The sequence below is a fragment of the Micromonospora sp. NPDC047527 genome, from assembly GCF_040643015.1.
Classification (GTDB): Bacteria; Actinomycetota; Actinomycetes; order Mycobacteriales; family Micromonosporaceae; genus Micromonospora.
The window spans coordinates 1517814-1573563 of sequence record NZ_JBEYTK010000001.1; the positions used below are offsets into that span (position 1 = coordinate 1517814).

Sequence of the window (55750 nt, forward strand, 5' to 3'; positions counted from 1 at the left end):
TCAGTCGCACGCCGTCGTCAGTCGCACGCCGTTGTCCGGCGCCGGGCGTTTCGGCGTTCGGGCGTCGGGCCGTTGTCCGGTGCCGGGCGTCGGGCGTCCGGCCGGGTCAGCCGTGCAGGCTGCCGGTGCGGTCGCGGGCCTTGAGTCGGGTGGTGGGCAGGGCGGGCGCCGGCAGCGGCGGCGCCGGATCGTCGGCCACCACGCCGAAGCGCTGGTCCCCGGCCATCCAGGCCTCCCGAGCGGCGGCGACCTCCTCGTGCGAGCGGCCCACGAAGTTCCACCACATCACCAGCGGCTCCTCGAACGGCGCACCGCCCAGCAGCAGCAACCGCGCCCCCGACCCGCCGCGAACGGTCAGCTCCGCACGGCCCGTACCCAGGTAGAGCAGCGCCCCCGGCTCGAACCCGACCCCGGCCGCCTCGGCGGACCCGGACATCGCCAGCACGGCGTACTCGAAATCGGGCCGCAACGACAGCGTCGTCGGCGCCGTACCGCTCAGCTCCAGTTGCACGCCCACCAGCGGGGTGTGCACCACGGCCGGGGACTGCCGCCCGTCGAAGTCGCCGACCAGCAGGGTGAAGTCCACCTCGCCGTCGCGCCAGCGCGGCAGGTCCGCGTGGTGGGCGAAATCCGCGGCACCCGCCCGCGCCGGATCCGGCAGCGCCACCCACAACTGCACGCCGTGCATGACCGGCGGGTGCGTGACCGGCGACCGCTCGGAATGGGAGATGCCGTGCCCGGAGGTCATCACATTCAGCTGACCCGGCCGGATCGGCTGGACGTTACCGAGGCTGTCCCGGTGGATGATCTCGCCGTCGAGCAGCCAGGTCACCGTCTGCAGGCCGGTGTGCGGGTGCGGCGGCACCTCCATGCCGGGCCGCTGCTCCACGTCGTCCGGGCCGAAATGGTCCACGAAACACCAGGCGCCGACCATCCGGCGGGGACGCTGCGGCAACAGCCGACGGACCGTCGTGTAACGGCCCAGCGGCACGTCGTGGCCAGGCAGCAACACACTGCCCGGATCGACGTCGGCCACGCCAGGCGGTCGGGTCTCTGCCAGCATCGATTCAGTACGCTCCACCGCCCGACTGTACGCTCCCACCTGACGCGCTTCCCCCGTCAACCGCGAGCCCGGACGGTCACCGCGCGGCGTTCACCGTGACGATGTTGGCGCCCGCCACCAGGTCCAGGAAGAGCCGCTCCGTCGACCGGTCCCACCCCGGCGTACTCAACAACGCTCCAGCGGCCACCCCGGCCCAGCGCTCGTCGAACACCGCGACGGAACCGGCACCTACTCTCGCCCGTACCCGCACCGGCGGCCCACCCGGCACCCGGACGTCGAGCTGACTGGTCCCACCGGTCAACCGCACGGTCATCGTGCCGCCGCGCACCGGCGGCAGGATGAGCTCGCTGCGAGCCGACCCGCCCTCGAGTTCCACGCCCAGCAGCCGGGCCCGGGCCAGATCCAGCACCTGCTCGCTCACCCCACCGACGAGGTGCAGACGCCAGGCGACCCGCTCGTTGAGCAGTACCCGCGCGGCCCGCTCCCCGGACGCGCCGCTATCCGCCAGGCCCAGCCGGACGGTCTCACCCTGCACCGCCGGCCGCACGGCGACACTCGACCCGGCCGGGCTGCTGATCCGGTAGAGGTCGTCACCCAGGTCAGCCACGCGCAGATCGAAAGAGGCCAGGCCGTCCACGAGCACGAAGGTTGCCTCCGTACGCCCCGCCACCGGCGCCGTCACCGCCTGCTCGGCAACCGCCGACGCGCCCTCGCCGCCCGGCCGAGTGCCGTCGGGGCGAGTGCCGTCGTTCTGGCCGCCGTCGTTCTGTCTGCCGTCGTTCTGTCTGCCGTCGTTCTGTCTGCCGTCGTTCTGGCTGCTGTCGGGCGTGCTGGAGTAGGTCATGCCGAGGTGATACGGATCAGCGATGATCACGACCACGGCGGCGGCCCCCAGGACCAGCACGACGGTCGTGGCCGCCAACAGCAGGCGAGCACCGACGGACCACCTCTGCCGCCGCCCGCCCTCACCCGGCGGCTCCGGATCCGACTCCACCTGACGGTCTGTTCCGTTCCCCACTGCGGTCATGTCTGCGTCCCTCCGCCGGTCCCCGGCAGTGGATACGTACCCACCGGCAGATCGGATCACTCCGCGCCGACCATGCCACTCCCCTCTGTCGCCGGCCGCCGCCTATCGGACAAGGTCGTTGGCCGACAGTCACTCGCCGCGCGACCGGCGCTCGGGTGACCGGACCCCAATCTCCGGGGCCAGGTGTTCCGCTGCCGGCACCAATGACGTCGGGGCTCCCGGTCAGCCGTTGGGCACACAGACAGCGCCGCCCCTGACCGGGTGGGTCGGGGGCGGCGCTGGTGTCGGTGTGCAGGTCGCCTCTCGGCGAGTGGCGCGACGCGGCTCCAGCCTGACGGTATTCCGCGACGGCGATATTAGGTGAGGCCCGGGGACACTGAGTCACACCGACACCGGTCACAACCAGCCAGCGCCCCACCTTGTTCCCCACCCCGCCTACCGCACCGTGCTGCTGCCCCTCATCGCCCAAGCCCCGCGTCGCCGCGTCGCCGCGTCGCCACGTCGCCACGTCGCCACGTCGCCACGTCGCCACGAGAGGCAAGGCCATCCACCTACCTCGCACCAGCCAGCGACGCGTCGCGCGCCAACCCGACCCACACCAAGCCGACGCCCTGGCCTCCAGACCCCGGACATGCCGCTGGCCGGCACCCCGTGGTGGGGGTGCCGGCCAGCGGTCGGTGTCATACGGGGGTCAGCTGTTCCAGTACTGGCCGACCAGATCAGCGGCCTGCTGCTCCCACTGGGCGTAGGCGTCCGGGTACGCCGAGACCTGCACGGTCTGCGCGGCGTCGGTCAACGGCATGTCCTGCCAACCATCAACCTGCTTGAGGCCCTTGAGGAAGGCGGTGGTGGAGTAGTCGGGGTCGGTGATCTGCTCCGGCGTACCCCAACCACTGGACGGGCGCTGCTGGAACAGGCCCAGCGAGTCGTGGTCGTTACGGTCACCGAGGTGGCCCAGGTTCTCCAGCTTCGACTCCTGCAGGCTCGTCGCGATCGAGATCACCGCGGCGCGCTCGGGCAGGCCGGCCTTCTTCGTCGCGGCGATGATCGCCTTCACGTTCGAGGTCTGCTCATCGTTCAGGGGAATCCGGGACTGCTCGCCCTGCGGCTTGACCGACTGCACGGCCACGGCGACAGGCTTGGCATCCACAGCCGGCGCGGCGGCGTGGGCGGCGATCGGACCGGCGAACACACCACCGGCGAACGCGAGACCAGCAACAGACAGCACACTCTTACGAATAATCGTGTTCATGAGGGTTAGCTCCTTCGGGGGTAAGGACACCCACCCACCAGGGGACGGTGGCGCGGGTGTGAGCACCTCGTCCGGCGCTGCACATACAAGGGGGAAAGTCTTGGGGTTCGGCGGCCTACGGGCGGGGGCTCGTGGCGCCGGGTCCATGTGTAACGACCGGCGGGCCGGGGTCATTCCGGGGGCGGCCCATCCACACGTCGAACCTCGATCGTGGGGGATGCAACGACCCGAGGGCCGAAGTCATTCCGGGGCCCGTCGAGCCAGTGCGGTCGGTCGTGGGGGTTGTAACGACCGGGCCGGGCCTGGCATTCCAACCCCGGGTGGGGGGCGGGCCGGCGGCCGGTGGTACTGCGATCGTCAGGATATGTAACCCGTCCGGGGCCGCCACCATTCCGGCCCCAGGATGCCGCCGGTCACACCCAGAAACCACCCACGAGCGACATTTCACCCAGGCTGGCATGGCTCGACCGACCAGACCGGCCGCTCGGAGATGATCCACTCGACATCGCCGATATCGGGGTATCAACGGCACTGGGATCCGCGATATCGGCGATGTCGAGTCGATCAACCCACCTTGCCGCCGCTGGCCGCCCCGGAGTCTCCATGAACCGCACAAAAGCCCCAAATGACCCGGGGCGGCCCGTACCCGTCGCCCATCCGGGCACGGGTTAGGCGGTTAGGCGGGAGCGGACCTTTGTGGCGCAGTTGTCCAGCACCGTCTGCGCGTCCAGGCCCAGGCTCTCGATGGCCACCAGGGCCGTGAAGGCGACGTCGGCCAGCTCCGCCGCCACGTCCTCGCGGGTGTGGGTGACGCCCTTGCGAGGGTTCTGCCCGAGAAGGCCGATCCAGGCGGCCGACGCCTCGCCCGCCTCCTCGGTCAGTTTGAGGATGCGACACGTCAGTTCCGTCTGACCGGTGCCGTTCGCCGCGTCCAACCATCTGCGCGAGGCGCGCGCCGCATCCCAGATCGACTCGTTCACGTCGACCAGTCAACCCGACCGCCCCCGCGGCCCTCGCGACCGGGCCGGTCCCTGATCGGGCGGTCAGTAGCGCCATTGACAGTGATCGAAGGCGGTTCTAGGTTCAGGGCGCTACCGGCCGGTAGGCAACCGTCCCGCCTGGTCGCCCCCGGGCGACATCCGTCCGATGGGGAGCATCGATGCTGTCCGTACCCGTTCGCACCCTGCGCCGTCTGCTCGCGGCCACCGCGGCGCTGACCCTGGCGGTCGGTCTCGCTGGCGCCGCGCCGGCCAGCGCCGCCGACCGCGACCCCCGGGGCGGCCAGCCGCTGCCGGGCTACACGGTCGAGAATCCTCCGCTGGCGCCGCTGGTGGTGGCCGGCAAACCGACGACGGTACGCCAGGGCGTGCACCGTCATGCCGCGTACATCATCGAGGTTCCCGCCCGGTGGAACGGTGACCTGGTGCTGTGGGCGCACGGCTACCGGGGCCAGGGCACGGTGCTGTCGCCGGAGCCGCCGAGCTACGACCTGCGTCAGCGGGTGCTGGCGCAGGGGTACGCGTGGGCGTCGTCGTCGTACGACCGCAACGGCTTCGACATCCGCTCCGGTGTGCTGAGCACGAAGGCTCTCGCCGACCACTTCGGACGGACGGTGCGCAAACCGCACCGCACCTACCTCGCCGGGGTGTCGATGGGCGGGTACGTCATCGGTCGCTCGCTGGAGCAGTACCCCGGCTTCTACGACGGCGGGCTGCCGATGTGCGGGGTGCTCGGCGACCAGACGCTGCTCGACTTCTTCCTCGACTACAACCTGGTCGCGCAGGCTCTCGCCGGGGTGCCGGCCTATCCCACGCCGGCCGACTACCTGACCAACGCCGTGCCCCGCATCCAGGTGGCGCTCGGCCTGGCGGGGCTCACCCCCACCGGGCCGGACACCACCAGTGAGCGGGGCAAGCAGTTGCGGGCCATCACGGTGAACCGCTCGGGCGGGCCACGCCCCGGCGCTGATGCCGCCTTCGCGGTCTGGAAGGACTTCCTCTTCTCGATCTCGGTGACCGAGGGCGGCACCTCCCCCGCCCAGCGGCCCGGTCAGATCTCCACCAACCTGCTGACCCGCTACAGCCCGAACAGTCCCGTCGACGTCAACTCGGCGGTGCGGCGGGTCGCCCCGGAGAACGTCGTGCAGCGGCTCCTGCCGACGTTGACCGAGGTGCCGCGGATCGCCGGCCGCCCGACCGCGCCGGTGGTCAGCCTGCACGGCCTGGGTGACCTGTTCGTGCCGTTCAGCATGGAGCAGGCGTACGCCACCGATGTGGCGCGGCACGGTCGCAGCCGGCTGGTGGTGCAGCGTGCCATCCGGACCACGCAGCACTGCGAGTTCAGCCCGGCCGAGGCCGGCGCCGCGTGGGACGACCTGGTGTCCTGGGTACGCACCGGCAAGCGACCGGCCGGCGACACGGTGGTCGACCCGGCGGTGGTGGCCCGCGCCGACTACGGCTGCCGGTTCAGTGACCGGGCTGCGTACGCCGCCGGTGTCGGCACCCGCCGCCTCTACCCCGCCTGCTGAGCGGTACGCGGACACGACGACGCCGGCCGGCCCCCGTATCGGGGCCGGCCGGCGTGTGCGTGCGGTGTGTTACGAGAGCTGCTGGACGAGGTCCGCCGCCTGCTCCTCCCACTGCGCGTACGCGTACGGGTAGGCGGAGACCTGGACGGTCTGCGCCGCGGTGGTCAGCGGCAGGTCCTGCCAGCCGCCCACGTTCTTCAGGGCGGTGAAGAACGCCGTGGCGGAGTACTCCGGGTCGGTGATCTGCTCGGGCGTGCCCCAACCCGACGACGGGCGCTGCTGGAACAGGCCCTGCGAGTCGTGGTCGTTGTACGCGCCGAGGTGGCCGAGGTTGTACAGCTTCGACTCCTGCAACGAGGTGGCGATGCCGATCACCGCGCCCCGGTCGCCGACGCCGGTCTTGTTGGCCACGTCGATGATCGCCCGCGCGTTGTCGATCTGCGCGTCGTCGAGCGGGACGCGCGACTGTGCGCCCTCGACGCCGTGCGGGATCAACTCGTCGCGGCTGGGCTTGCCGGCTGGCGGCTTGCTGGTCGGGGAGCCGGTGGTCAGCCCCGACTCGACGGGCTGGTCGTCCTGGCGCGCCGACGTGGCGGCCTTGCCGGTGGCGAGGTCGATGGCGGCGACCGCACCCTCGTGCGGCCCGGAGGTGACCGGGGCGGCGACGGCGGTCGGCCCGAATGCGAGGCCGCCCAGTGCGGCCACGCCGAGAACACTCAGCGCGGTCTTGCGGTACGAGTCCTTAGCGATGGCCGGGAGCCATCGAGTGAAGTCGGCCTTCACGATGGTTGCCCTTTCGATCGTGCGGAGCGCTCCGGGGTGAACACTCCTCGGGAGATGACCGCGGGACGGGTTTTAGCTCCGGCGGTACGGGGGACACAACCAGGCTGACCTGTCGGTCATTCCGGATATGCCGAGCCTGGGACGAGGTGCGGTCCCGGTCACCTCCGGGAATCGGACAGTCGACTCAGCCGCGCCCTCGGGTCGACGAGTTTCGCGGGCGGACGGGCGTGACCCACACCAGGCCGGCGATCTGGGGTGTCCCGGCATTCCGATGCCCCCATGTCGGGGATATGGAGTGGATCACGCCCGGCCCGTCGAGCCGGAACTGGACAATCGGCGGCAATCTGCCCTCAGGTGGCAGCTGGTGTGCCGTACCGGACGAGGACGTGCCAGAGCTGCTTGAGGTGCTGCAGGGTTTCCACGGCCGATCCCCGGTCCGCCCAGCGGGCCGGCTCGGTGACCACCGACACCGCGCCCCGACCGATCAGGGCGGCGTCCACCGGATCGCCCGGCCGGGCGAACTCCCGGTGCAGACGCTCCGCCAGCACCGGGATCGCTGGGCCGCGGAAATCCGGGTCGACCCGGTCGACGGCCAGCGTGAAGCCGGGGTGCCACCGCAGCGGGAGGCCGTAGCGCCGAGCGAGCGACACCAGCGTCGCGCCGGTCTCGGTGCCGGCGAAGGACGGGTCGGCCACCAGTTCCTCGACGTCCTGGGCCAGGTCGAGGACGCCGTGGATCTGGGCCTCCACGTAGTCGTCCAGCGCGCGACCGACGGTGGGCGCGGTGCTCGGCCCGTCGAGCAGTGTCCGGACCAGCGCCGCGACGTCCGTGCCGGTGCGGCCCAGGCACTCACCGGTGGCGGCGGTGCCGGTCACGAGCCCGGCGAGCACCGCCTCGAAGGCATCGGCGGTGCCCGCCGTACGCGGGCCAAGGTGGCTGTCGCCGAGGCAGAAGGTCGCCCGGGTCAGCACCGCCGGGCGTAGCCGCAGGTGGCAGGAGCCGAAGCGGGGGCAGGCGCCGTCCGCGTGGTCGAGCAGGTTGAGGCCGCCGTAGGTGGGCCGCTGCTCCGGGGTCACCCCGGGCCGGTGGTACGCGCCGTCGAACATCCGCCGCTCCCAGCGGTCCCGATCACCGCCGGGGTACGCGGTGAGCCCGCCGTTGGAGATCCCGGTGACGAACTGGCTGCGGTACACCCCGTCCTCGGCCAGTGCGGTGGCGACGGCCCGCCCGTCGGCGCACAGCCGATCCGGATGGAAGTTGACGGTGAGCCGGCCAACGGAGTCGACCGCGGCGAGCAGCCGCTGCGGCCCGTGCCCGATGCCGGCGGCGGCGAGATCCCGGGCGAGGGCGGCCAGCGCGGCGGGGCGCTCGGCGCCAGCGGTGCCGCGGACGTACGCCAGCGCCGCGGCCTGCGCCACGGTGAGCGTCCCGGCGGTGGGCCCGGCCGACTCAGTCGTCGTCACGTCCGGTCCCGAAGCCGTCCAGCCCGGCGCGCTCCTCCGGCGTACGCAGTTCCTCGAAGACGGTGATCTGCAGGTCGGCGGGCGCGTCGAGGCGGGAGTTCAGCGACTGCCACGGGGTGAGCGTGGGCGGCGCGATCTCGTTCGCCCCGGCGGCGACCAGTCGGGCGGTGGTCGTTCTGGCGTCGTCCACCTCGAAGGCCACCCGGATGCGGGGCGCGACCTGCCGGCCCACCTCGACCTCGTCGATCATGCGCTTCTGCGCCGGATTGGCGATCTCCAGCGTGGCCCGGCCGGCGTCCAGGATCACCACGCGGGCGTCCCCGTCGCCGCTGAACGCCGCCTCCTCCGGCAGGCCGAGCGCGTCCCGGAAGAACGCGACAGCGGCCTCGTGGTCCTCTGCCTCCACCACGAGGCGAAGCTGACGGACGACGGGCGTGGGCTGTTCGGCGGTCATGACCGCAGATCGTAACGTCGGTCAGCGGCGGTAGATTCGGGCAGTCCGGAAGGGGACGAGGATGGCCGACACAGACGACACGTACGCGCTGCGCCCGGTCGGCCGGGTCGTGTCACCGTTGACCGACGCGGCGAGCGCGCCCCGGCAGGGCGACGAGGGCGCGCCAGCAGCGTGGCTGGTCTTCGACCCACAGGTCGAGCGGGCCGTACGCGACCTGTCGGTCGGCGCGGAGCTGCTGGTGCTGACCTGGTTGGACCGCGCCCGGCGCGACGTGCTGGCGGTGCACCCGCGCGGCGACGAGACCCGACCGGAGACCGGCGTGTTCAGCACCCGCTCCCCGCACCGTCCCAACCCGATCGGCCTGCACCGCGTACGGGTGCTGGCCGTGGACGGGCTGCGCCTGCGGGTCGCCGACCTGGAGGCTCTGGACGGCACACCTGTGCTGGACGTCAAGCCGGTGTTGGGCGCGGCCGACGAGCGTTGAACCGCCGGACAGCCGGCGGCTCGCCGACCGGCCCACCCACCGGGCCGACGAACCAGCGATCTCAGTGGCCTCGGGCGATCCACTCCTGTAGGTGGGGTGTCTCCGCGCCGATGGTGGTGTCGTCGCCGTGCCCGGTGTGCACGATCGTCTCCGCCGGCAGGGTGAGCAGGCGGGTGCGGATCGACTGGACGATGGTGTCGAAGTCGCTGTAGGAGCGACCGGTGGCACCCGGCCCGCCGGCGAAGAGCGTGTCGCCGGTGAACACCGCACCCAGGTCCGGGGCGTGGAAGCTGCACGCGCCGGGGCTGTGCCCGGGGGTGTGCAGCACCCGCAGCGTGGTGCCGGCCACCTCGATGTCCTGCCCGTCGTGCAGTTCGCCGTGCGGCGGCAGGTGGGGGTGGACCAGGTCCCAGAGGACCCGGTCGGCGGCATGCAGCAGCACCGGAGCGCCGGTGGCCTCGGCCAGCTCGGGCGCCACCCGGACGTGGTCGTCGTGGGCGTGGGTGGCGAGGATCGCCCGGACCCGCCGGTCGCCGACCAGCGCGAGGATCGCCGGCACGTCGTGTGGCGCGTCGAGGATCACGCACTCGCTGTCGTCGCCGATGACCCAGACGTTGTTGTCGACGTCGAACGTCTGCCCGTCGAGGGAGAACGTGCCGGCGGTGATCGCGTGGTCGACCCGGGCGGTCATCAGAACACCACCACCGAACGGAGCACATCGCCGTGGTGCATCCGCTCGAACGCGTTCTCGACCTGGTCGAGCGCGATTTCCTCGGTGACGAAGGCGTCCAGGTCGAGGCGGCCCTGCAGGTACAGCTCGGTGAGCATCGGGAAGTCGCGGCTGGGCAGGCAGTCGCCGTACCAGCTGGACTTGAGGGCACCACCGCGCCCGAAGACGTCCAGCAGCGGCAGCTCGATCTGCATCTGCGGGGTCGGCACGCCGACCAGCACGACGGTGCCGGCCAGGTCCCGGGCGTAGAAGGCCTGCTTCCACGTCTCCGGACGGCCCACCGCGTCGATCACCACGTCGGCGCCGAACCCGCCGGTGGCGGCGCGGATCGCCTCGGTCGGGTCGGTCTCGGAGGCGTTCACGGTGTGCGTGGCGCCGAACTTGCGGGCCCAGTCCAGCTTGCGGGTGTCGGTGTCCACCGCGATGATCGTCGTCGCGCCGGCCAGCGCCGCGCCGGCCACCGCCGCGTCGCCGACGCCGCCGCAGCCGATCACCGCGACCGAGTCGCCCCGGGTGACGTTGCCGGTGTTCATGGCCGCGCCCAGCCCGGCCATCACCCCGCAGCCGAGCAGGCCCACCGCGGCGGGTCGGGCGGCCGGGTCGACCTTCGTGCACTGGCCGGCATGCACCAGCGTCTTCTCGGCGAACGCGCCGATGCCCAGCGCCGGGGCCAGTTCGGTGCCGTCGGTGAGGGTCATCCGCTGCGTGGCGTTGTGGGTGTTGAAGCAGTACCACGGCCGGCCCCGGCGACAGGCCCGGCAGTCCCCGCAGACCGCCCGCCAGTTGAGCACCACGAAGTCACCCGGAGCGACGTCGGTGACGCCCTCCCCCACCTGCTCGACGATGCCGGCGGCCTCGTGGCCGAGCAGGAACGGGTACTCGTCGTTGATGCCGCCCTCGCGGTAATGCAGGTCGGTGTGACAGACCCCGCAGGACTGGATCCGGACGATCGCCTCACCGGGGCCCGGATCGGGCACCACGATCGTGGTGACCTCGACCGGTGCTCCCTTGCTGCGGGAGATGACTCCCCGGACTTGCTGGCTCACTTCGCCTCCTGCTGGTGGTCTGCGGCGGGGACCGGATGCCGGCAGGTGTGAACCGGGCTCGGCGGTGGGCCCCTGCCGAACCTACCGCGCCCACCACGGCCGGCCCAGTCGGCCGGGCGGCGGGTTATCGCGGGTCACGTGGGGTACGCGGGCCACAATTCCGACCACGGCCACCAGGAGTGATCATGAAGCTCGCGCATCTGCCGCTGCGGGTCAGCATCGGCGCGTACGTCCTCAACTCTGGTCTGGGCAAGCGGAACCTGGAGGGCGGCGCCGCGGAGGCCATGCACGGGATGGCGGTGGCGGCGATGCCACAGGTCAAGCAGTTCGAGCCGGCGCGGTTCGCCAAGCTGCTGTCGTACTCGGAGATAGCGCTGGGGGCCGCGCTGCTCGCGCCGTTCGTCCCGGCGCCGCTGGCCGGGTTGGGCCTGACGGCGTTCGGCGCGGGTCTGGTGCAGCTGTACCTGAAGACACCGGGGATGCGGGAGCCAGGCAGCGTCCGGCCGACACAGCAGGGCACCGGGCTGGCCAAGGACGTCTGGTTGGTCGGCGCCGGGCTGACCCTGGTGTTGGAGGGGCTGACCCACGGGCGGCGGCGCCACTGACCTCGGGCGGTGACCCGTTCGCGTTCGGTGCGGCCGTTCTACCGACCGATGCGGCCCCACCGCCGCGACGAGCCCCACCGCGCGGCCACCCCGCTGGAACTCCTCTTCGACCTGTGTTTCGTGGTGGCCGTGGCACAGGCCGCCGGCAGCCTGCACCACGACGTCGCCGAAGGTCACCTCGGCCACGCGGTGACCAGCTACGCGATGGTGTTCTTCGCGATCTGGTGGTCGTGGATGAACTTCACCTGGTTCGCCTCGGCGTACGACACCGACGACGACGTCTACCGGATCACCACGCTCGTGCAGATCTCCGGCGCGTTGATCCTGGCCGCCGGGGTGCCCCGCGCCTTCGCCGACGGCGACTTCGCCGTCATCACCTACGGGTACGTGGTGATGCGGCTGGCCGCCGTCACGCAGTGGACCCGGGCCGCCGCCGGGGACCCGGCGCACCGTGCGGCGGCACGCCGGTACGCGATCGGCGTGACCGTGGTGCAGCTCGGCTGGTTGCTGCGGCTGGCGCTGCCCGACGAGTGGGGCATCGCGACGTTCGTGGTGTTGGGGCTGGCCGACCTGCTGGTGCCGGCGGTGGCCGAGCGTCCCGGCATGACACCGTGGCACCCCGGGCACATCAGCGAGCGGTACGGACTGTTCACCCTGATCGTGCTCGGCGAGGCGGTGCTGGCGATCTCGGTGGCGATCCAGACCGGCCTCGACGCCGGCCACCATGGGCTCTGGTCGCTCGCGGCGGCCGGAGCGGTCATCGTCTTCGCGCTCTGGTGGCTCTACTTCGACCGGCCGGTCGAGGCTCCGAGCCGGCTGCCGTACTCACTGATCTGGGGCTACGGCCACTATCTGATCTTCGCGGCGATCGCCGCCGTGGGGGCCGGGCTGGCCGTGGTGGTGGACCACGAGCGGCACCTCGCGCACGTCTCCGGCACCACCGCCGGCTACGCGGTGGCCATCCCGATCGCTGTCTTCCTGCTGACCGTGTGGGTGCTGCACGTCCGCCGCCAGCAGCACGGCGCGGTGGTCGTGGCCTACCCGGTCGTCGCCGGGCTGGCGCTGCTCGCGCCGCTGGGGCCGGCCCGGGTGCAGGTGCTCGCGCTGCTGCTGGTCACCCTGGCGGCGCTCACCGTCCTGCTGCGTCGGCGTGACGACGGTGCCGCGCCGACGCGAGCCGAGGCGGACCGGGCCTGACCTCCGCGCGGGCATAGTGCGGCGATAGGACCCGAATATGCGGCCCGCCGTTTGGGCGTGGCGGGCCGGAAGTCGGCAGAATTGCGGCATGCTTCGCCGCCGATGGCTGTTGGCCGACCAACTCGGGCCGCACTTCCTCGACGACCCCGACCAGCCGGTGCTGCTGGTGGAGATCCAGGAGTTGTTCCGCCGTCGACCGATGCATCGGCAGAAGGCACACCTGATCCTCTCGGCCGTGCGGCACCGCGCCGCCGAGTTGGGTGATCGGGCGCTGCTGCTGCGCACCGGCACGTTCCGCGAGGCGCTGGCACAGGTCGCCGAGCCGGTCGAGGTGAGCCATCCACACTCCTGGGCGGCCCTGCGCTTCGCCCGCTCGGTGCCCGGGTTGATGGTGCTGCCGGCACGCGGCTTCATCACCGACCAGGCCGACTTCGCCGCCTGGGCGGACCGCAGCCGGCGCGGCCCGCTGCGGATGGCCGACCACTACCGCCACATCCGCCGTCGGCACATCGTGCTGACCGGGCCGGTAAGCGCCGCCGGGCCGGCACGCCGACCGCGCGCGGAGGGCCAGACCGTGCCGGCGACACCACCGCCACCGCCGCCGATCGTCGAGGACGACATCGACGCGCAGGTCCGCCGCGACCTGGACCGGTGGGCGGCCGACGGGGTGCGGTTCGTCGGCCGGGACGGCCCCCGGCAGCACCCCGCCACGCACGCCGAGGCGCAGGCCCGGCTGGAGCACTTCCTGACCCATCGGCTGCCCGAGTACGGCCGCTATGCCGACGTGATGAGCGCCGACGACCCGCTGTTCGCGCACTCCGCGCTCTCGTCCTCCTTCAACCTCGGGCTGCTGCACCCGGAGCCGGCCGTGCGCGCCGCCGAGCAGGCGTGGCGGGCCGGCACGGCCCCGCGTACCGCGGTCGAGCCGTTCATCCGCGGGCTGCTCGGCTGGCGGGAGTTCCTCTGGCAGCTGTACTGGTATTTCGAGCCCCGGTTCCGGGGCGCGAACTGGCTGGCCGCCACCGAACCGATCCCGGACTGGTTCGCCGACCTGGACGCCGACGCGGTGGAGGCGCGCTGCCTGGCGGACGTGCTCGCCGCCGTCCGGGACCGGGCGTGGACGCACCAGACGCCTCGGCTGCTGGTGCTGGGCAACTACGCGTTGCAGCGTGGCTGGCGTCCGGCCGAGGTGGCGGACTGGTTCGAGCGCTGCTTCGTCGACGGCACCGACTGGGTGATGAACGCGACGGTGATCGGCATGAGCCAGTACGCCGATCTGTCCAGGGTGGACACCCGCCCGTACGCGGTGGACGGCACCGACATCGACGAGATCAGCGACTACTGCGGCGGCTGCCGGTACGTGCCGGAGCGGGCGCTGGGCGATCTGGCCTGCCCGTACACCGGGGGTTTCGAGAGTTTCCTGCACCGCAACCGGGAGCGGCTGGTGACCGACCCGCGGCTCGCCGCGGAGCTGGCCCGCCGCGACGAGCCGGAGCACCGCGAGGCGGTGGTGGCGCAGGAGGAGAAGCGGGGCGGCACCGCCCCGTGACGGGCCGCCCAGTCACCGGCCGGATGCCCGGCTGAAGGTCATGATCCAGTTGGTCTCCCAGGTGCGCTCGCCGTCGGTGGAGAACGCCTGCTCCCAGCGGGCCGTGGTCGCGCTGATGTCCGACCAGATGAACCGGCACCGGACCGGCCGCCCCTCGTGCTGGTCGTCGGCGTAGAAGCGACCCACCCCGTCGACGAAGCGGCCCACCATCGGCGGCTGCTCCAGCACACCGCCGCCGCTGCTCATCCAGTAGATCGACCACTGTTCGGTCGCCGGGTCGAAGATCCGCAGGGTCGCGCCGGAGGAACCCTTGGTCGGGAAGGTGATCTCGTCGAAGTGGCCGCCGCCGGCGAAGAAGCCGTGCGCGACCGACACCCCGGGAAACTCCTCCCACTCGTCGGAGCCCACCAGCCGCTCGCGCAGCCGCCGGTTCACGACGTTCCAGGTGCCCACGAAGAAGTCGAAGTCGCCCATCAGCGGCCCACCGGCCCTTCCGCTCGCGTGTCCCGCAGGTAGCCGGTCAGGTCGGGGCTCGCTGGCGCGAGCATGTGCCGGACCCAGGCGGCCCGCTCGTGCTCCAGCACCGCCATCTCCCACACACAGCCCACGGCGGGGCGGCGCAGTTCGACGAAGCGTGCGGGGTCCTGGTCCGGGCAGTCCAGCGCGGGCTGCCCCGCCACCGCGACGCGAACCTCCAGCGCGTTGTCCCACACCCAGGTGTACGCCAGCAGGTAGGCGCCGGTGTCCGCGCCCCGGTGCAGCACCACCCACCCGGCGGCCGGGGTGCCATCGCGCGGGACGTCGGCCAGCAGCGCCGGCAGCAGGTCGTAGGCGGCCTTCTCCACCTCCGGATCGATCGGCCGCTCCGGCTGGTCGATGTGGTAGCGCTTGAGCTGGCGACCGTCCACCATGACCGGTCCCGGCGTTGTCAGCTCCTTGTCGCGAAAAGCCATGCCGGGACGGTACGACCGCTCCCCTGACAGCTAGTGTCAGTGAAGTGCGGGCCAGTCGACTTCTCTCCGTCCTGCTGCTGCTCCAGTCGCACGGTCGGCTGACCGCGGCCCAGCTCGCCGAGCGGCTGGCCGTCTCCCCGCGCACCATCTACCGGGACGTGGAGTCGCTGCACGCCGCCGGCATCCCGCTGTACGGGGAGGCCGGGCACGCCGGCGGCTACCAACTCGTCGACGGTTGGCGCACCCGGCTGACCGGCCTGACCGCCGAGGAGGCCGACCGGCTCTTCCTGGCCGGGCTGCCCGGCCCCGCCGACGAGCTGGGCTACGGCGACGTGGTGGCCGCGCTGCAACTCAAGCTGCACGCCGCGCTGCCGGAGCCGCTGCGCGACCGGGCCGCCCAGCTCCAGCAGCGCTTCCACCTGGACACCCCCGGCTGGTACGCCGACGGCGACGCGTCCCCGGAGCTGGCCCGCACCGCCGAGGCGGTCTGGCGGCAGCACCGCGTCGAGGTGCGCTACCGCGGCTGGAAGGGCGAGGTGACCCGGGTGCTGGAGCCGTACGGGCTGGTGCTCAAGGGCGGCCGGTGGTACGTGGTGGCCACCCAGCCCGGCCGAGGTGAACCGGCGACCTACCGGGTCAACCAGATCCTCGCCCTGACCCCGCTGGCGCAGTCGTTCGAGCGGCCGGCCGACTTCGACCTGCCGACCTGGTGGCGGGCGCACGTGGTGGGGTTCCGGGCCCGGCTGCACCGCGACGAGGCCACCGTCCGGCTCTCCCCCGCCGGCCGGGAGCGGCTGCGGGAAATCGGCAGCGATCCGGTGGTGGCCGCCGTGGACGCCAGCGCCGGGCCACCCGACGCGCGGGGGTGGGTGACCGCCGTGCTGCCGATCGAGTCGCTCACCCACGCCCATGGTGACCTGCTGCGCCTCGGTGCCGACGTGGAGGTGCTGACCCCGCTCGCGCTGCGCGAACGCCTGGCCGCCACGGCGGCCGGACTGGCCGCCCTCTACGCCACCACCGACCAGTCGGCCCGATAGCCGCTCTTCCACAGTGGAGGGCCGGCGGGACATCGACTGTCGGCAGGATGTGCCACCCTGGGACGGTCACCAGCGGTCACCGGAGGTGAGAGCCACGCTACGGCTAGTCGCACTGGTCGCCGTCCCTGGCACCGGCCCGGTGACCCTCGACGTCCCCGCCGGCACGACAGCGGCCCTGGTGGTGCCGCCGGGGGTCGGCACGGCCGTGGCCCGGGTGCTGGTCGGGCTCGCCGCCCCGGTCACCGGGCGAATCATGGTCGGCGTTCGGGACGTCACGGCCCTGCCTCCCGCGCGTCGGCAGATCGGCTACGTGCCCGCCGGCGGCGCGCTGCTGCCACAACTCACCGTGCGCCGCAACATCGAGTACGGCCAGCGCAAACGCGAGCGGGTGCACGAGGTGGCCGACGACTGGACGTCCACGGTGGTGGACCGGCTGGAGTTGGCCCCGACGCTGGGTCTGCTGCCGCACCTGCTCTCCGACGCCCAACGGTTCCGGGTGGCGCTGGCCCGGGCGGCGGTCTGCCTGCCCGAGGTGCTCGTGGTCGACCTACCCGCCGACCCGGCCGGCGGCAGCCGCCTCGCTGACCTGCTGCCCCGACTGTCCCCGCCGGCCGCGCCCGGGTTGGCCGTGCTGGTGTGCACCGCGGACCCGGCCACCCTGGCCGAAATCCCCCGCCGGCACGAGCTGGTCACCGAGCCCGACGGAGCGCTGCCGTGACGCCGGGTGGGCGGGCCACCCGACGTACCCTGCTGCGCGCCGCCGCGGCCGGCGCGGCGGCGACCGTCGCCGGCTGCACCGGCGGGAGCCGTTCGGTGCAGGTGGCGGTGGTGTGGAGCGGCAGCGAGTTGGACCGCTTCCGGCAGGTCGTGGCCGGCTACGGCCCTTCCGTGCACGTGGTCAGCGCCGGTAACGACATCGACGCGTTCCTGCGTGCCCGGCACCTCGCCGGCACCGCACCGGACGTGGCGATCCTGTCGCGTCCCAGCCTGGTCACCGAGTACGCCGCGCGGGGCTGGCTGAACCCGGTGCGCCCGTCCAGCGAGTACGCGGTGCCCACCGGGCTGAGCGACCTGCTGATGACCGGCGGGCAGCACTACGGCGTGTGGGTGAAGGCGGCGCACAAATCGCTCGTCTGGCACCTGCCCTCGGTGCTGCCCGAGCCGCCGGCCAGTTGGGACGAACTGGTCACGCTGACCCGCCACCTCGGCGCGCTCGCCCGGCGCCGGGCCGGCCCGGCGCCACTGGCGATCGGCGCGGCGGACGGCTGGGTGCTCACCGACTGGTTCGAGAACGTGCTGGCCGACCTGGCGCCCGCCGCGTACGACGCCCTGGCCGGGCCGGACGCCGACTGGCAGAGCCGACCGGTGCGCGACACCCTGGACCGGCTCGCCGAGCTGTGGAGCATCGACGGCGCGTTCCCCGGCGGTGGCCGTCGCGCCCTGCTCACCCAGTACGAGGAGTCGGTGATCCAGGTGGTGCGCTCCCGACGGGCGGTGATGGTCTTCGAGGCCGACTTCACCGCCGAGGTGGTCGGCAGGTTCCGCAGTGGCACCGAGGCGCCGGTCACCTTCCGGTTCCCCAGCGCGGGCACGGGCGGCGGTCCGCTGATCGTCGGCGGGGACGCGGCGGTCGTGTTCGCCGACGCCCGGGGCGGTGTCGAGCTGGTCGAGTGGCTGACCAGGGCGGACTCGTTCCGGCCCTGGTTGCACGCCGGCGGCTACCTGTCCCCGAACACGACGATCCCGCTGACCGACTACGTCGACCCGGTCCGCCGCCGGCTGGCAGGCGAGATGCGCGGCCCGGGCACCACCCTGCGCTTCGACCTCTCCGACCAGTTGCCCGGGGCGTTCACCGGCTCCGACGGTGTGGGCATCTGGCGGATCATGCAGGACTTCTTCGCCGACGTCACCGGCGGTGTCTCCGCCGCCGAGGCGGTCCGCCGGGCCACCGGGCAACTCGCCGAGGCGGCCCGCAGCGCGGGCGGTGGCCGATGAGCGAAACCCGGGTGCTCGGCGAGTTGGCGGTGCTCGACGACGTCGGCCCGCCCCGCCGTGGCCGCGCCTACCCGGCGGCCGGGGCGACGTCCGCGCTGCTGCTGCCCGCCGCGGTGCTGCTCGGCGGGCTGGTGCTGTGGCCGGTGCTGCGTACCCTGCACGCCAGCGTCACCACCGACGGCCGCTGGGTCGGCGCGGAGCACTTCCGCACCGCCCTCGCCGCTCCGGGCACCGGCGCCGTGGTCGGCCGGACGGTGCTGTGGGCGCTGCTGGTGCCGGCGGTGGTGACGGCGCTGGGTTACCTGCTCGCCGTCGCGTCGCGCCGTTCCCAGGAGGGTGGTCTCGTCCGCCTGATCCTGCTGGTGCCCGTGGCGCTGCCGCTGGTCGTCACCGGCGTGACCTTCCGGCTGATGTACGACCCCGATCCGAGCCGTGGCCTGGCCACCCTGGTCGCGGCGCGACTGACCGGCCGGTCCGCCGAGGACGCCCCGCAGTTGCTCGGGCCGGGCCTGGTCACGGTGGCGCTGATGTCGGCGTTCGTCTGGGCGTGGGTGGGGTTGGCCGTGCTGGTCTTCCGGGCCGCGCTGGACCGGGTGCCGCCGAGCCTGGCCGACGCGGTACGCGCCTACGGCGGCGGTCGCCGGCACGTCCTGTGGGACGCGCAGTGGCGGCCGCTGCTGCTGCGTACCGTCGCGGTGGTCTTCGCGCTGGTGGCGCTCGGCACCAGCCGGACCTTCGACCTGATCCTGGTCATGACGCCCGGGTCGGTGCGCGACGACGCGGCGGTGCTGGCGCTGCGGGTCTGGCAGACCTCGGGCGGCACCACCACCGGGCCGGGTGCCGCGCTCGGTGTCATCTGGCTGGTGGCGGTGGTCGCCGGCATGTTGGTGGCCGCGCTCTTCGTCCGCCAGGCGTGGCCGCCTCCGCGCGCCGAGGCCGGTTCGAAGCCCACCCCGCCGGCACCGCCACGACGCCTGTTCCGGCTGCTCGCCGCGGCTGCCGCGGCGGCCTGGCTGATACCGCTCGTGGTGCTCGTCGCCACGTCGGCGCACGGGCAGGTGGACGCGGCCGCACGCGGCTGGTGGTCCGCCCCGCCCGGGGCCGGCTCCTACCGGGCCCTGCTGACCGGCGGGGAGCTGTGGCGGGCGCTGGGCTTCACCCTCCTGCTGGCCACCGTGGTGACCGCCACGGTGCTCGTCATCGCGCTGCTGGCCGCGTACCCGCTGGCCTGGCTGACCGGGCCGGCCGCGCAGGCGACCGGCCTGCTGCTGATGGCCGCCACCATCGTCCCGGTGCAGGTGATCGCCGGGCCAGTCAACGAGGTGCTGGGCGTGGTGCTCTCCTCCGGCACCGCCCGAGGGCTGGCCCTGGTGCACGTGGCGCTGGGTGTGCCGTTCGCGGTGCTGGTGCTGCGCAACGCGTTCGCCGACCTGCCCGCCGAGCAGGTGCGCGGCGCGCGGCTGGGCGGGCGCCGCTGGTGGGGCACGCTGCGCCGGCTTGGCCGGCACAACCTGCCCGCCGTGGTCGCGGTCTCCGTGCTGGAGTTCGTCCAGGTGTGGAACGACCTGGTGGTGGGCCTGCTGTTCAGCGGGCCGGAGGCGACGCCGCTCGGGCTGTTCCTGGCCGGGCAGAGCCGGGGCTTCGTGTCCAACAGCGGGGTCCTGGCCGCCGGGTCGGTGCTCGCCTCGGTGCTTCCGGTGGTGCTGATCGTGCTCGCCCGGCGGCAGCTCGTCGCCGGTCTGGTCGCCGGAGGTGTCCGGTGACCAGCCCCACCGGCACCGGCCGGGGGCCACGCTGGCCGGTGCTCATCGCGGTCGGCACGCTGGTCAGCGGGGTCCTCGGCAACCTGGCCAGCAACCTGCTCTCCGAGCTGGCGGCCAGTGTGCTCGGCCCGGCGAGCATCGCGCTGGCGGTCAGTGGCGCCATCGGCTTCGTGGTGTTCGAGATGCGCCGACGCCGGGCCGTCCGCGGGGCCGGCGCGGAGCCCACCGACGTCGTCACCACACCGGTCACCGACGTGCCGACGCTGCCGTACACCGCCGGGTTCACCGGTCGCGACGAGCACGTCCAGGCGGTGCTCGACCTGCTCGCCCGCGAGCACGCGGTGGCGGTGCTGGGTCGGCGGGCGGTGGGCACCTCCGCCTGCGCCGTCCACGTGGCGAACCTGTGCCGGGACGACTACCCGGACGGGCAGTACCATCTCGACCTGCGCCGAGGCGGTCGTCCCCGCTCCGCCCGGCAGGTGCTCACCGCCCTGGCGGGTGTCCTGGGCACCGCACCGCCCACCTCGGGCCGACCGGACGCCCTCGCGACCGCCGCCGCCGCGCTGCGCCGCAAGCTCGACGGCCGCAAGATCCTGCTGGTGCTGGACAACGTCGACCGTCCCGAGCAGGTCCGGCCGCTGCTGCCGCCCACCGCCCGCACCTGCCGGCTGCTGTTGGCCGGAGGCCCCGCGCTCAGCGGGCTCAACGGGGTGGTGACGCACTGGATCTCCGAGCCCGGCCCCGACGAGGCGGTCGAACTGTTCGCGGCGGCGGGCGGCGCGGCACCCGCCGCCCGGGTCCGCCGCGCCGACCCCCGCACCGACCCGGCGGTACGCGAGATCGCCGACCTGTGCGGTCGGCAGCCCCGCACGGTCCGCGCGCTCGGCTACCGCACCGCCCAGCACGGCTGGCGGCACGCCGACGTGCTGGACGCGCTGCGCCGCGCCGTGCACACCCCACCGCACCAGCGCGTCGCCCTCTCGCCCGCGGCCCGGCTGGTCACCGAGCGGGACACCGCGTACCGGGCGTTGACCCGCGAGGCCCGCCGGCTCTACCGGCTGATGTCCCTGACCCCCGCACCGGTGGACCGGCCGACAATCGCCGCGCTGGCCGCGCGGCACCCCGAGCGGGTGACCGCGCTGCTCGACCAGCTGGCCGCCGCCGCGTTCGTGGTCGGCGCACCCGGCGACCGGTACGAGATCCGGCCGCTACTCGCCGCGAACGCCCGCCTGCACCTGCGCGACGCCGAGCCCGCCCGAACCCGGGTCGCCGCGCAGGCCCGGCTGACCCGGCACCTGGCCCGCCGCGCCGAACGGCACGCGACCAACCTGGCCGTGCTCGGCTCCCCACCGGACCGGGAGTGGTCGCTGCCGCTGGACGACGACCCGTACGGCTGGTTCGACCTGCACCAGGAGCTGCTGCTGGCGGTGGTCCGGGTGCCGGCCGGGGCGGCCGAGACGCTGCCCCGACGGGTACGCCGGTGGTGGTTCCGGCTGGCCGTGGCGCTGTGCGGGTGGCTCGCGCACGTGGAGCGGCTCGACGAGTGGGAGCAGGTCTGCCGCACCGTGCTGGCCACCCCGACCGCCGACGACCGGCCAGAGATCGCCGGGTGGGCGCACAACGAGCTGGGCGTGCTGCGCCGACGCCGACACGACCCGCAGGGCGCCGCCGCCGCGCTCACCCTCGCGGTGGCCGAACGCGGCCGGCGCGGCACCGCCCAGGCCCGGATGAACCTCGGCCTGGCCCTGCTCGACCTGGGGCAGCTCGACGACGCCGTGGAGCACCTGGAGCTGTCCCGCCGGCACCGCTCCGCGGCGGACCGGGCCGGGCTCGCCCTCACCGACCTGGGTCTCGGCGCGGCCCAGCTGGCCCGGGGTGAGCTGGACACCGCACACCACCACCTGGTGCGGGCGGCGAACACGTTCCGGTCGGTGGGTGACGCGCGCGGCTACGCGGCGGCGCTGACCAACCTGGTGCTGGTGCACGCCACCCTCGGCGAGCACCTCGACGCCGCGCAGGCGTGGCGGGCCGCGCTGCGCGAGTACGAGTCGGTCAACGACCCGACCAGCCGGGCGGCGGCGCTGCTCAACGCCGGCGCGACGCTGTTGACCAGCGCCCCGGGGCAGGCGCGGGCGGCCTACGAGCTGCTGGCCGAGAGCCGACGGCTGCGCGAGGAGACCCGGGCCACCCCGGGGCTGGCCCGCACCCTGCTCTACCTGGGCGACGCCGCCGCCGCGCTGGGCGACCCGGCCGACGCGCGGCGGCACTGGGCGGACGCGGCGTCGGTGGCGGAGGAGGTCGACGACGCCCCGGTGCTGGCAGCCGCCGACGACCGGCTGGACGACTCCGCTGTGTCGCCGGGCGACAAGTGACCCGTACGCGACCGGCGGGCTGCCGGCCGCTGGTGGGCGTCTGCGAGAGTGTGTGACCGTGGATGCGCTCTCGGTGCGGGGACTCAGTCGCAACTTCGGCAACCTGGTCGTGCTCGACGACGTGAGCTTCACGCTCGCGGCAGGGCGGATCGCGGTGGTGCTCGGCCCCAACGGCAGCGGTAAGACCACCCTGCTGCGCTGCGTGGTCGGCGCCGACCGGCCGGACGCGGGTGAGGTGTTCGTGCAGGGCCGCCGGGCCGACGAGACCGACCCCCAGGTACGGGCGCTGGTGGCCGCCGCTCTGGACGACATCGACTTCTTTCCCGACCTGTCCGTGGTCGAGCACCTGGAGCTGGTCGCGTACGCCCACGGGGGCACCGCCGACCCGGTCGAGGAGGTCCTCGCCGAGTTGGGCCTGGAGCCGGCCCGTGACCAACTGCCGGTGACCCTGTCCAGCGGTCAGCGCCGCAGGCTGGCGCTGGCGTCCTGCTTCGTACGCCCTCGCCGGGTGCTGATCCTGGACGAGCCGGAGCAGCGGCTGGATGTGCGTGGCCGGCAGTGGCTGGCCGACCGGCTGCGCCGGGAGCGGGACGCCGGCACCGCCGTGCTGCTGGCCTCGCACGACCCGGAGTTGATCGACGCGGTGGTCGACGAGCGGATCGAGATCGGCCGGTGACGGCCCAGCCGGCAACGATCGCCGACGCGCCGGCCGAGCTGCCCACCGCCCGGCAGGTGCGGACGCGCCTGCGCCAGGCCCGCCGCCGCCACCACGAGCACTCCCTCGGAGACGTGCTGGGCGACGCGTACGTCATGGTCCTGTTCGTGGGCATGTACGGCTGGTTCGCGATCAGCGCCAGCCGCGACATGTTGGCCTCCCCGACCATCGGCCGCGCCGACCCGGGGGTGCGATGGTGGCTGGCGGTGGCGGCGCTGCTGGCCGGCGCCGGGCTCGCCTGGCGAGGCCTGCGGGCGCTCGGCCCGTTGCTTGTCACCCCGGCCACGCAGAGCTGGGTGACCAGCGCGCCGGTCGACCGGCGGGCCTGGCTGGTGCCGCGCCTCGGTGTCCTGCTGACGGGCGCGGCGGCCGGCACGGCGCTGCTCGGCGTGGCCGTGGCGGTGCTGGGCGGCGTCACCGACCTGGGCGCCCTGGGCTGGGCGGCGGGTGCCGGCGCCGGGTGGGGCGCCGCCGCGCTGGCGCTGAGCGTCGTCGCGCAGGGCAGCCGGACGGGCCGGCGATGGCCGACGCTGGTCGGTGCGGTGCCGATGGTGACGGCCGGCGTCGTCACGGCCGTGGTGGTGCTCGCCGGTCGACTCGGGGACGGGCTGCCCCGGCCGGCGGCGCTGCCGACGACCGCGCTGGTCGCCGTGGGGGTGCCGCTCGCGGTCGTCGGCACCGTCTTCGCGGTCCGCGCGCTGCCCCGGGTGGACCGGGCCACACTGACCACCGGCGCGCAGTTCGCCAACGCTGCCGCCACGGCGACGATCCTGCTCGACCCGAGCCTGCTCACCAGCCTGGTGGAGAGCAGGCGGTGGCGCCGCATCGGCCGGGTCCGCAGCAGCCGGATCCTGCCCGGGCCGAACTGGTGGGCGCTGTTGCAGGCCGACGTACGCCGGCTGCGCCGCCACCCCAGCGCCCTGCTGATCTGGGCGGCGCTCATCGGTGTCCAGTACGCTGCCGCGCTCGCCCTGCCCGGGCTGGCGGGCGCCGCGCAGGTCGTGTTCGCCTACCTCGCCACCGACCGGCTCACCGGCGGCCTACGGTCGATCAGCCGGTCACCGGGGTTGCGCCGGGCGCTCGGCGGCAGCGACAACCTGCTGCGCGGGATCCACGTGGTGGTGCCGGCGATCGGCGCGGGCCTGTGGTGGCTGCTGACCCTGCCCACCGTCGAGCTCGGGCCGCCCTGGCTGGCGCCGACGCTGGCGCTCGGGGTGGTGGCCGCCGCCTGGCGGGCCGGCACCCGTCCGCCGATCAACTACGGCGGCGCGACGGTCAACACACCGTTCGGGATGGTCCCGGTCGACCTGCTGCGCCAGGGCTCGCGCGGGCCCGCGCTGCTGGCGGTGCTGGTGCTCGTCCAACTGTTCCTGGGCTGACCGGGGTCGACCGCCCGGCTGCGGCGCAGCCCGCCCACCACAGAACACGCTGCCCGACACGCTCCGCAGTCGCCCGGGACCGTTACCGTCACCTCTGGAGGAAACCGACGGTCGCGAACGGGACAGCGAGCGGCAAAGCCGGCACGTATCCTCCGCATTCCGGTGATCGGTGGGCCACGACGGAGGGGGACCGGATGCCCGGCTGGGCGGAGCGGGGCGGCCGGCAACGACGTGCCTTCGTCGTCGGCGGGACGCTGCTGGGAATCGCCGTCGTGATGCTGCTCGCCGCCTGGCGCAGCACCGGCTTCCTCAGCGACCTGCTGCTCAACCTCGGCTCCAGTGTGGTGCTCGCGGCCATCTCGTACGTCATCTTCGACCCCCTGTTCGAAGAGGCCCGCAGGGCGCGGGTGCAGGAACACCTGAGCTTCGACCAGCGCGCGTTCGTGACGCGGCTGCACCGCTCCGGCCGCCGGGTGCGGATCCTCGACACCTGGACGATCCTGCTGGAACGCACGCACCGCGAGGAGACCCTGGGGGCGGTCCGTGCCGCGCTCGGCAACGGCGCGCAGGTGCAGTTGCTGCTGCTCGACCCGGACTGCACCGCCGCGCAGCAGCGCTCCGAGGAGCTGGAACGGCAGCGGGTGGACGTGCCACGGCAGATCCGCACCAACCTGCGCCACCTGACGGCCTTCCAGAGCGCCCTCGATCCCGCGCTGCGGCACCGGCTTCAGGTCCGGCTCTACGACGCGTCGCCGTCGATCCAGCTCTACCAGTGGGACGGGCGTGCGCTGATCTCGTTCTTCCCGATCGGGAAGCTGTCGTTCAACGTGCCCCAGCTCGAGGTGGACATGGACAGCCCGTGGGGTGGGTTCGTGCACGCCCGGTTCGAGGAGCTGTGGGAGCACGAGCAGGCCACCGTGAACCTGGAGCGCTACTGGTCGGTCACCGTCACGCTGCGCCACGACGACTCCGACGTGGTCGAGGTGCAGGTGCCCTACGTGACCGTGGAGGGGCAGCACTACGTCGACTGCCCGGGGTTCCGGGTGACCGGGCCGCTGACCGTGCGGGCCGTGCTGCCGCCCCGCGCGCCGGGCGCGGCCCCGGGGGTGTTCGGGCTGGCCGAGCCCACCGACACCGACCGTACGCCGGCCGCCACCGTGAAACGGCACTTCGACCAGAAGTACGGGCACGGCGACGGGCAGCGGGCGATCCGTCGGCTGGTGCCAACGCCGGGCGGCCCGCGTACCCCGGCACCCCGTTCCGCGGCGGCCGGCGACGCGCACGGACGGTGACCCCCGGCCGGTCCGGTGGGGCGAGGCGCGGGACAATGGTGGCCTCGGCGCGCCGCCGCACCCGATCACCCGGAGGGCCGTTCCCCTGTCGCCCGACCCCGCACCGCCGCCCGGCTCGGCACAGTTGCGCGCCGACTGCGGACGCTGCTTCGGGCTGTGCTGCGTGGTGCCCGCCTTCGCCGCGTCGGCGGACTTCGCGATCGACAAGCCGGCCGGGCGGCCCTGCCCCAACCTGCGCCCGGACCACCGCTGCGGGATCCATACGCAGCTCCGCGAGCGGGGGTTCCCGGGCTGCACGGTGTTCGACTGCTTCGGCGCCGGGCAGCAGGTCGCCCAGGTCGCCTTCGGCGGGCGGGACTGGCGGGACGCGCCGGAGACGCTGCCGGCGATGGCCGAGGCGTTCACCGTGCTGCGTCCCCTGCACGAGCTGCTCTGGTATCTCACCGAGGCGCTGGCGCTGCGCCCGCCGGCCGGGCTGCGCGCCGAGCTGGAGCGTGCCCGCGCCGACACGGCGGCGCTCACCGCGGCCGACCCGGCGCGGCTGCGCACGGTGGACGTCGCCGCGCACCGCGACCGCGTCAACCCGCTGCTGTCCCGGGCCGGCGACGCGGCGCGGTCTCCAGGGGGCGCCGATCATCGCGGTGCCCGGCTGCTCGGGGCGGACCTACGCCGGGTGGACCTGCGGCGGGCCAACCTGCGCGGGGCGCTGCTCATCGGCGCCGACCTGCGCGGCGTCGACCTGGGCCGGGCCGACGTCACCGGCGCGGACCTGCGCGGGGCCGACCTGCGCGGCGCGGACCTGCGCGGCACCCTCTTCCTGCACCAGGCCCAACTGGACGCCGCCCGGGGTGACGCGCGCACCGGACTGCCGGCGACGCTGACCCGGCCGGCGCACTGGACGGCCCTGCCACTCACCCCGGTACCTGCCACCGCGCGTCGGGGTCGACGTCGCTGACGGTCGCGGCCGGCCCAGGTTTCGGCCGCGACGACCCGGGTAGCCACCGCCGACGCGCAACGGCACGACGGGGGGGCAACGGCGTGGGTTTCCGAAAGCGTGACGGTGAGCTGCCGGGCGACCCGCAGCACAGCGAGGACGAGGCCGGTCAGGTGCCGTTGGTGCAGGTCGAGGCGGACACCGAGGTCCCACCCCCGGACGACACCGACGTACGCCCGGACATCGTGACCGAGGACAACAGCTCAGGCATGACGGGCGGGTCGTCCGGCAGCAGTGGCGGCGGGTCGAGCATGCCCGGCCATCCGGACGCGGCTCGCTGACGCCCGGTCAGCGGCTGGTCAGCGCGGCCTCCCGCGCCTCGGTCATGCCCTTGTTGGCGAGCCCGTCGGCCCGCTCGTTCTCCGGATGCCCGTTGTGCCCCTTGACCCACAGCCAGGTCACCTGGTGCCGCTCGCAGGCCGCCTCCAGCCGCTGCCACAGGTCGGCGTTCTTCACCGGCTGCTTCGCGGCGGTCAGCCAACCGTTGCGCTTCCACGACGCCAGCCAACTGGTGATGCCGTTGCGCACGTAGGTGCTGTCGGTGTGCAGCTCCACGGTGACCGGCCGGTTCAGGCTCTCCAACGCCTGGATGGCGGCCATCAGCTCCATCCGGTTGTTGGTGGTCGGCGTGGCCTCGCCGCCGCAGAGCTCCCGCTCGTGGTCGCCGTAGCGCAGCAGCGCACCCCACCCGCCCGGCCCAGGGTTGCCACTGCACGCCCCGTCGGTCCAGATCTGCACGCCCCTGCCGGCCGCCGCGTCCACCATGCCCGGCAACCTACCCGGCGGCGACATCGTCCGGCGCGGCACCCACCACGGCCGCCGGGATGGACGGCGCGGGCCGGGCGGGCCGCAGCCGGTCTCGGACGCGCTGCGCCGCGTCGCCGGCGGAGGCGGCGATCATCGGCAGCAACCGGGTGGAGTTCATGATCGCGATCTCCTCGGCGGGAGTGGTCACGCCGTCGAGGAAGCGCAGCACCCGCTCGGCCGGGTTGCGGTCGAAGAGCCGGTCGAAGAAGTCGGGGCCGCCGACCCCGCCCCGATCCAGGGCCCGCAGCGCCACCGCGTCCATCCAGCGGTGCCGGCGGGGGTAGGCCGGAGCGGGCACCGGCGCACGGCCGGCGGCGAGCGCGCGGGCCACCTGGTCGGCCTGGCGGTACATGGCCGAGAAGGTGAAGCCGGTGGAGGGACGGGTGGCGCCGCCGGCCGTTCCGAGGCGTACGACGCGGCGTGTCGGTCGGGCCGGGAACGGCGCGTCGGTCATTGGGATCACCCCGTTCTCCACCTCGCGCACCCGCAGCCCGGCCGGGTCCAGCCCGAGCAGGTCCCGGTACGCGGCCAGCGCCGTGTCGTACCCGGTGTCGGTGAGCAGGTCCGGCGAGAACTCGGTGTACTCGACCAGGGCGTAGCGGTCGCTCACCGGCAGCACGTACCCGAAGGAGACGCCCCGGGGCGGCTGCGGGGTGCGGAAGTCCATGAGCACCGCCCGCCGCGGGTCGAACACCGGCCGGTCGGCCTCCAGCCACCAACCGCGGAAGTGCTGCAACCAGGTGGTCCGCCCGGGTCTCGCCGGTGGGCGGGGGCGGGAGTCGAGCACCCAACCGGCGCGTACGGTCTGCCCGTCGCCGGTACGCACCAGCACACCCGTGCCGTCGTCGGTCACCGTCTCGGCGGGAGCGACGATCCGGGTGGCGTCCAGGCGGCGCTCGGCCTCGGCAGCGGCGTCGTAGACCGGGCCGGAGCGCAGCATCGCGTACCGCAGGGGGGCCAGGTCAAGGACGCGACGCCGCGCCGGGGTGGCCACCTCGACCTGCTGCCAGCTCGCGCTGAGCATCGGGTCCAGGTCGCTGTCGGGGTGACCCCAGAACGCCCAGGTGCGGTCCTGGCCGCGTCGGCGCACCGGGTCGACGATGGCGATCCGCAGGTCGCGCACGCCGTGCCGGTCCAGTGCGGCGAGCAGCAGGGACGCGGCGCCGCCGCCGCCGAGCAGGGCGAGGTCGACGTCGAGCGGCGCGGAATCGGTCACCGCCCCACGCTGCCACACCGTCCCGCCCGGTCGCGCGTCGCCATCCGGCGCTCAGGACACCGGTGCGGGTGGTTTCGGGTGGACACGTGACGGCAACGAAGAATTCTCATTTTCACCGGATCGAGGACCCAACCCACCTAGGGTTGGGCACACCGGTGCTCGTCACGGAGTTGGCCACCCGAACGACGTCCCACGCAGTCAGCGGACGAAAAGTGAGGGAAGACGCGTATGAAGGTCTCAACAGCACTCTGTTCGGCGGCGCTCGGCGTGGGCCTCGGCACGCTTCTGCTGCCAGGCGCCGCACTGGCCGACACTGTCGTGTCACCGGCCACCACCCCGGTCGGGGGGACTGTCGTGCTCACCGCGACGACCTGCAACCCGAAGTCGGGTGACGCCATCTTCCGCGTCACCGGGCCCAACCGCGACCAGAACGTCCGATCCACCACGGCCGCCGCTGGCGGCGGGCTGAGCGCGGAACTCTTCACCGCCGGATTCACCCTGGGCACCTACACGGTGGCCGCGACCTGCGGCGACGGCAGCTCGGCGGGCAGCGCGACGTTCACCGTCACCCCGATCGGCGGCGCACCGGCCGGCTCCGGCGGCGACAGCCGCGACACCGGCGCCCTCGCCGCCGGAGGCACGCTGCTCGGCGCCGCCGCTGGCGGGGCGCTGATCCTGTACCGCCGGCGCCGCCCGGTGCCCACTGTCGCCTGACCGGCGGCCCGCTCCATCCCTGAGACGGGTGCCCGTGCCGGTGACACCGGCACGGGCACCCCGACGATCCGGAGGTCAGCACGTGTGGTGGCGGCGGACCCTACCGGCTGTGGTCGCCGTGGTCGGCCTGTCCGGCCTGGGACTGGTCACCGTCGGTCTCACCGGCGGCCCGGCACGGCCACCGCGACCGCCGGCCGACGCGCCGAGGCGCACCCACCCCGCACCGGACCTGGCGCCACTGAACCGCGCCGCGCCGGTACGGGTGCGGATCCCCGCCATCGACGTCCACGCCGAGATCGTCCCGGTCGGCGTGGACGCCGCCGGGGTGCTGGAGGTGCCGCCACTGGACCGGCCCACCGTCGCCGGCTGGTACCGGCACGGGGCCAGCCCCGGCGAGACCGGCAACGCCGTCCTGGTGGGACACGTCGACTCCCCGGCCGGTCCGGCGGTCTTCTTCGACCTCGGCCTGCTCCGCGCCGGCCAGGAGATCCAGGTCACCCGGGCCGACGCCCGGGTCACCACGTTCACCGTGGACGGCGTCCAGGCGTACCCCAAGGACCGCTTTCCCAGCGGCCTGGTCTACGGCCCGGCGGACGCCGCCGGGCTGCGCCTGATCACCTGCGGTGGCCGGTTCGATGCCACGACCGGCAACTATGTGGACAACGTCGTCGTCTTCGCCACCCGCACGGCCTGACCAGCGCCTGCGGTCGGAGGTGCGGCAGGATGGCGGTGTGGGCAAGGGTGCGGGGCGCCGCCGGGCGGGCGCGACAGTGGGACAGGGGTGTCCGTGCGGATCTGGCCGGGCGTACGCCGATTGTTGTTCGCCGGTGCACGGCGGCGGCGCGCAGGCGCCCACCGCCGAGGCGCTGATGCGCTCCCGGTTCAGCGCCTTCGCCCTCGGTGACAGCGGCTACCTGCTGCGCAGCTGGCACTCCTCGACCCGGCCGGCCCGGCTGGAACTGGACCCGGGGCAGCGGTGGACCCGGCTGGAGATCGTCGAGACCGAGCGGGGCGGCCTGCTCGACGCCACCGGCACGGTGACGTTCCACGCTCACTACCGGGCCGCCGGCCAGCCCGGCACGATGATCGAACGCAGCCGGTTCGTCCGCGAAGACGGCCGTTGGGTCTACCTCGACGGCGATCAGCCCTGACGCTGGAAGGCACCACTGGAGTCGAACGGAGACCACCGATGACCCTGACGTTCATCAACCTGCCGGTGCGCGAACTGACCACCGCCGCCGAGTTCTACCGGGCGCTCGGTTTCAGCAGCGACCAGGCCGGGCCGGAGGGGGACAGCATGGCGCTCACCGTCACCGACAGCACCCGGCTGATGCTGCACGTCCGGTCGGCCTTCGAGAGGTACACGGGGGTCGCGGCCACGGACACGGAGAGCAGCCGGGAGGTCGTCGTGGGGATCTCCGTCGCGAGCCGGGAACGGGTCGACGAACTGGTTGACCGGGCGGTGGTGGCCGGCGGCGAGCCGCTCGGCTCGGGGACGGACAGCGGGCCGATGTACATGCGCGGCTTCCGGGACCTCGACGGCCACCAGTGGTCGTTCCTGCACCTGGCGAGCTGAGCGAACGTCGCCCGACCGGTCAGTCCGGGCCGCGCGCCCCGGCCGCGACGACGCCGGTGGGCACGGCCGCTCGGCGGCGGCGGCGAACCAGCACCAGAGCCATCACGAGGTACGCCCCAGCCACCACCGCGAACGCCACCGCGTTACCGGCCGCCGTGGCGACGAGGCCGTAACCGGCGTACGTCACGATGATCAGCACGTCGGTGGCCATCCCGGCCAGCGAGGTGACCGTGGCCCGACTGCTGCCGGTGATGCTGGCCTGCAATCGCGCGTCGGCGAGCACGGTGGCCAGTTGCGCGGCCCCGAACGCCACCGCGAGCAGCACGAACCCGGCCGGGTGCCCGGTCAGGGCGCCGCCGGCCAACGTGACGCCGACCAGGCCGAGCAGCGCGGCGTAGCCCCGGACGCCCAGCCGCTCCCCCGCCGGGGCGAGCAGCCCGCCGATGGTCACCCCGGCCCAGAGCAGCAGGAGCAACAGCGGCACGGTCGGCGCCCCGACGCCGGTGTCCAGTGCCAGCAACGGGGTGTACTCGTCCAGCGCACCCCAGTCGGCGGCCACCACGGCGACCAGCAGCACGGCGGCCCGCACCGGTGGACGTGTGCGGACCTGCGTCACGCCCGCCCGCACCGTGCCCCACCAACCCAGGTCGCCCTCGTCGCAGTCCGGGGTGGACGGCGACAGGCCGGACGGCGACGGGCCGGACGGGTGCGGGCGGTGCTCGGGAAACCGTAGGGCGACCGCGCTGGCGAGCAGACAGGCGAGCACGCTGGCCGCGCCGACCGCCGGGTAGCCGCCAGCGGCGAGCACCGGGCCGGCGAGCACCCCGGTCACCACCACGCCCAGCACGCCGGCCGTCCGCGCCCGACCGAGCACCCGGGCGTACCGGCCGGCCGCGCCGAGCCGGTCCAACTCGGTGAAGACCAGCGCCTCCAGGGCGCCGGAGACCAGCGCCGCCCCGGCGCCCCAGAGCAGGAACCCGACCGCGAACGCCGGGTACGACGGGACCAGCACCCAGAGCGCGTACCCGGCGGCGGTGACCAGCGGGGCGAGACACAGCAGCAGCCGGCGGGACACCACGTCGGCCCAGGCGCCCGACGGCACCTCGAACACGATGCCGGCGGCCGACCAGATGACGAAGAGCGACGAGACCTGCCCCACCGACAGGCCGGTGTCGGCGAAGAGCACCACGTACAGCGGGTAGAGCAGGACGAGGTCACTGAGGAACGCGTACCCGTAGAGGGTGACCGTCAGGCGGCGGACCGCCGGGTCGGGCACGCGCGAGGCGAGGTGAGTCATGGGGCCTTCCCGTGGGAGTGGACACGGACACCGGACGTGCGGTGCCCGTGGCGGCCCACGGGATCGGCCTACGGCACTGGATCAATGTCGCCAGGTCATGTCGGCGATGCTAGACCGGCCGGGCCACGCCGGCCAGCGCTTTCGGCATGCCGGAGGCGACGAGAAGGGGCGGGATCCGCACGGATCCCGCCCCGCCGTCCGGCTGCCGGTCAGCGTCGCTTCGGGTCCACCGGCGGGAGAACCGTGGTGGTCTCGGCGTCGTCACTGGTGCGCTGCCCGGGCACCGCGCCGCTGACGACCTGGGTCGTGTCGCCGTCGGTGGACGGGCGCACCACCTGGGTCGTGTCGGCGTCCGTCGATGGGCGCACCACCTGTGTGGCGTCCGGGTCGGTCGGCCGGGCGACCACCTGGGTCGCTTCCGAGTCGGTCGGCCGGGTCACGATCTGGGTGGACTCCGGGTCGGCCGGGAGGGTCACCACCTGGGTGGACTCCGGGTCGGAGGCGGCGGCCCTCGGCCGCGCCAACTCGGCCTCGGCGTCACGGCGACCGGCCCGGTAGGCACGGGCGTGCGCGGCGATCTGCTGCGACTCCTGCTCGGCGCGGGTCAGCCAGGACTCCCAGCGGCCCTGCATCGGCCGGATCAGCCCACCGCCGACCCCGACGACGAGGATGCCGCCCACCGTGGCCAGCACGGCGATCAGTACGGGCGTGGTGACCGCGGTCGCCACACCGATCTGGTTCAGCGCGGCGATGACGCCCAGGCCGAGGATGAACACCGACGCGATGGTGGCCAGCACCCGACCGTACGACAGGCCGCCGAGCGCGCCGCCGATGAGATCCTTGACGGCGTTGGCGATGGCTGCCGCGACCACCACGATGACGATCGCGACGAATGCCCGGGGCAGCCAGGAGATGACGCCGGCGATCAGGTCGGAGACCGGGTTCGGCCCCCAGATGCCGAAGGCGATCTGGAGGGTGACCAGCAGCAGCCCGTAGTAGACGAGCTTGGCGACGAGGTCGCTGGCGTCGTACCGGGAGCGGCTCAGGGCCCGGCGGATGCCGCCGCGCTCGACGGCGCGGTCGAAGCCCACCCGCTCAAGGACCTTGTCCACGATCTTGCGCACGGCCTTGGCGATCAGCCATCCGGCCACCAGGATCGCCACGAAGGCGACGGCCTTGGGCAGGAAAAGCATCACCGAGCGCAGGGCGTCACCCACCGCATCGCTGACGTTGTCTCTCATCGGGTCTCCTCCACGCGTGGCAGCCGGACGGTCGGCCCCCGACCTACCCCCACCGTCACATTCGGAAACGCCACCACCCAGCGATGTGATCGAGGAGTGCGCGGGCTCTAGCGCACGGCCACGCCTTGGCAATATCCTCCGTGGCGAGTGCGGCCACTGGAGCTAGTTTTCATCCCCGCCGCGGCCGCAGGAGGAGATGTCATGCACGTCGACCATTCCGAAGTGGACCGCCGGACGCTACTGCGGGCCGGTCTCGGCGCCGCCACGGTCGCCGTGGTCGGGAGCGAACTCGCGTTCCCGAGCGCCGCGCAGGCCAGCCCCGGCGCCGACCTGGACTGGATCATCAGCTGCGACGAGTGGGACGCCCGCCCGCCGAAGGACCCGCTGTCGGTCAGCGCCATCGCCACCAACAAGATCATCGTGCACCACATGGCATTTCCGAACGTCACCGACTACTCCCGCGAGCAGGCCGTGACGCTGGCACACGACTGCCAGGACCTGCACATGGACGGCAACGGATGGTCGGACACCGGCCAACACTTCACGGTCAGCCGGGGCGGTTACGTACTGGAGGGCCGCCGGGGCAGCCTGGAACGCCTCGAGGCCGGCGACCGGCAGATGATCTCGGCGCACTGCCCGGGCGAGAACGGTCGGGCTATCGGGATCGAGAACGAGGGCACCTACGTCACCGAGACTCCGCCGCAGGCCCTGACCGACTCACTGGTCAAGCTCTGCGTCGCCGTCTGCCGGCAGTACGGTCTGCACGCGCACGACATCTTCGGCCACTGGGACTTCCGCACCACCGAGTGCCCGGGAGCCGCCTTCTACCGGGAGTTCCCGGCGCTGCGCCGACGGGTGTTCGCCGCCCTCGGCACTCGGCTGGGGGACGTGCCGGCACGCCGCTGGCCGGACCTGTGGCGCTTCGTCAACTCCCCGTCGGTCCGCGTGGTGCAACACCTGCTCGCGTTCCGCGGCTACCCGGTGACGGTCAGCGGCACGTTCGACGCCGCGACCGTGGCCGCCGTGCAGGACTGGCAGGCCCGCAACGGCCTCCCGGTGGACGTCGACGCCACCCTCACCGCGCCCACCTGGGAGACCCTGGTGCCGGAGCTGGACCAGCACGCCGCCGGCCCGCCGGTCACCGCCGTGCAGGAAATCCTCGCCACCAAGGGGTACGCGGTCACCGTCACCGGGGCGTACGACCACGCCACCCGCCGTGCCGTGCAGGACCTCCAGGGGCTGCACGGGCTGCCCCGCAACGGCAAGCTCAGCACCAGCACGTGGTGCACGGTCGTCGGCGGGACGGTCCGCCAGTCGTTCCAGCACCGCTGATCCGCGCGAGGGCGGCGCGAACCCGCGCCGCCCTCGGCCTCGGCCTCGGCCGAGCGTGTCAGCGGCCTGAGCAGGGCGCTCTCGCCGTCGCGCCGGTTTGGCCGGAGGCGCAGACGGAAAGAGTGCCGGCATGAGATGGGCCCGTCGAGCCGTACCTGTCGTCACCGCCGCCGTCGCCGCGCTCGCCGCACGCGACCTGATCCAGCGCGACCACGCGCTGCTGCGCAACTTCCCGGTGCTCGGCCGCGCCCGGTACCTGCTGGAGGCGATCGGGCCGGAACTTCGGCAGTACATCGTGGCCGGCAACAACGAGGAGCGGCCGTTCACCCGCGACCAGCGCCGCTGGGTGTACGCGTCGGCGAAACAGCAGAACAACTACTTCGGCTTCGGCACGGACAACGACATCGAGTACACCCCCGGCTACCCGATCATCAAGCACCGCACGTTCGGCCGGGCCGTGCCACCGTCCACTCCCACCGCCGGGCACGACGTGCGGCTGCCCTGCGCCAAGGTGCTCGGCGCGGCCCGGGGACGCGCCCGCGCGTTCCGGCCGGAGTCGGTGGTCAACATCTCCGGGATGAGCTTCGGCTCGCTCTCCGGCAACGCCATCGCCGCGTTGAACAAGGGTGCGGCGCTCGCCGGATGCCTCCAGAACACCGGCGAGGGCGGCCTGTCGCCGTACCACCGCAACGGCGGCGACCTGGTCTTCCAGCTCGGCACGGCGTACTTCGGCTGCCGCGACGAGCACGGCCGCTTCAGCCTCGACCGGCTGAAGGACCTGGTCGTCGGCGCTCCGGTCAAGGCGTTGGAGATCAAGCTGAGCCAGGGCGCTAAGCCCAGCCTCGGCGGGCTGCTGCCTGGTGCGAAGGTGTCCGCCGAGATCGCCGCCACCCGGGGCATCCCGGCCAGGCAGGACTGCGTCAGCCCGTCCCGGCACGCCGAGTTCTCCGACTGCGACAGCCTGCTCGACTGGGTGGAACTGCTGGCCGCCGAGACGGGCCTGCCGGTCGGCATCAAGTCGGCGGTCGGCGACCTGGGCTTCTGGGAGCAACTGGCCACCCTGATGCGGGACACCGGCCGGGGCGTCGACTTCGTGACGATCGACGGCGGCGAGGGCGGCACCGGCGCCGCACCGCTGATCTTCACCGACTCGGTGTCGCTGCCGTTCCAGCAGGGCTTCTCCCGGGTCTACAAGGTCTTCGCCGAGCACGACCTGCACGAGCGGGTGGTGTTCGTCGGCGGCGGCAAGCTCGGCCTGCCGGACAACGCGATCGTGGCGTTCGCGCTCGGCTGCGACCTGGTCAACGTCGGCCGGGAGGCGATGCTGTCGATCGGCTGCATCCAGGCGCAGAAGTGCCACACCGACACCTGCCCCACCGGCGTAGCGACGCAGAACGCATGGCTGGCCCGGGGCCTGGACCCGGCGTCGAAGTCGCACCGGGCGGCCAACTACCTGCGGACGCTGCGCCGGGACCTGACGACGGTCGCCGAGGCGTGCGGTGTGGAACACCCCGGCCTGATCGGTACGGACGCCGTGGAGATCCTGGACGGCCGCACCGGCTCCACCCCACTGCACGAGGTGTACGGCTACCAGCCGGACTGGGGCCTGCCCTCCCCCGCCGATCAGGCGGAGATCATCCGGCTGATGGTCCCGGAGGCGCCCCAGGGCGGTAGTGCCCCGCCGTCAGCCACCGCCGTCGGCTGAGGTCCCGGGCTGGCCTCCCCTGGCGCAGCCCCAGCCTGACCTCACTCGATGCCCGGAGCCGAAGCCGTGGGCCTGGCCGTAGGCGCGGGCCTGGCGCGCGAAGTTTCTCCCACCCGGACCGGCCCCTCGTGGTGCTGATCGGCGACCGTGGGCGCGGGCGAAGCCGTGGCCGAGGGCGCGGCCGAAGGCGTAGGCGTGGCCGGGGCCGGGGCCGGGGGTGAGGCCGGGAGCGGGGGCGGGGTTCCCCCCGTGAGCTTGATGTCTCTGAGACATTTTGATGCCTCAGAGACATCAGCCGTTTTAGCGGTACCTCCCCCACCCAGCCGGGCTCGGCTCCAGGCAGCCGCCCGGGTGCACGGCCGCCCACACGATGACGCCCGATAAACACGTGGAGCCGTCGACACAGGGTGCCTATGGTGGCGCGGTGCTGATCAGACGCGAGACACCCGCCGACGTCGACGCCATTCGGGCGGTGCACTCCGCTGCCTTCGCCAAGGCCGACGGTGACGGGGTACCGGTCGAGGCGACGCTGGTCGACGCGCTGCGCGCCGACGAGGGCTGGCTGCCCGCGTACTCCCTGGTAGCGACCGATTCGGACGGCCAAGTGGTGGGGCACGTGGTAGCCACCCGGGGTCGGGTGGCCGGCCAGCCGGTGGCGCTCGGGCTGGGACCGGTCGGTGTGCTGCCCGGGTCGCAGCGGCGCGGGGTCGGTAGCGCGTTGATGCACGCGGTGCTCGGCGCGGCCGACGCGCGGGACGAGCCGCTGGTGGTGCTGCTCGGGCACCCCGACTACTACCCGCGTTTCGGGTTCCGACCCGCCGTCGAGTTGGGCGTCACCCCACCGCAGCCGTGGGGGCCGCAGTACTTCATGGCTCGACCGCTGCACGCGTGGAACGAGTCGATCCGGGGCGAGTTCCGTTACGCCAGCCCGTTCGACGACCTGTGAACCCACCGCGCATCCGGCGGCGGCGCGCCACCGACTTGGACGGCTGCGTCGCGGCGCTCGCCGAGGTTCACCGGGTCGACAGGTACCCGCTGAACTGGCCCGCCGACCCGCACCGCTGGCTCCGCGAGCCGCACCCGGCGCGGGCCTGGGTCGCCGTCGATGATGACGCTGCCGTCGTGGGCCACATCGCCGTGCATCGGGTGCCCGACCCGGCGGGCGGGCCGCTGGCCCAGCCGACGGCCGAGGTGGCTCGTCTCTTCGTAGTGCCAAAAGCCCGGGGGTTGGCGCTGGGCAGCGCGCTGCTGGACCGGGCCCGCCAGTGGGCGGACAAACGCGCCACGGACCTGGTGCTGGAGGTGGCCTCCGGTGACACCGCGGCCGCCGCGCTGTACGAGCGCGCAGGATGGCGGTGTGTCGGCACCAGCACGGCACCATGGACCGCTCCCGACGGCGGCCCGGTGTCGCTGCGCCACTACACGCTGCGTCACCGCGCGCCGGGCTCCGACGTCGGGCTGGCCAGCGCCGCGAGGCGACGGGCGAGCAGCCCCGCGGCCTCGCGCAGCTCGGGAGGCTCCAGCACCTCGACCTCGTAGTTCAGGCGTGCGACGTGCGCGGCGATCCAGTCCAGGCTCTCCCCGCCGACGACCAGCACACACCACCCGTCGCCGTCATCCTCGACGCGGCCCACCTGCGGCGGCACCAACTCCCGCACCCGGTCGGGCGGGGCGTGCACCCGGACCCGGGCGAGATACCGGTACGGCGCCTCGGTCACCGACCGTTGCACGAAGGCGACCGGGTCCGGATGCTCGCCCGTCCGGAAGCGCCAGGTCGTCGCCACCGCGGTCCGCATCCGATCCAGGCGGAACGTGCGCCAGTCGTCGCGGTCGACGTCCCGGGCCATCAGGTACCAGCGGCGGCCGGTCGTGACCATCCGGATCGGCTCGACCGTGCGTTCCCGCTCCCCACCGGCCCGTCCGGCGTAGGTGAACCGCACCCGCACGGCGTCGCGACAGGCACGCGCGAGCGTCACCAGCAGTTCCGCGTCGATCTCGGGCACCGGGCCGATGAGCGTCTCCGTGGAGTTGTGCACCGCCCGCACCTCGGCCCGCAGCCGCGACGGCATCACCTGGTCGAGCTTCGCCAGTGCCCGTAGGGCTGCCTCACCCGCCCCGGCCACCGTGCCGCCCGAGGCGAGCCGCAGGGAGACCGCCGTCGCGATCGCCTCCTCGTCGTCGAGGAGCAGCGGCGGCAGCCGGGTGCCCGCGCCGAGCTGATAGCCGCCGCCGACACCGGGGGCCGCGTGCACGGGATAGCCGAGCGCCCGCAGTCGCTGCACGTCGCGGCGTACGCAGCGGCCGGTGACCCCCAGCTCGGTGGCGAGCTCGGCGGCCGTCCAGGACAGCCGCCGCTGGAGCAGCCCCAGCAACCGCAGCACCCGCTCGGTCGTCCCCTCGACGGTCACCCGCCGATCGTTGCACACGATGCGGAACGATCCTGTCCGCGATCCGGGGGAGGCTGGGATCATGACCGACCAGACCAGGAAACAGGGAGCTGCCATGGCCCGCGACATGCAGATCACGTTCGACTGCGCCGACCCGGCCGGCTTGGCGACATTCTGGACCGAGGCGCTCGGCTACCAGGTGCAGGGCCCGCCCGGAGACTTCGCGTCATGGGAGCAGGCGCTGGAGGCGATGGGAGTGCCCCCGGAGAACCGTAACGACGCCTCGGCGGTGGTCGATCCCGACGGCTCGGGGCCGCGTCTGTTCTTCCAACGGGTTCCGGAGCACAAGCAGGTGAAGAACCGCGTCCACATCGACGTGCGGGCTGCTCCCGGGCTTGAGGGTGACGAGCGGATGGGGGCCCTGGAGGCGGAGGCCGAACGACTCGTCTCGCACGGCGCCACACGGCTCAGTCGCCACGAACCCGCTCCCCCGCTGGGCGCCGGCCACATCATCATGGCCGACCCCGAGGGCAACGAATTCTGCCTCGACTGATCGGGCGTTCGCCCAGCTCACTGCCATGACGGCCGGACGCCATGCGAACATATGTACGTGTCACCCGGGGCCAGCATCCTGCACGCCGACCTGGACGCCTTCTACGCGTCCGTCGAGCAGCGTGACGACCCACGCCTGCGCGGGCGGCCGGTGATCGTCGGCGGCGGCGTGGTGCTCGCGGCCAGCTACGAGGCGAAGGCACGGGGCGTCCGCAGCGCGATGGGCGGCCAGCAGGCGCGTCGTCTGTGCCCGGACGCGATAGTGGTGCCGCCCCGGATGTCGGCGTACACGCGGGCCAGCCGGGCGGTGTTCGAGATCTTCCGGCAGACCACACCGCTGGTCGAGGGGCTCTCCATCGACGAGGCGTTCCTCGATGTGGGTGGCCTGCGCCGGCTGGCCGGGGCGCCGGCCGACATCGCCGAGCGGCTTCGCCGGGAGGTCCGTGAACAGGTCCACCTGCCGATCACGGTGGGTGTGGCCCGGACGAAGTTCCTGGCGAAGGTGGCCAGCGGGGTGGCGAAGCCGGACGGGCTGCTGGTGGTGGCGCCGGACGCCGAGTTGGCGTTCCTGCACCCGCTGCCTGTGGAACGGCTCTGGGGCGTCGGCCCGGTCACCGCCGCGAAGTTGCGCGAGCGGCGGATCCGTACCGTCGGGGAGGTGGCCCGCCTCGGCGAGGCGGCGCTGGTGTCCCTGCTCGGGGCGGGCGCCGGCCGGCACCTGCACGCCCTGGCCCACAATCGTGACCCGCGGGGGGTGCAGGTCGGCCGACGGCGCGGCTCGATGGGCGCGCAGCACGCGTTGAGTCGTACCCCGCACGCGCCCGCGGAGTTGGACGCCATCCTGGCGGGCCTGGTGGACCGGGTAACCCGGCGGATGCGGGCGGCCGGTCGATCCGGGCGCACGGTGATGCTGCGGCTGCGCTTCGGTGACTACACCCGGGCCACCCGCTCGCACACCCTGGGCAAGGCGACCGCGGACACCACACCCCTGCTGGCCGCCGCGCGGGCGCTGCTCCGGACGGCGCTGCCGGAGGTCGGCCGGCGGGGCGTCACGCTGATCGGCGTGTCGGTGGGCAACCTCGACGACAACCCGGTTCAACCGGAGCTGCCGTTCGACGCCACCCCGGGAGCCGACCTGGACGCCGCGGTCGACGCGGTCCGTGACCGGTTCGGGTCGACGGCGCTCACCCGCGCGGTGCTGCTCGGCCGGGACCCGGGCGTCGAGATGCCGCGGCTGCCAGATTGACCGGTCCGCGTGCTTTTCCACCTGCTCAAGCTGCGATCGGAGACACATCACAGCAGGTCGGCGGTTTAGCCAGCGGCTGACAGGTGACCCTTGGGGGGTACAGCCTGACAAGGGGGGACCCACACGATGTCCGACGACACCAGCAACCGACCGAGCCGTCGCACCGAACGCCCGCACGACGTGACCGACCCTCTGCTCTGGCAGTTGGCGGTGGATGTGCTCAGCGCCCACGAGCCGGACGACGAGGGTCTCTGCCGCAACCTCCAGTGCGCCGGGCAGTCCTGGCCGTGCGCGGCCCGCAACGGCGCCGAGCAGTCGCTGCGCCTGTCCCGTAGCAACCACGACTCGGCCGAGGCTCCCATCGACGGCGGCGCGGACCGTCCCGGGGAGGCCGCCGTGCCCGCCCCCCGCTGGGGCTGGAACGCCGGCCCGGCGGCGTCGCAGCGAGGGCCGAAGGCGTCCGTCTCGGCGGCGTGACGGCGGCCCGCACGGGCATCCGGGCTGACAGCACGACACACACGAACGCTCGGCCGGTGACCCGGCCGAGCGTTCGTGTGTCAACCGTCAGAGGCTGAGCCGCTGACCCGGGAAGATCAGACCCGGGTCGGCACCGACCAGCTGCCGGTTGCGCTCGTACAGGGCCTGCCAGCCGCCGGCCTGCCGGTGGCTCTGCGCGATCTCGGACAGCGTGTCGCCCGGCTTCACCACGTACGTGTCGCCACTGGCCGCCGGGGTGGTGCGCTCGTGGTTGCGGGTCGCCGGCTGCTCGCCGCGCGACGACCGCTGGGTGGGCTTGGTGGTCTTGTCGGACTTCGACGTGGATTTCGACGACTTCGAGGTGGACTTCGTCGACTTCGTGGCGGAGCCGCTCGACGAGCCGCCCTTCTTGCCGCAGGTCGGCCACGCGCCGATGCCCTGCCCCTTGAGCACCTTCTCGGCGATGGCGATCTGCTCGCCGCGGCTGGCCAGGTCGGCGCGGGCGGCGTACTTCTTGCCGCCGTAACCGGCCCAGGTGCTCTGCGCGAACTGCAGACCGCCGTAGTAGCCGTTACCGGTGTTGATCTTCCAGTTGCCACCGGACTCGCACTTGGCGATCGCGTCCCAGTTGACCGCGGCCTGCGCCGGGGCCGCCGGCCCGAAGAGCGCGACGGCGCCGGTGACCGCGCCGACGGCCAGGGTGCCGACGGCGAGGCGGCGGGTGGTGACCCGTCGATGACGGGGGGTGTAGACAGACGTCATGGTGAGCTTCCTCCACGCCGGCGAGGTGAGCTGTCGGGTTCGGGCCGAGGAGCCCGGCCGCGCGGTGGCGGCTTCACCCCGAGGTGACGATGCACCGAGGAACGTTGGGTCCCCCGCTCCTGCCCGGGTGACTGGGTTCCGACGACCGGGGGCAGGATTTGGCGTTGCCGGCCGTGGCGTCCGCTGTGGCGAACCCGACCGACGTTAGGCACGGTCGATGACGATCGCCCAACCGCTGTGAAGTTCTTCACCGGGCCACGCTGAGCGGCGCGCTCAGCGGTTGCGAACCCCGCCGACCTGTGAAGTGACCACGATGGACCGTTTCCGATCAGGTCGACTGAAGCGGCCGGCGGCGCCCGACTGTTCGGGCGGCCGCCGGCCGGAGAAAACGGTCTACAAGGTACGGGCCAGCCGATCGGCGAGCGTCCGGGTGAAGCGGGCCGGGTCGGCCAGGTCACCGCCCTCGGCGAGCACCGCCAGGCCGTACAGCAGCTCGGCGGTTTCGGTGAGGGTTTCGGCGGAATCGCCCTGCTCGTGGGCCTTGCGGAGCGCGGCGACCAGAGGATGACCGGGATTGATCTCCAGGATGCGCTTCGTCGATGGGATCTCGTGCCCCATCGCCCGGTACATCTTCTCCAGGGTCGGCGTGAGGTCGTGCGCGTCACCCACCACACAGGCCGGTGAGGTGGTGAGCCGCGACGACAGGCGGACCTCCCGGACGCTGTCGGCCAGGGTGGTGCCCAGCCAGTCCACCAGCGCCGCGAACTCCTGCCGCTGCTGCTCGCGCTCGGCCTCGGCCTGCTGCTTCTCCTCGTCGGTGTCCAGGTCGACCTCACCCTTGGCGATCGACCGCAACGGCCGGCCGTCGTACGCGCCGACCCGCTCGACCCACACCTCGTCGACCTGATCGGTGAGCAGCAGCACCTCGTGGCCCTTGGCCCGGAACGCCTCCAGGTGCGGGGAGTTCTCGATGGTGGCCCGGGAGTCGCCGGTGGCGTACCAGATGTCGCTCTGGCCGTCCTTCATCCGGGACACGTAACCGGCCAGGTCGGTGGGCTCCGCCGGGTCGTGGGTGGAGGCCACCGACAGGATGTCCAGCAGGGTGTCGCGGTTGTCGGTGTCGTCGATCAGGCCTTCCTTGACCACCGCGCCGAACTCGGTCCAGAAGGTCCGGTAGCGCTCGGCGTGGTTGGCCTTGAGGTCCTTGACCGCGGCGAGGACCTTCTTCACCAGGCGGCGGCGGACGATCTGGATCTGCCGGTCCTGCTGGAGGATCTCCCGGGAGATGTTCAGCGACAGGTCGTGCGCGTCGACCACACCCTTGACGAAGCGCAGGTAGGTCGGGACGAGCGCCTCGCAGTCGTCCATGATGAACACGCGCTTGACGTAGAGCTGGACGCCTCGACGGCCCTGCGGGGAGAACAGGTCCAGGGGGGCGTGGCTGGGCAGGAACAGCAGCGCCTCGTACTCGAAGGTGCCCTCGCCCTTCATGTGCACGACCTCGAGCGGGTCGGCCCAGTCGTGGCTGACGTGCTTGTAGAACTCGTTGTACTCGGCGGCGTCGACCTCGTCGCGGGGCCGCGCCCAGAGCGCCTTCATCGAGTTGAGGGTCTGCACCTCGCTGGTGGCGTCCGCGCCGTCGGCGCCGGGGCGCTCGACGGTCATCCGGATCGGCCAGGCGATGAAGTCGGAGTATCGCTTGACGATCTCCCGGATGGTCCACTCGGCGGTGTAGTCGTGCAGGTTGTCCTCGGTGTCGGCCGGCTTGAGATGCAGCGTCACCGTGGTGCCCTGCGGCGCCTCGTCGACCGCCTCGATCGAGTACGTCCCCTCGCCGGTGGACTCCCAGCGGGTGCCGCCGGTCTCGCCGGCCTTGCGGGTCAGCAGGGTGACCCGGTCGGCGACCATGAACGCGGCGTAGAAGCCGACACCGAACTGGCCGATCAGGTCCTGCGAGGCGCGAGCGTCGGCGGACTCCCGCAGTTGGCGCAGCAACTCGGCGGTGCCGGACTTGGCGATCGTGCCGATCAACTGGACGACCTCGTCGCGGGTCATCCCGATGCCGTTGTCCCGGACGGTCAGGGTGCGGGCGTCCCGGTCGACCTCGATGGTCACGTGCAGGTCGTCGGTGTCGGCGACGAGGTCCTTGTCGACCATCGTGGCCAGTCGCAGTTTGTCCAGTGCGTCGGACGCGTTCGAGATGAGTTCCCGCAGGAAGACGTCCTTGTTCGAATAGATCGAGTGGACCACCAACTGCAGGAGCTGACGCGCCTCGGCCTGGAACTCCAACGTCTCGGCCTGGTTGCTCACACCGTCTCCCTTCTCGGCTCGTGCGGAGGTTCGCGCACAGGATACGAGTCGTCACCGGTTGGGTCGTGCCCGCGTCCGGGTCATATTCCCGATCCAGGTGGGCGACTCTCGTGACCTACCTGACTTTGCCTAACAGAAGTCAGGTCGGCTAGCGTGACGCCCATGAAAATCGCTGGAAGCACCGCCCTCGTCACCGGCGCCAACCGCGGCTTCGGCCGGCACCTGGCCGCCGAACTCGTCGCCCGCGGCGCGACCGTCTACGCCGGCGCCCGCAACCCGGACACCGTCGACCTGCCCGGCGTGACGCCGGTGCGCCTCGACATCACCGACCCCGCCTCGGTCACCGCCGCCGCCCAGCTCGCCGGCGACGTGAACCTCCTGATCAACAACGCCGGCATCGACTCCGGAACCAACCTGCTCGACGGCGACCTGGACCTCATCCGACTCGAACTGGAGACCCACTACCTGGGCACCCTGTCGATGATCCGGACGTTCGAGCCGGTCATCGTCGGCAACGGCGGCGGGACGATCCTCAACGTGCTCTCGGTGCTGTCCTGGGTGAATTTCCCGAGGCACGCGGCCTACGGCGCCGCGAAGTCGGCCGAGTGGGCGATGACCAACGCGCTGCGCGCCCAGCTCGCCGAGCGGGGCGTCCGGGTCGCCGGCCTGCACGTCGGTTACATGGACACCGACATGGCCGCCGCCGTCACCCAGCCGAAGTCCGACCCGGCGGTCATCGCCCGGATCGGGGTGGACGGCATCGAGTCCGACGCGTACGAGATCGTCGCCGACGACATCAGTCGGCAGGTCCAGGCCGGGCTCGCCGGCGGGGTGGGCGCGCTCTACCCGCAACTGCCCTGACCCGTGACGGCGACGGGCCGCCGCCGGGAACACCGGCGACGGCCCGTTTGACGGGGTACGCGGTCAGCTCGCCTGCAGCGTCACGTCGTCGATCACGAAGCTGGTCTGCAGGGACGAGTCCTCGGTGCCGGTGAACGTCAGCGTCACCGTCTGCCCGGCGTACGCGGCCACGTTCAGCGTGCGCTGGACGTAGCTGCTGGAGGCGTTGAGGTTCGAGTACGTCACCAGCGTGGTCGAGCCCATCCGCACGGTCAGCTTGTCGTACGCCGTGGAGGTGGTGGTCTCGGCGGTGTCGATGCGCGTCCAGAACGACAGCGTGTAGCTGGCGCACCCGGCCGGCACGGTCACCGACTGGGACAGGGTCTCGGTGCGGGTGCTGCCGTACCCGTTGAGCCACGCCTTGTACGACCCGGTCCGGGCCGGCTTGCTACTGGAGTTGGTGATCACCCCGGAGGACGCGGTCCACGGCGTGGTGCCGCTCTCGAAGCCGCCGTTGCCGATCACCTGGCCGCCGGCGCAGCCGCCCGTGCCGGTCACCGTCAGGGTGAGGCTGGCGGTGCGGGTGACCGAGCCGGTGCCGGTGACCGTGATGGTGAAGGTGCCGGTCGCCGCGCTTGCCGACGCGGTCAGGGTCATCGTCGACGAGCCGCCGGAGGTCACCGAGGACGGGCTGAAGGAGACGCTCACCCCGCTGGGCGCCCCGGAGGCGGACAGGCTCACCGACTGCGCCGACCCGGAGGTCGTGGCGGTGGTCACCGTGGCGGTGGTGCTGGCGCCCCGGGCCACGGTACGGGTGGTGGGGCTGACCGCGACGGAGAAGTCGTTGGTCGGCGTGCCCCCGCCCACAGCCAGCTCCCACAGCGCGTACGCGACGCCGTCGGCCGCCCGGTTCAGCACCGTGGCGCTGACGTTCGCGGTGGTGTCACAGGCACGGTGGTAGCAGGGGTCGTACGCGGAGTTGGCGGTGCCACCCCACTTGGCCGCCTGGGCGCTGGTCTTGCGGGCGCTGGCGCCCGCCGCGTAGCCCGAGGTGGGGATGCCGGCCTGCTGGAAGTAGTAGTCGTCGGAGCGGCCCTGGCCCTCGACGTTCTCCTCCGGCTGCAACCCCAGCGAGTCCCAGTACGCCTTCAGCGGCGCCGCCGTGGTGGACGTGACCCGGTTGATGAAGTAGCCGCCGTTGACCGAGCCGACCATGTCGAAGTTGTAGTAGCCCTTGATGTAGCCGCGCTGGGTGGTGTTGAGCGAGTTGACGTAGAACCGGGAGCCGTTGAGCCCCTGCTCCTCGTCGGTCCACCAGGCGAACCGGACCTTTTTCGTCATGGTCGGGTTCTGCGCGGCCAGGACCAGGGCGTTCTCCAGCAGGGCGGACGAGCCGGTGGCGTTGTCGTTGATGCCCGGGCCGGCCGAGACGCCGTCCAGGTGGGCGCCGAACATGACCACCTGGTCGGTCGGGCCGCCGGGCCACTCCGCGATGAGGTTGTTCGAGGGGTACGTGCAGCTGGAGCAGTACTGCTCGGTGACGGTGTAGCCGGCCGTCTGGAGCTTGTTCTTCACATAGTTGAGCGAGGCCGTGTAGCCGGCCGAGCCGGCCCGCCGGTTGCCGCCGTTGCTGCTGGCGATGGAGCCGAACTGGGTCAGGTGCGCCTGGACGTTGGTGATGGAGATGTCCGGCGCTGCCAGGACGGCTGCTGACGCGGCGATCGGCCGGGCCGCTGCCGTTCCGGTGGTGGGTGACGCGGTTGCCGGCTGGGCGGCCAGCGTCACCGTCCCGGCGAACACGGTGAGCGCGATTGCCGCGCTCAGCGTTCTGCCTCTCATGGGGGCTCCTCGGGGGTTGGAGAGATACCGAGACAATTACAGATATCTATTCCGTAGGCATCGGTCGTTCGTCCCAACCCCACCGGCTCGACGCCGGACATACCACCACGCAGCCGCCCGCCGGTATCACCAACTCGCGCCTCCTCCCCCGGGCCGAGCACCCGCGAGCCCACACCCGCCCGGCAGTGGGACAGGCGGGTGCCGACGTCGGCACAGGTGAGGGGAGGTGCCAGGATGGGTACGTACCACCAGCAGGGGTCATCAGGCCCGGAACGGGGGCTTGCGATGAGGCCGGGTCGAGCGTGAAACGACCCAGCAGGGACCTGTTCACCGACGGTGGTGACACCGGCCGGCTCATGGCGGAGCTGGACTGGGCCGCCACCCCGCTGGGCCCGGTGGCCGGCTGGTCGCAGAGCCTGCGGGCCGCCGTCCGGATGGTGCTCTCCTCCCGCTACCCCATGCTGCTGCTCTGGGGTGAAAGCTTCACCGAGCTCTACAACGACGCGTACGCGGCGCTGATCGGCGACAAGCACCCCGCCGCGCTCGGCGACGACGTTCGGGTGACCCTCGCCGAGGGCTGGGACGTCCTCGGCCCACTGGTCCACCAGGCCATGGCGACCGGGGTGGCGAGCTGGGTGCCCGCCCTGCGGGTGCTGCTGGAACGCGCCGGCTACCGCGAGGAGGCGCACTTCAGCGTCTCGCACGCCCCGGCCCGCGACGACGACGGCCGTACGGTCGGCGTGCTGACCGTGTGCAGCGAGGTCACCGAGCAGGTCGTCGGCGAACGGCGGCTGCGCCTGCTGCGCGACCTGTCCCTGGGCGGCGACGGGCGCACCGTCGACGTGGACGCCACCTGCGCCCGGCTGATCGACGCGATCGGCGGCCACCCACTGGACGTGCCGTTCGCCGCGATCTACCTGCGCGACGGGGCGGTGCTGCGACGGATCGCCTGCGTCGGCGGCGAGCCGGGTCACTCCACGGTGCCGAAGGTGCTGCCGGACGCCGTGGAGCTTGCCGACCCCGGCCCGGCCGTCCGCGTCTGGGGCCTGCCGGACGCCGCCAGAGGTCGGCCTACCGAGGTGGCCGGAATCGCGGACCGCCTGCCCCTGCCCGCCGGCCCGTGGGGCGACCCGGTCCGCACCGCGCTGGCGCTGCCGCTGCCCTCAGCCGCCGAGGGCGAGCCGCTCGGCGTCCTGCTCGCCGGCGTCAGCCCCAACCGCAAGCTGGACGAGGCGTACCGCTCCTTCTACCAACTGCTGGCCCAGCAGGTCTCGGTGGCGGTGCGCAACGCGCGGGAGTACGAGCAGGAGCGACGTCGGGCCGAGGCGCTGGCCGAACTGGACCGGGTGAAGACGGATTTCTTCACCAACGTCAGCCACGAGTTCCGTACCCCGCTGACCCTCCTGCTCGGCCCCCTCGCCGACGCCCTCAGCGACTCCGCCGCGCCGCTGGCCCCCGTGCAGCGGGAGCGGGTGGAGACCGCATGGCGCAACGCCACCCGGCTGTTGACACTGGTCAACAGCCTGCTCACCTTCTCCAGCCTGGAGGCCGGACGGGCACGCAGCGAGGCCCGCATGGTCGATCTCGCCGCGCTCACCGCCGAGCTGGCCGGCGTGTTCCGGGCGGCCGTGGAGCGGGCCGGCCTGACGCTCGACGTCGACTGCCCGCCGCTGCCCCGGCCGGTGACGGTGGACCCGGTCAACTGGGAGCGCATCGTCACCAACCTGCTGTCCAACGCCCTGAAGTACACGTTCATCGGGCGGATCCGGGTCGCCGTGGACGCCGACGACGACGAGGTACGCCTCACCGTCGCCGACAGCGGCATCGGGATCGCCGACCACGACCTACCGAAGCTCTTCGAGCGCTTCCGCCGGGTGCAGGGCGCCCGCTCGCGCAGCTACGAGGGCACCGGCATCGGCCTGGCCCTGGTCCAGGAGCTGGCCCGGTTGGAGGGCGGCGAGATCCGGGTGACCAGCCGGGTGGGTGTCGGCACCACCTTCACCGTCGCCCTGCCCTGGGCGGCGGCACGGCCCACGGCCATGACCGGGCCGGCGCCCAACGGGCAGGGCGCCGCGGCACACGCCGCCGTCCACGACGCGACGAGCTGGCTCACCGACCCGGACGGCGGCGTCGCGGAACCCGCCGCGGTGTCCGGGCCGGAGACCGACGAACTGGCCGGGGCGCGGATTCTGGTGGCCGACGACAACAGCGACATGCGGGCGTACCTGAGTCGGCTGCTCACCGGCCAGGGCTGGCGGGTGCGGTCGGTCACCGACGGGCAGCAGGCCCTCGACGCGATCCACCGCGAGCCGCCCGACCTGGTGCTCACCGACGTGATGATGCCGGTGCTGGACGGCTTCGACCTGGTCCGCCGGCTGCGCGCGGACGAGGCGACCAGGGCGCTGCCGGTGCTGGTGCTCTCGGCGCGGGCCGGCGAGGAGGCCAGCGCGGCGGGTCTGAACCTCGGCGCCGACGACTACCTGGTGAAGCCGTTCGCCGCGGCGGAGCTGATCGCCCGGGTCCGGGCCGCCATCCGACGCGCCCGCGCCCACCGCGACCCGGCCGGCGGCCCGGCATCGGCGCCACTCGGGGACGCCCCCGTCGCGCCGGCACCGGCGCTCGCGGAGCCCACCCCGACCGCACCGGCTGCCAACCCGGCCGGCGTCGCCGCCGGTGGGCTGAACGACGCCGCGTCCGTGGTCCCGGAGGCCGACCGGTCCGGGCTCGGTGGCACGGTCGACGTCCGGTGGGCGTACCCGTCGGCGCCCACCTCGGCGTCGGCGATGCGCCGTGACGTCCGGCAGGTGTTGGGTGACCTGGACGTCGACCCGGACGTGCTCGCGGACCTGCTGCTCGCCGCGTCGGAGGCGATGAACAACGCCGTCGAGCACGCGCAGCGGCCCAGCCGCCCCGAGGTGCGGGTCCGGCTCCGGGTGGGCGACGGCCTGGTCCGCATCTCGGTACGCGACTTCGGCACCTGGCGGGACCGCCGCCCGGCCATGGACCGGGGCCGCGGCGCGCTGCTGATGAACGCCTACGGCGACGTGCGGATGGTCTCCACCGGCGAGGGCACGACGGTGACGATCGAGCGCCGGCTGGATGCCCAGGCCTGAGGGCCGGGTCCACCGCTCGACGGTCGGCGCGTCACAGCCGCCGGTTCTTGGCGTCGCGGGCGATGATGCCGTCCAGCCGGTCCCCCGGTGTCAGCTCCGCCGGGTCGAACCAGAAGATCACCACCTGCTTGTCGACGCTCCAGTGGGCCAGCCGGGCGCTGACCTGCCGGCCGTCCACGGTGCCGACGACGTGGTGCGCCGGGCCGACGAAGTAGCCGAAGGTGGGCACCGGCGCGTCCGCGCCGCGCTCGTCGTACCCGATCTGGTGGAACCCGGGGCGACGGTCGTCGCCCTCGACGTCGTTGACCAGGATGTCCGTGGTCACTGTGCCGTCCGGAGCGCGCCGGCCGGCGGCCAGCCCGATGCTCACCCGGGGCTGGCCGGGCACGCTCACCGTGACGACGTAGTAGACCCGCTGCTCGGTGCCGTGTCGGATCCCGCTGTCGACGAGGAGTCCCAGCGGCTTCGGGGTGTCGCTGGCCATCGTCGTCGGCGGCGGTGGCTCGGGCGAGGTCGACACGGTCGGCGAGACGCCGACCGGCAGCGGAGCGACCGCGACCGGCGGCGGTCGCTCGACCGTCGGCGGGTCGCCCGGCCGGATGCCGACCGCCACCGCGGCGATCACGGCGACCAGCCCGGCCGCCAGCGTCGCCGCCCCGGCTCCGGCGACCCGGCGGCGGGTCCGCAACCGCCGTCCCTCGCGCATGATGACCGTCAGGTCGAGGTGGGCGTCGGGGCGCTCGGTCGCCCGCATGGCGTCGCGCAGCCGGTCGACCTCGCTCATCGGCACGCCGTCTCGTTGTCGGCCGCCCGCGACTGGGTCGCGCGCAGCTTCTCCAGGGCCCGTGAACTGGTGCTCTTCACCGTGCCCACCGAGATGTCCAGTTCCTGGGCCACCTGCGCCTCCGGAAGGTCGAAGTAGTAGCGCAGCACGATGATCGCCCGCTCCCGGGGGCTGAGCGCGCCGAGGATGGCCGTCAGCCAGCGCCGGGTCGCCACCTCGTCGGCCACGTCGGCCCGCCGCTGCTCGGGGACCTCCTCGGTCGGGTACTCCCGCAGGGGACGCCGCCACCCGTCCACCAGATGGTTGAGCAGGGTGCGGCGGGCGTACCCGTAGGCGTCGTCGGCGCGGATCCGCGACCAGGACGCGTACGTGCGGACGAGCGCGGTCTGCGCGGCGTCCTCGGCCTGGTGGTGGTCGCCGGTCAGCAGGAACGCGGCGTGCACCAGCCGCGCGGACGCCGCTCGCGCGAACTCGACGAACTCCGCGTCACCCCGGGCCACGCCGACCCCTCCCCCGTGCCACACCGTTACCGACGGACGGGGCCGGCAAAAAGTTGCGTCTGCGCGAGATCAACTTTTCGAGGGGGTCCACTCGTCTTATCTCCCGCGTGACGCCAGAGCGGCGTGCGAGGGGAGAGACATGTCGACGAAGGCTACCCGCCGGGTGCGGGCCGCCTCAGCGGTGGCGCTGCTGGTCGTGGCGTTGCTGACCGGCTGTGGACTGCCGGCGGCCGGGCAGCCCGCGGCCGAACCGGCCGGGACCGCGCCGACCATCGGTGGCCCGCCGCCGGCCGGGCAGGGCACGACCGGCCGGCCACCGGTCGCCGCCGCGAGCGCCAGTGCCGCGCCCGTCGCCATCAGCTATCCCGCCACCGGCCGGGGCGGTTGGTCGGTGGCGGCGGCCGAATCCACCACCGGGCACGGCACCAGCGGGCGGTTGCTGCGCTACCGGGTCGCCGTCGAGCGCGACATCCGCGGCCTGCCGGTGGCCGACGTCGCCACGGCGATCTCCGCGACGTTGAACGACCCGCGTGGGTGGACGGCCGGCGGCACGTGGCGGTTGCGCCGGGTGGGCGCCGACGCCACGGCTGACTTCACCATCTATCTGGCGACCCCCGGCACCCGCGACGACCTGTGCCAGGACGTCCCGGACGGCTACACCTCGTGCCGCAACGGCGGTCGCGTGGTGCTCAACGTGGCGCGCTGGGTCGAGGCGGTGCCGGGCTACGGCGCGAGCCTGGCCACCTACCGCCAGTACATGGTCAATCACGAGGTCGGGCACCGGCTCGGCCTGGGCCACGAGCGCTGCCCGGGGCGGGCACGGCCGGCGCCGGTGATGCAGCAGCAGACGCTGGGGCTGCACGGCTGCACGGCCAACGCCTGGCCGTACCCGGATGGCCCGGACCGCTACGCCGGGCCGGTCGGGGCGTACCGCGACGAGATTCCGCCGCGCGAGGGCGCACGGCCGGCGCACTGAGCGGGCGCTCACGATTTCGAGCGGCGCTCCTGTTCGAGTCGCTCGTCGAGCCGGCCCAGTTCGTAGATGGCGTTGAGGTTGGTCGGCAGGCGACTCACGTTGTCCGGCACCGGGCCGGAATCCGGATCCGGATCCAGGGCAGGGGCAGGGGCAGGGGCCGGAGCCGTCGCGGGAGCCGAGCCAGCCACCCGGGCGGACCGGGTGCGGCGCACAAGCAGCAGCGCCAGCAGCGCGAGCACACCCGCGACCGGCAGGTAGTAACCGGGGCGCAGTGGCCAGCCGCTGCGTTCCGGGGCGCCGAGCGCCGGCGAGTCGAGCGAGTCCGAGGCATCACCGTGCGGCACGGGCTCGACCCCGTCGCGGGCGCCCTGCCCCGGGCCGGCGGGGTTCAGCGTGCCCGGAGCCACGGCTGGCGGGGGCGGTGACGCCGAGCCGGACCCGGCGGGCGGGGCGGCGGAGGCACCCGGTGGTGGGACCACCGCCGGTGGCGGGCTCGGTGCGGAGCCGTCGGTCGGGGTCGGACTGGGCGCCACGGGTGAGCCGGAGGCGCTGCCGCCGCCGAGCAGGCCGTCGACGATCTGACCGACGCCGCCCAGCAGGCCACCGACCAGGCCCGACGTGGCCGACGGCGACGGGGTGGGAGTGGGAGCAGGAGCGGGCGTCAGCGCGAGGACCAGCGAGAGCGCGACGATGGCAGGCATGGGTCCACCTCGGATGCGTCGATGTGCCAGGCACCGTACCGCAGCTCGGCGGCCCGAGTGAACAGGCAACACCGGGCGGGGACGCGCGTGGCGCCCCCGCCCGGCACATCGACGAGATCAGGCGGGCAGACCGCCGACCTGGGTGGAGATCCAGGAACGGATCGACGGCAGGTCCACGTAGATGGACGGGCCGGTGGCGCAGGTGGAGTTGTTGTTGCCGGCCCGACTGGTCGCGCCGATCAGGTTCCACACACCGTTGACCCGACGCACCTGCGGGCCGCCCGAGTCGCCGTAGCAGGCGCCGGAGTTGCCGTTGGTGTTGTTGGTGCAGATCTCGTACGGGCCGTTGATGCCGGAGCACCGGCTGTCGGCCACGATGGACGTGTCCAGCTCGTTGGCGACCGTGGGGGCGGAACCGCAGCCCCGGGGCGCGCAGGTCTGGCCCCAGCCGATGATCCGGGTGGCGGTGCCGACCGCGCCGGAGGTGCTCGGGATCGGCGCCGGGGCGTACGTGACCGAGCTTGCCAGTTGCAGCAGCTTGACGTCGACGCTCGGGTGGTTGACCGCGCGGGTCACCCGGACCACGGTGCCACCGCTGCTGCGGTTGACGCTGCCGACCCGCACCGACGACGGCGTCGAGCAGTGCTTGGCGGTGACCGCCCAGTTGGCCTTGATCAGGGTGCCGGTGCAGCCGGAGACGTACACCATGAACGGGTAGCTCTCGGTGGCCGGCCGGCCGCCGACCACCAGCGGGCTGATGTCCGAGTCGCCGTTCCAGGTGTACGTCGTGCTGGCCGGCGCGGCCAGGCTGCCGGCGAAGAGCGAGTTCACCCGTGACGCCTCGGCCGAGCTGGGGTTCGCGTTGCGACAGGAGACCGGGGCGCTGCTGCCGGACATCAGGTCGGTGCAGAGGCCGGTGCGCCGGTCCGGCAGGCCGAGGATGTGGCCGAGTTCGTGGGCGGCGATCCGGTTGCGGTCGTACCCCTGGTTGACGGCGGTGCGGCCCATCCAGATCCGTCCCGAGCCGAGCCCGGTCGGCTGCGCCCGGGGCCAGCCGTCGTCGACGGTGATGGTGATGCTGGCCGGGGTGCCGGCCAGGAGTCGGACGTTGCTGACCCGGCTGTTCCAGATCTGCGCCGCCTGGTCGAAGTTGGTGCGGAACTCGCCGGTCCGGCTCGCGTCGTAGTAGACGGTCCGCACGGCCGCGGCCGGTGCGCCGGTGGCGAGCTGCACCCCGGCGGCCGCCAGCACGGCCACCAGCGCGACCTGCACCGCACGTCTCAATTGTCGTCGGAACATCACGCACTCCCCTGGTCGCCGGCGACCATCAGTCGCCGATCATTGATGTACGTGAATATTAAGTGACAGTGACCGACATCCGGCATAGCGGAAGTGTCATACCGCGGCTGTTACCCAGCGGTTACGCCGCAGCGAACTGACCGTGCCCCGGCAGGACGACGGTCAGCGCAGAGGGTCACCGGCACCGCCGCCGCGACGTGACCCCGAACATCGGACGGAGGCACCACGATGAGGATCAGGAGCGCACTGACGGCGCTGGCGGTCGTCCTCGCCGGGCTGGTCGCCGGCGCGGGCAGCAGCGCAACGGCGGGCACCACGGCGACGACCGGGTCGGCGTACTGCGGGATCACCTGGGGCAGCACGGAGAAGACGGCCGGCACGCTCAGCGACGCCCCGCTGGTCGACGTACGCACCGGTCGACACGACTGCTACGACCGGGTGGTGTTCGAGTTCGCCGGCCCGGTCGACGGTTACGCGGTGGGCTACGGCGAGACGTGGACCGAGGGCGAGGGGCTGGCGCTGTCGCCGTACACCGCCGGAGGCGCGCTGCTGCGGGTCTCGCTGCGGGCACCCGCGTACGACGCCGCCCACTCCGGCACGGTCCCGTACGCCGTCGGCGAGCACACCGCGAACCTGCTGCGCTACTCGACGCTGCGTGACGTCGTCTTCGGCGGCAGCTTCGAGGGCTACAGCACCTTCGCGGTCGGCGTACGGGCTCGGTTGCCGTTCCGCGTGCTCGTGCTGGCCGGCCCCGGCACGCACAGCCGGGTGGTGCTCGACGTGGCCCACCAGTGGCAGGAGTGACGGGGGCGACGCTGGGGCAGGCCCGGCCGGTGAGCCGGCCGGGCCGCCGACACCGACCGTTTCGCCAGGTCGCGCACCGTGCGGGCGGGTCTACCCTCAGGTGATGGAGGGCCGCGTGCTGGTGGTCGAGGACGACGCCTCCATCCGGGAGGTCACCGCCCTCGGTCTGCGCCGCGCCGGCTTCCGGGTCGACACCGCCGTCGACGGGCGGCAGGCCCTGGTGGCGTGGCGGGCCCACCCGGTCGACGTGATCGTGCTCGACGTCATGCTGCCCGGTCTGGACGGCCTGGAGGTCTGCCGGGAGATCCGGCGGACCAGCCAGGTGCCGATCCTGATGCTGACCGCCCGCACCGACACGCTCGACGTGGTGGTCGGCCTGGAGTGCGGCGCGGACGACTACCTGCGTAAACCCTTCGACCTGCCCGAGTTGGTGGCCCGGGTCCGCTCGGTGCTGCGCCGGGCCAGCGCTCCGGTGGCGTCGAGCACCATCGAGGTCGGCGGTCTGGAGATCGACCCGGGCAGCTTCGTGGTGCGCCGGGACGGCCGGGAGGTCGCCCTGACCGCCACGGAGTTCCGCCTCCTGCTGGAGTTG

54 protein-coding genes and 1 riboswitch (1 of these 55 running past the window's edge) are annotated in these 55750 nt (G+C 73.2%); of the genes, 31 read left to right on the plus strand and 23 right to left on the minus strand.

All coding sequences use genetic code 11. The annotated features are described in order from the left end of the window. Nucleotides 1-106: 106 nt before the first annotated feature. The 4 genes from ABZ808_RS06755 to ABZ808_RS06770 form a co-directional block, all read right to left on the minus strand. On the minus strand, nucleotides 107-1081 hold the full coding sequence (locus ABZ808_RS06755) for a pirin family protein (RefSeq protein WP_357001861.1): 975 nt from the start codon (nucleotides 1079-1081) through the stop codon (nucleotides 107-109). Nucleotides 1082-1139: 58 nt separating this feature from the next. Then, on the minus strand, nucleotides 1140-2090 hold the full coding sequence (locus ABZ808_RS06760) for a hypothetical protein (protein WP_357001864.1): 951 nt from the start codon (nucleotides 2088-2090) through the stop codon (nucleotides 1140-1142). 691 nt (nucleotides 2091-2781) lie between these two features. Beyond that, nucleotides 2782-3342, minus strand: coding sequence for a hypothetical protein (locus ABZ808_RS06765; RefSeq protein ID WP_357001867.1), 561 nt, complete (start codon nucleotides 3340-3342; stop codon nucleotides 2782-2784). Nucleotides 3343-4010: 668 nt separating this feature from the next. Next, nucleotides 4011-4322 carry a MazG-like family protein gene (locus tag ABZ808_RS06770; RefSeq protein WP_357001870.1) on the minus strand — a complete coding sequence of 104 codons (312 nt, stop codon included), beginning with the start codon at nucleotides 4320-4322 and terminating at the stop codon, nucleotides 4011-4013. Between the two features lie 179 nt (nucleotides 4323-4501). On the opposite strand from ABZ808_RS06770, the gene ABZ808_RS06775 reads away from it, so the two are divergent. Continuing rightward, on the plus strand, nucleotides 4502-5869 hold the full coding sequence (locus tag ABZ808_RS06775) for a hypothetical protein (protein WP_357001873.1): 1368 nt from the start codon (nucleotides 4502-4504) through the stop codon (nucleotides 5867-5869). A gap of 69 nt (nucleotides 5870-5938) precedes the next feature. Here ABZ808_RS06775 and ABZ808_RS06780 read toward each other — a convergent pair whose 3' ends face one another. The 3 genes from ABZ808_RS06780 to ABZ808_RS06790 all read right to left on the minus strand — a co-directional run bounded on the left by ABZ808_RS06780 (nucleotide 5939) and on the right by ABZ808_RS06790 (nucleotide 8569). After that, nucleotides 5939-6652 carry a hypothetical protein gene (locus ABZ808_RS06780; RefSeq protein WP_357001875.1) on the minus strand — a complete coding sequence of 238 codons (714 nt, stop codon included), beginning with the start codon at nucleotides 6650-6652 and terminating at the stop codon, nucleotides 5939-5941. 350 nt (nucleotides 6653-7002) lie between these two features. After that, nucleotides 7003-8115 carry a DUF3626 domain-containing protein gene (locus ABZ808_RS06785; protein ID WP_357001877.1) on the minus strand — a complete coding sequence of 371 codons (1113 nt, stop codon included), beginning with the start codon at nucleotides 8113-8115 and terminating at the stop codon, nucleotides 7003-7005. Continuing rightward, the gene (locus ABZ808_RS06790) at nucleotides 8102-8569 is read right to left on the minus strand and encodes a VOC family protein (RefSeq protein ID WP_357001880.1); all 468 of its coding nucleotides are present in this window, start codon (nucleotides 8567-8569) and stop codon (nucleotides 8102-8104) included. The genes ABZ808_RS06785 and ABZ808_RS06790 overlap by 14 nt, the downstream gene beginning before the upstream one ends. 61 nt (nucleotides 8570-8630) lie before the next feature. On the opposite strand from ABZ808_RS06790, the gene tsaA reads away from it, so the two are divergent. Beyond that, a complete protein-coding gene (gene tsaA / locus ABZ808_RS06795; protein WP_357001883.1) occupies nucleotides 8631-9053 on the plus strand; it encodes a tRNA (N6-threonylcarbamoyladenosine(37)-N6)-methyltransferase TrmO in 423 nt (140 codons plus the stop codon). Nucleotides 9054-9114: 61 nt separating this feature from the next. Here tsaA and ABZ808_RS06800 read toward each other — a convergent pair whose 3' ends face one another. After that, nucleotides 9115-9744: an MBL fold metallo-hydrolase gene (locus ABZ808_RS06800; protein ID WP_357001886.1), complete on the minus strand. Its 630-nt coding sequence runs from the start codon at nucleotides 9742-9744 to the stop codon at nucleotides 9115-9117. Beyond that, nucleotides 9744-10829 (minus strand): S-(hydroxymethyl)mycothiol dehydrogenase, encoded by a 1086-nt coding sequence (locus ABZ808_RS06805; protein WP_357001888.1) that lies wholly within the window; start codon nucleotides 10827-10829, stop codon nucleotides 9744-9746. Before ABZ808_RS06805 ends, ABZ808_RS06800 begins: the two co-directional genes overlap by 1 nt. A 185-nt stretch (nucleotides 10830-11014) precedes the next feature. Here ABZ808_RS06805 and ABZ808_RS06810 point away from each other — a divergent pair, with 185 nt between their 5' ends. From ABZ808_RS06810 to ABZ808_RS06820, 3 genes are all read left to right on the plus strand, one after another. Beyond that, nucleotides 11015-11434, plus strand: a complete 420-nt coding sequence (locus ABZ808_RS06810) for a hypothetical protein (protein ID WP_357001890.1) — start codon at nucleotides 11015-11017, stop codon at nucleotides 11432-11434. Between the two features lie 9 nt (nucleotides 11435-11443). Further along, complete coding sequence (locus ABZ808_RS06815) at nucleotides 11444-12631, plus strand: low temperature requirement protein A (RefSeq protein ID WP_357001892.1); 1188 nt, start codon at nucleotides 11444-11446, stop codon at nucleotides 12629-12631. A gap of 88 nt (nucleotides 12632-12719) precedes the next feature. Further along, nucleotides 12720-14180 (plus strand): cryptochrome/photolyase family protein, encoded by a 1461-nt coding sequence (locus ABZ808_RS06820; protein WP_357001895.1) that lies wholly within the window; start codon nucleotides 12720-12722, stop codon nucleotides 14178-14180. A 12-nt stretch (nucleotides 14181-14192) separates the two neighbouring features. Here the strand turns inward: ABZ808_RS06820 and ABZ808_RS06825 are convergent, their stop codons facing one another. Both ABZ808_RS06825 and ABZ808_RS06830 read right to left on the minus strand, forming a co-directional pair. After that, nucleotides 14193-14654 carry a hypothetical protein gene (locus ABZ808_RS06825; protein ID WP_357001898.1) on the minus strand — a complete coding sequence of 154 codons (462 nt, stop codon included), beginning with the start codon at nucleotides 14652-14654 and terminating at the stop codon, nucleotides 14193-14195. Further along, nucleotides 14654-15133, minus strand: coding sequence for a hypothetical protein (locus ABZ808_RS06830; protein WP_357001901.1), 480 nt, complete (start codon nucleotides 15131-15133; stop codon nucleotides 14654-14656). Before ABZ808_RS06830 ends, ABZ808_RS06825 begins: the two co-directional genes overlap by 1 nt. A 44-nt stretch (nucleotides 15134-15177) precedes the next feature. On the opposite strand from ABZ808_RS06830, the gene ABZ808_RS06835 reads away from it, so the two are divergent. From ABZ808_RS06835 to ABZ808_RS06880, 10 genes are all read left to right on the plus strand, one after another. Beyond that, the gene (locus tag ABZ808_RS06835) at nucleotides 15178-16170 is read left to right on the plus strand and encodes a WYL domain-containing protein (RefSeq protein WP_357001903.1); all 993 of its coding nucleotides are present in this window, start codon (nucleotides 15178-15180) and stop codon (nucleotides 16168-16170) included. 85 nt (nucleotides 16171-16255) lie between these two features. After that, the gene (locus ABZ808_RS06840) at nucleotides 16256-16888 is read left to right on the plus strand and encodes an ATP-binding cassette domain-containing protein (RefSeq protein WP_357001906.1); all 633 of its coding nucleotides are present in this window, start codon (nucleotides 16256-16258) and stop codon (nucleotides 16886-16888) included. Further along, nucleotides 16885-18165 (plus strand): extracellular solute-binding protein, encoded by a 1281-nt coding sequence (locus ABZ808_RS06845; RefSeq protein ID WP_357001909.1) that lies wholly within the window; start codon nucleotides 16885-16887, stop codon nucleotides 18163-18165. Before ABZ808_RS06840 ends, ABZ808_RS06845 begins: the two co-directional genes overlap by 4 nt. Further along, nucleotides 18162-19928 carry a hypothetical protein gene (locus ABZ808_RS06850; protein ID WP_357001912.1) on the plus strand — a complete coding sequence of 589 codons (1767 nt, stop codon included), beginning with the start codon at nucleotides 18162-18164 and terminating at the stop codon, nucleotides 19926-19928. Before ABZ808_RS06845 ends, ABZ808_RS06850 begins: the two co-directional genes overlap by 4 nt. Beyond that, nucleotides 19925-22300: a tetratricopeptide repeat protein gene (locus ABZ808_RS06855; RefSeq protein WP_357001915.1), complete on the plus strand. Its 2376-nt coding sequence runs from the start codon at nucleotides 19925-19927 to the stop codon at nucleotides 22298-22300. Before ABZ808_RS06850 ends, ABZ808_RS06855 begins: the two co-directional genes overlap by 4 nt. Before the next feature lie 73 nt (nucleotides 22301-22373). After that, nucleotides 22374-22976 (plus strand): ABC transporter ATP-binding protein, encoded by a 603-nt coding sequence (locus tag ABZ808_RS06860; RefSeq protein WP_357001918.1) that lies wholly within the window; start codon nucleotides 22374-22376, stop codon nucleotides 22974-22976. Further along, on the plus strand, nucleotides 22973-24394 hold the full coding sequence (locus ABZ808_RS06865) for a DUF6297 family protein (protein ID WP_357001921.1): 1422 nt from the start codon (nucleotides 22973-22975) through the stop codon (nucleotides 24392-24394). The genes ABZ808_RS06860 and ABZ808_RS06865 overlap by 4 nt, the downstream gene beginning before the upstream one ends. Nucleotides 24395-24588: 194 nt before the next feature. Continuing rightward, a complete protein-coding gene (locus ABZ808_RS06870; protein WP_357001924.1) occupies nucleotides 24589-25686 on the plus strand; it encodes a DUF5919 domain-containing protein in 1098 nt (365 codons plus the stop codon). Between the two features lie 85 nt (nucleotides 25687-25771). Further along, entirely contained in the window at nucleotides 25772-26641 is an 870-nt protein-coding gene (locus ABZ808_RS06875) for a pentapeptide repeat-containing protein (protein WP_357002802.1), read from the plus strand. Between the two features lie 83 nt (nucleotides 26642-26724). Beyond that, a complete protein-coding gene (locus ABZ808_RS06880) occupies nucleotides 26725-26961 on the plus strand; it encodes a preprotein translocase YidC (RefSeq protein ID WP_357001927.1) in 237 nt (78 codons plus the stop codon). A gap of 7 nt (nucleotides 26962-26968) precedes the next feature. On the opposite strand, the gene rnhA is transcribed toward ABZ808_RS06880, so the two are convergent. Beyond that, nucleotides 26969-27445 carry a ribonuclease HI gene (rnhA, locus tag ABZ808_RS06885; RefSeq protein WP_357001930.1) on the minus strand — a complete coding sequence of 159 codons (477 nt, stop codon included), beginning with the start codon at nucleotides 27443-27445 and terminating at the stop codon, nucleotides 26969-26971. Between the two features lie 10 nt (nucleotides 27446-27455). Next, complete coding sequence (locus ABZ808_RS06890) at nucleotides 27456-28703, minus strand: lycopene cyclase family protein (protein WP_357001933.1); 1248 nt, start codon at nucleotides 28701-28703, stop codon at nucleotides 27456-27458. Between the two features lie 228 nt (nucleotides 28704-28931). Between ABZ808_RS06890 and ABZ808_RS06895 the strand changes: the two genes are divergently transcribed. From ABZ808_RS06895 to ABZ808_RS06910, 4 genes are all read left to right on the plus strand, one after another. Next, nucleotides 28932-29417: a hypothetical protein gene (locus tag ABZ808_RS06895; protein WP_357001936.1), complete on the plus strand. Its 486-nt coding sequence runs from the start codon at nucleotides 28932-28934 to the stop codon at nucleotides 29415-29417. 109 nt (nucleotides 29418-29526) lie between these two features. After that, nucleotides 29527-30111 (plus strand): class F sortase, encoded by a 585-nt coding sequence (locus ABZ808_RS06900; protein ID WP_357001938.1) that lies wholly within the window; start codon nucleotides 29527-29529, stop codon nucleotides 30109-30111. Between the two features lie 37 nt (nucleotides 30112-30148). Then, nucleotides 30149-30568, plus strand: coding sequence for a YchJ family protein (locus ABZ808_RS06905; protein WP_357001941.1), 420 nt, complete (start codon nucleotides 30149-30151; stop codon nucleotides 30566-30568). 38 nt (nucleotides 30569-30606) lie between these two features. After that, a complete protein-coding gene (locus ABZ808_RS06910; protein WP_357001943.1) occupies nucleotides 30607-30993 on the plus strand; it encodes a VOC family protein in 387 nt (128 codons plus the stop codon). Nucleotides 30994-31012: 19 nt separating this feature from the next. On the opposite strand, the gene ABZ808_RS06915 is transcribed toward ABZ808_RS06910, so the two are convergent. Then, the gene (locus ABZ808_RS06915) at nucleotides 31013-32290 is read right to left on the minus strand and encodes an MFS transporter (protein WP_357001946.1); all 1278 of its coding nucleotides are present in this window, start codon (nucleotides 32288-32290) and stop codon (nucleotides 31013-31015) included. A gap of 209 nt (nucleotides 32291-32499) precedes the next feature. Further along, nucleotides 32500-33531: a hypothetical protein gene (locus ABZ808_RS06920; protein ID WP_357001948.1), complete on the minus strand. Its 1032-nt coding sequence runs from the start codon at nucleotides 33529-33531 to the stop codon at nucleotides 32500-32502. Between the two features lie 201 nt (nucleotides 33532-33732). On the opposite strand from ABZ808_RS06920, the gene ABZ808_RS06925 reads away from it, so the two are divergent. From ABZ808_RS06925 to ABZ808_RS06940, 4 genes are all read left to right on the plus strand, one after another. After that, the gene (locus ABZ808_RS06925; protein WP_357001950.1) at nucleotides 33733-34863 is read left to right on the plus strand and encodes an N-acetylmuramoyl-L-alanine amidase; all 1131 of its coding nucleotides are present in this window, start codon (nucleotides 33733-33735) and stop codon (nucleotides 34861-34863) included. Nucleotides 34864-34993: 130 nt separating this feature from the next. Next, on the plus strand, nucleotides 34994-36568 hold the full coding sequence (locus ABZ808_RS06930) for an FMN-binding glutamate synthase family protein (RefSeq protein WP_357001953.1): 1575 nt from the start codon (nucleotides 34994-34996) through the stop codon (nucleotides 36566-36568). A gap of 424 nt (nucleotides 36569-36992) precedes the next feature. After that, complete coding sequence (locus tag ABZ808_RS06935; protein WP_357001955.1) at nucleotides 36993-37514, plus strand: N-acetyltransferase; 522 nt, start codon at nucleotides 36993-36995, stop codon at nucleotides 37512-37514. Beyond that, nucleotides 37511-38107: a GNAT family N-acetyltransferase gene (locus ABZ808_RS06940; RefSeq protein ID WP_357001957.1), complete on the plus strand. Its 597-nt coding sequence runs from the start codon at nucleotides 37511-37513 to the stop codon at nucleotides 38105-38107. The genes ABZ808_RS06935 and ABZ808_RS06940 overlap by 4 nt, the downstream gene beginning before the upstream one ends. Here ABZ808_RS06940 and ABZ808_RS06945 read toward each other — a convergent pair. Beyond that, nucleotides 37999-38976, minus strand: coding sequence for a YafY family protein (locus ABZ808_RS06945; RefSeq protein WP_357001959.1), 978 nt, complete (start codon nucleotides 38974-38976; stop codon nucleotides 37999-38001). The genes ABZ808_RS06940 and ABZ808_RS06945 overlap by 109 nt on opposite strands. A gap of 94 nt (nucleotides 38977-39070) precedes the next feature. Here ABZ808_RS06945 and ABZ808_RS06950 point away from each other — a divergent pair, with 94 nt between their 5' ends. The 3 genes from ABZ808_RS06950 to ABZ808_RS06960 all read left to right on the plus strand — a co-directional run bounded on the left by ABZ808_RS06950 (nucleotide 39071) and on the right by ABZ808_RS06960 (nucleotide 41230). Beyond that, nucleotides 39071-39508 carry a VOC family protein gene (locus tag ABZ808_RS06950; RefSeq protein WP_357002804.1) on the plus strand — a complete coding sequence of 146 codons (438 nt, stop codon included), beginning with the start codon at nucleotides 39071-39073 and terminating at the stop codon, nucleotides 39506-39508. Nucleotides 39509-39565: 57 nt separating this feature from the next. Further along, nucleotides 39566-40753 (plus strand): DNA polymerase IV, encoded by a 1188-nt coding sequence (gene dinB / locus ABZ808_RS06955; protein ID WP_357001962.1) that lies wholly within the window; start codon nucleotides 39566-39568, stop codon nucleotides 40751-40753. 126 nt (nucleotides 40754-40879) lie between these two features. Beyond that, nucleotides 40880-41230, plus strand: a complete 351-nt coding sequence (locus tag ABZ808_RS06960; protein WP_357001966.1) for a hypothetical protein — start codon at nucleotides 40880-40882, stop codon at nucleotides 41228-41230. A gap of 87 nt (nucleotides 41231-41317) precedes the next feature. On the opposite strand, the gene ABZ808_RS06965 is transcribed toward ABZ808_RS06960, so the two are convergent. Beyond that, the gene (locus tag ABZ808_RS06965) at nucleotides 41318-41992 is read right to left on the minus strand and encodes a transglycosylase family protein (protein WP_357001968.1); all 675 of its coding nucleotides are present in this window, start codon (nucleotides 41990-41992) and stop codon (nucleotides 41318-41320) included. 1 nt (nucleotide 41993) lies between these two features. Continuing rightward, nucleotides 41994-42166: riboswitch (cyclic di-AMP (ydaO/yuaA leader) on the minus strand. A 219-nt stretch (nucleotides 42167-42385) separates the two neighbouring features. After that, nucleotides 42386-44302, minus strand: a complete 1917-nt coding sequence (gene htpG, locus ABZ808_RS06970) for a molecular chaperone HtpG (RefSeq protein ID WP_357001971.1) — start codon at nucleotides 44300-44302, stop codon at nucleotides 42386-42388. Between the two features lie 162 nt (nucleotides 44303-44464). Here htpG and ABZ808_RS06975 point away from each other — a divergent pair, with 162 nt between their 5' ends. Beyond that, the gene (locus ABZ808_RS06975; protein ID WP_357001973.1) at nucleotides 44465-45163 is read left to right on the plus strand and encodes an SDR family oxidoreductase; all 699 of its coding nucleotides are present in this window, start codon (nucleotides 44465-44467) and stop codon (nucleotides 45161-45163) included. A 63-nt stretch (nucleotides 45164-45226) separates the two neighbouring features. Here ABZ808_RS06975 and ABZ808_RS06980 read toward each other — a convergent pair whose 3' ends face one another. Beyond that, nucleotides 45227-46981: a M28 family peptidase gene (locus tag ABZ808_RS06980; RefSeq protein ID WP_357001976.1), complete on the minus strand. Its 1755-nt coding sequence runs from the start codon at nucleotides 46979-46981 to the stop codon at nucleotides 45227-45229. Between the two features lie 302 nt (nucleotides 46982-47283). On the opposite strand from ABZ808_RS06980, the gene ABZ808_RS06985 reads away from it, so the two are divergent. Further along, nucleotides 47284-50094 (plus strand): ATP-binding protein, encoded by a 2811-nt coding sequence (locus ABZ808_RS06985; RefSeq protein WP_357001979.1) that lies wholly within the window; start codon nucleotides 47284-47286, stop codon nucleotides 50092-50094. A gap of 31 nt (nucleotides 50095-50125) precedes the next feature. Here the strand turns inward: ABZ808_RS06985 and ABZ808_RS06990 are convergent, their stop codons facing one another. Both ABZ808_RS06990 and ABZ808_RS06995 read right to left on the minus strand, forming a co-directional pair. Further along, entirely contained in the window at nucleotides 50126-50878 is a 753-nt protein-coding gene (locus ABZ808_RS06990; protein ID WP_357002806.1) for a hypothetical protein, read from the minus strand. After that, nucleotides 50875-51378: a SigE family RNA polymerase sigma factor gene (locus ABZ808_RS06995; RefSeq protein ID WP_357001981.1), complete on the minus strand. Its 504-nt coding sequence runs from the start codon at nucleotides 51376-51378 to the stop codon at nucleotides 50875-50877. Before ABZ808_RS06995 ends, ABZ808_RS06990 begins: the two co-directional genes overlap by 4 nt. Before the next feature lie 139 nt (nucleotides 51379-51517). Between ABZ808_RS06995 and ABZ808_RS07000 the strand changes: the two genes are divergently transcribed. Next, the gene (locus ABZ808_RS07000) at nucleotides 51518-52354 is read left to right on the plus strand and encodes a DUF3152 domain-containing protein (RefSeq protein ID WP_357001983.1); all 837 of its coding nucleotides are present in this window, start codon (nucleotides 51518-51520) and stop codon (nucleotides 52352-52354) included. An 8-nt stretch (nucleotides 52355-52362) separates the two neighbouring features. Here the strand turns inward: ABZ808_RS07000 and ABZ808_RS07005 are convergent, their stop codons facing one another. Together ABZ808_RS07005 and ABZ808_RS07010 are read right to left on the minus strand one after the other, a co-directional pair. Then, nucleotides 52363-53055 carry a hypothetical protein gene (locus ABZ808_RS07005; protein WP_357001985.1) on the minus strand — a complete coding sequence of 231 codons (693 nt, stop codon included), beginning with the start codon at nucleotides 53053-53055 and terminating at the stop codon, nucleotides 52363-52365. Between the two features lie 117 nt (nucleotides 53056-53172). Beyond that, nucleotides 53173-54354, minus strand: a complete 1182-nt coding sequence (locus tag ABZ808_RS07010) for a snapalysin family zinc-dependent metalloprotease (protein ID WP_357001987.1) — start codon at nucleotides 54352-54354, stop codon at nucleotides 53173-53175. 228 nt (nucleotides 54355-54582) lie between these two features. Between ABZ808_RS07010 and ABZ808_RS07015 the strand changes: the two genes are divergently transcribed. Then, nucleotides 54583-55158, plus strand: coding sequence for a hypothetical protein (locus ABZ808_RS07015; protein WP_357001989.1), 576 nt, complete (start codon nucleotides 54583-54585; stop codon nucleotides 55156-55158). Nucleotides 55159-55261: 103 nt separating this feature from the next. Continuing rightward, nucleotides 55262-55750 carry the 5' portion of a response regulator transcription factor gene (locus ABZ808_RS07020; protein ID WP_357001992.1) on the plus strand. 192 nt of this gene lie beyond the right edge of the window, so only the first 489 of its 681 coding nucleotides appear in the window; its start codon is at nucleotides 55262-55264; its stop codon lies beyond the right edge, outside the window.

What these genes read in the sequence shown, in the direction of transcription:
- ABZ808_RS06760 (WP_357001864.1), bottom strand. Translation starts at nt 2,090, where the DNA reads ATGACCGCAGTGGGGAACGGAACAGACCGTCAGGTGGAGTCGGATCCG.
- ABZ808_RS06765 (WP_357001867.1), bottom strand. Translation starts at nt 3,342, where the DNA reads ATGAACACGATTATTCGTAAGAGTGTGCTGTCTGTTGCTGGTCTCGCG.
- ABZ808_RS06775 (WP_357001873.1), top strand. Translation starts at nt 4,502, where the DNA reads ATGCTGTCCGTACCCGTTCGCACCCTGCGCCGTCTGCTCGCGGCCACC.
- ABZ808_RS06790 (WP_357001880.1), bottom strand. Translation starts at nt 8,569, where the DNA reads ATGACCGCCGAACAGCCCACGCCCGTCGTCCGTCAGCTTCGCCTCGTG.
- tsaA (WP_357001883.1), top strand. Translation starts at nt 8,631, where the DNA reads ATGGCCGACACAGACGACACGTACGCGCTGCGCCCGGTCGGCCGGGTC.
- ABZ808_RS06800 (WP_357001886.1), bottom strand. Translation starts at nt 9,744, where the DNA reads ATGACCGCCCGGGTCGACCACGCGATCACCGCCGGCACGTTCTCCCTC.
- ABZ808_RS06810 (WP_357001890.1), top strand. Translation starts at nt 11,015, where the DNA reads ATGAAGCTCGCGCATCTGCCGCTGCGGGTCAGCATCGGCGCGTACGTC.
- ABZ808_RS06820 (WP_357001895.1), top strand. Translation starts at nt 12,720, where the DNA reads ATGCTTCGCCGCCGATGGCTGTTGGCCGACCAACTCGGGCCGCACTTC.
- ABZ808_RS06825 (WP_357001898.1), bottom strand. Translation starts at nt 14,654, where the DNA reads ATGGGCGACTTCGACTTCTTCGTGGGCACCTGGAACGTCGTGAACCGG.
- ABZ808_RS06830 (WP_357001901.1), bottom strand. Translation starts at nt 15,133, where the DNA reads ATGGCTTTTCGCGACAAGGAGCTGACAACGCCGGGACCGGTCATGGTG.
- ABZ808_RS06850 (WP_357001912.1), top strand. Translation starts at nt 18,162, where the DNA reads ATGAGCGAAACCCGGGTGCTCGGCGAGTTGGCGGTGCTCGACGACGTC.
- ABZ808_RS06870 (WP_357001924.1), top strand. Translation starts at nt 24,589, where the DNA reads ATGCCCGGCTGGGCGGAGCGGGGCGGCCGGCAACGACGTGCCTTCGTC.
- rnhA (WP_357001930.1), bottom strand. Translation starts at nt 27,445, where the DNA reads ATGGTGGACGCGGCGGCCGGCAGGGGCGTGCAGATCTGGACCGACGGG.
- ABZ808_RS06895 (WP_357001936.1), top strand. Translation starts at nt 28,932, where the DNA reads ATGAAGGTCTCAACAGCACTCTGTTCGGCGGCGCTCGGCGTGGGCCTC.
- ABZ808_RS06910 (WP_357001943.1), top strand. Translation starts at nt 30,607, where the DNA reads ATGACCCTGACGTTCATCAACCTGCCGGTGCGCGAACTGACCACCGCC.
- ABZ808_RS06915 (WP_357001946.1), bottom strand. Translation starts at nt 32,290, where the DNA reads ATGACTCACCTCGCCTCGCGCGTGCCCGACCCGGCGGTCCGCCGCCTG.
- ABZ808_RS06920 (WP_357001948.1), bottom strand. Translation starts at nt 33,531, where the DNA reads ATGAGAGACAACGTCAGCGATGCGGTGGGTGACGCCCTGCGCTCGGTG.
- ABZ808_RS06925 (WP_357001950.1), top strand. Translation starts at nt 33,733, where the DNA reads ATGCACGTCGACCATTCCGAAGTGGACCGCCGGACGCTACTGCGGGCC.
- ABZ808_RS06930 (WP_357001953.1), top strand. Translation starts at nt 34,994, where the DNA reads ATGAGATGGGCCCGTCGAGCCGTACCTGTCGTCACCGCCGCCGTCGCC.
- ABZ808_RS06950 (WP_357002804.1), top strand. Translation starts at nt 39,071, where the DNA reads ATGGCCCGCGACATGCAGATCACGTTCGACTGCGCCGACCCGGCCGGC.
- ABZ808_RS06960 (WP_357001966.1), top strand. Translation starts at nt 40,880, where the DNA reads ATGTCCGACGACACCAGCAACCGACCGAGCCGTCGCACCGAACGCCCG.
- ABZ808_RS06965 (WP_357001968.1), bottom strand. Translation starts at nt 41,992, where the DNA reads ATGACGTCTGTCTACACCCCCCGTCATCGACGGGTCACCACCCGCCGC.
- ABZ808_RS06975 (WP_357001973.1), top strand. Translation starts at nt 44,465, where the DNA reads ATGAAAATCGCTGGAAGCACCGCCCTCGTCACCGGCGCCAACCGCGGC.
- ABZ808_RS06980 (WP_357001976.1), bottom strand. Translation starts at nt 46,981, where the DNA reads ATGAGAGGCAGAACGCTGAGCGCGGCAATCGCGCTCACCGTGTTCGCC.
- ABZ808_RS06990 (WP_357002806.1), bottom strand. Translation starts at nt 50,878, where the DNA reads ATGAGCGAGGTCGACCGGCTGCGCGACGCCATGCGGGCGACCGAGCGC.
- ABZ808_RS07000 (WP_357001983.1), top strand. Translation starts at nt 51,518, where the DNA reads ATGTCGACGAAGGCTACCCGCCGGGTGCGGGCCGCCTCAGCGGTGGCG.
- ABZ808_RS07005 (WP_357001985.1), bottom strand. Translation starts at nt 53,055, where the DNA reads ATGCCTGCCATCGTCGCGCTCTCGCTGGTCCTCGCGCTGACGCCCGCT.
- ABZ808_RS07010 (WP_357001987.1), bottom strand. Translation starts at nt 54,354, where the DNA reads ATGTTCCGACGACAATTGAGACGTGCGGTGCAGGTCGCGCTGGTGGCC.
- ABZ808_RS07015 (WP_357001989.1), top strand. Translation starts at nt 54,583, where the DNA reads ATGAGGATCAGGAGCGCACTGACGGCGCTGGCGGTCGTCCTCGCCGGG.